The following is a 57,671-nucleotide window of genomic DNA, read 5'->3' on the forward strand; positions in this document are numbered from 1 at the left end:
CAAAGAAGATTGTACTTGACAAAGCGAGCAGGAATGTAATAGTATATGTAAGCGGTACAGAAGAAAGAAAAGGAAATGTTAAAAACTCTTCAAGGAGAGAAGAAGCTTGTTGAAGAGATACAAATTTCCGGTGGAAATGACGAGATGGACACACCCGTTCCCATACCGAACACGGAAGTTAAGCATCTCAGTGCTGATAATACTTGGCTGGTGACGGCCCGGGAAAGTAAGTCTCTGCCGGAATTATATCAGAGTTTTGAGCCTAAAGCTTGAAACTCTGTTTTATTTTGTTAAAAAATTTGAATGAGTCCGGGTTTATTTGTTGCTAGTTCAAGAGGTATCCTAAAATAATACTTTTATCTGCTTCATGGTGAAAATACTCGGTTTTCCCGCATACATAAAAAATCTGTTGGTGTTCAAGCTTATCAATGGTTTCCTGTCAAAATAATTCCTTGAAGCTAAGTAAAATTACTATGTTTTATTGGCATAATTTCGGTAAAGGTGTATAATTTTCTTATAAGTGTTTAAATAAAAAGCACAGTTTTATGATGTTTGGTATTTGATAACTTACTTCTTGGGAGGACGTAATGCAAAAGGTTGATTTGGTGTTGAGACATTATAATAAGCTGAAACCTATAAATTGCAAAATAATAAGCGGTGACACAAAAAATTTATTTACTGTAGAAGTTATTGACAATGATAGCAAGGGGCTTGAAGCCATAAAAGGAGATCCGGTACTGATAGGGATGCTTAATGAGGATGATTCTTTATTTGTAGCCGGAGGAAGTATAATCGGTGTTAATCACCAAAACGATACATATATATTATGCAAAAATGAACTTGAATTCATATCAAAGGATTTAGACAAAAGAAACTATGAAAGATATCCTACTTCTTTAACCGGTGAAATAAAAAGTCAGGATGAAAATAAAAGGGAATTTATATATTTAAAGGATTTCAGTTATTTAGGCATGGGAGCTTATTCAACCGGAGAATTTGAAATAGAGGACAATGTTGACATCAGTATATATTTAAGCAGTAATGTAGCAATATTTGACGGTACTATTGTTCGGAAGAGGCTGAATTTCGGAAGAAACGAATATGGTATTCAGATTTTACATAGGGATAAAAATTCTATGTTTGCTACTCAGACTCAGCTAACAACCATTGTACAGAATGAAAAAAATTTGATTCATAGACAGCTTTTGAATGCAAAATGTGATATATAATTTTAATTATGCGGGAGGGTTGAAAGCATAAGCTACAGGACGTTTAAAAATTTAAAATAGAAAGTTTTATTATAAAAAACATTATTTAATTTTGGCAGAAACATTTATAGGAAAAAATATTTGTACCATTATTCACAGTAAAACTATTGGAGGATGTATGCAGAAAATGAACTTAGTGTTAAGGCATTATAATAAACTTAAACCGATAAATTGTACCGTAGTGAGCGGAGATATTAATAAGCTATTTACTGTTAGATTTGATGAATTGGAATGTAAGGAGGCTCATTTTTTAAAAGGAGACCCTGTATTAATCGGCATATTATTTAATCAGGAAAATTTTCAGATTAATGGAGGCAGTGTGGCGGCAGCCACACAATATGGAGACCAGTATATAATATGTTCAAATGATGTGGAATTTCTCGCAAAGGATAATGAAAAAAGAGAATTTGACAGATATCCTACTTCATTGCTTGCAGATATAAAAAAAATAGGAGGCAAGAGAGAAGCTGCATGTATAAAGGATATAAGCTATTCCGGAATGTGCATATTTTCTACCGGTGATTTTGAAATAGAAGACAATGTTGATATAAATTTATATTTTAGTAACAATGTCTGGACCTTTGAGGCTATGATTATAAGAAAAACGAAAAATTTCGGCAGAAATGAGTATGGAGTGCAAATAGTTCATAGGGATAAAAATGCCATGTATGCTGCCCAAAGTCAGGTGGCGGCATTAGTGCAAAATGAAAAGGAAATTATGTACAGGCATTTTTCAAGCTTACATTTTAAGATATGATACATTCTGCTTATGGGTAGGGGTTTTCAGCCGATAGTAATTGACTTTTTGCGGCAACATTATCAAAACACAGCTATATTCGAGGCAGGTATTTGAAGGATGGGATGCAAAATGAGCTTAGTTTTAAAACATTATACAAAATTGAAGCCAATAGCATGTAAAGCATTAAGCGGAGACATCAATAAACTTATTACAGTAAGACTTGATGGTGTGCAGCATAGGGATATGGCTATTTTAAAGGGAGATCCTGTTATATTGGGAATGCTGGGGTATAATGACGAGCCGCTGATTTACGGCGGAAGGGTTATTGCTATTAATCCTCGGAAGGACAGCTTCCTTATTTGTTCAAAAAGGGCAGATGCACAAGCAGAAGAACTCCGAAGAAGAGAGTTTTTCAGATATCCTGCATCTTTGATTGCTGATGTGAAGCCGGCAGGCTTGGGCAAGTGGGAAGATGCGTGCATAATAGATATCAGTTATTCCGGTATGCGAATTTATTCTGCCGGTAAGTTTGAAGTTGACAGTATTATAGAGCTAAATGTCTTTTCCGGCAATAGTATTTTAAAATTTGATGCGATGATTTCCAGAAAAACAAAAAACTTTAATAGAAATGAGTATGGTATACAAATTATAAATGAAGATAAAAATAATATTTATGCCACACAAAATAAAATTTTTAAAATATTAAGAGCTGAAACATCATTAATGTATTCATGCTTATTGGATTTTTAACTTGCTAAAGGGCATATCGGATTCAAAAACATATCTTGTAAACTTATTCTGGTTAATTATCTATGAGCTGTAGAAACCGTTATATTTATAGAAGAAGGAATAGGATAAAAGAATGAATATTCAGATTTATGGAGCAAAAGGCTTTGATACACAAAAGACTGAGCGGTATTTTAAAGAGAGAAAAATTAGCTATCAGTATATTGACTTATTTAAGTATGGACTGAGCAAGGGTGAATATGAAAACGTCAGAGCAGCGGTGGGCATTAGAGAATTGATAAATGTCAGCAGCAAGGACTATGAAAGACTGAATATGAGAAACTTAGGCATTGGAAAGGTTGCTGAAGAGGTCCTGCTAAAGAATCCAAAGCTGTTTAATTCACCGATTGTCAGAAATGGGAAAAAGGCTACAGTAGGGTATAAGCCTGAAATTTGGGAACAATGGGACTGAAATTGGAAGAGGCTGCGCAGAGCAAGCATAAATTTTTTACTGTCAAAGCGGGAGATATCGAGCTAAGATATACCTTAGCCAGAAGCAGAAGAAAAACTATAGGGATAGCTATAGATAAAAATGGATTAATTAAGGTGACAAGTCCTTTCGGAGTATCTGAAAGCTATATTAATGAGCTTATACAGAAAAAGCTGCAATGGATATTAAAAAAGCTTGCAGAACTTGAGGCACATTTAGCTAATGGAAAAACCCCGAAATTATTTCAAGACGGTGAAAAATTTTTATACTTGGGAAAAGAGCTTGAGCTTAAAATTACATATAGTAATTATAAAAAAGCATATACAGGGATTAAAGGAGAAAGCATAATTATTGATGCTCCGACCGGTTTTAATTTAGAAGCTGTGAAACATTTATTAAGGCTGTGGTATATAGAGCAATTCAGGCAAATAGCAGTACAAAGAATTGAGCACTATTCGGCAGTTATTGGTGTATTCCCAAAAAAGATAGCCATCAGAGAGCAAAAAACACGATGGGGAAGCTGCAGCACAGGCGGCAGCATAAGCTTAAACTGGAAGCTGGTAATGGCACCCTTAGAAATTGTTGATTATGTGGTTATTCATGAGCTTTGTCATATGAAGGTTATGAACCATTCAAAGGAATTTTGGGATACAGTTGGAGCTTACTTCCCTAATTATAAAGATTGCAGAGGCTGGTTAAAACGAAACAGCAATGTGCTGGATTTTGAATAATACCAAAAAAATTTGGCTTTGAATGCAGCAATTTATAAAGTTCATCTTACTGACATTTTTCAATAATTATTAATACAAATGGAGGACATATGATTTACAAAAGGTATGGCAAAACGGGCAAGGATATTTCTGTAATTGGTTTTGGAGGCATGAGATTTCCCAGTGTGAATGAAAAATACGACTATGACAAGTGTGCCGGGATAGTTGTTAAGGCAAGTGAACTTGGCGTTAATTATTTTGATACTGCTCCCGGTTATTGTGATGACCAAAGTGAAATTATTATGGCGCATGCTTTCAAAAGCATTAAAAATCCGTTTTATGTTTCAACAAAGAGTAATGACAAAAATGGCTCCGAGCTGCGCAAGAAGCTGGAAAATTCACTCAAGAGAATGAATCTGGATAAAATAAATTTCTTTCATATATGGTGTATTTTGGATATTGATGATTACAGAAGCAGGATGGTTAAGGGAGGAGCATATGAGGCGGCTCTCAAGGCAAAAGAAGAGGGGCTTATTGAGCACATAACCTTCTCAACCCACTGTAATGGTGATGAAATAGAGACAATTGTAAATGAAGATGCTTTTGAGGGTATGACTGTCGGCTACAATATTTTAAATTTTCCATTCAGACAGAAGGGGCTGACAGCTGCCTATAAAAAAGGTCTTGGAGTTGCGACAATGAATCCTCTTGGAGGAGGCTTGATTCCCCAAAAGGCAGATTATTTTGACTTTATCAGAGGGAAAAATGATAAAACAGTGGTTGATGCTGCAATTAACTTTAATGCGTCACACGATGAAATAACAACTGTTTTGTGTGGAATGGGCAGCACAGAGGAGGTCATCCAAAATTGTAAAATTGGAGACAATCTTGTTATGCTGGAGTGGGAAAAGCTAAAGGAGATTGAAGGCAGGCTGTATAATTCAATGGATAAGCTCTGTACAGGCTGCCGTTACTGTGAGCATTGCCCGAAGAGGATATCTGTTTCAAAATATATGCTGTCATATAACAATCATATCCTTGGTGATACAAAAGCTGTGCTTAACAATGTGAAATGGCATTGGGGAATAAAGGTTGAAGATGTAAGAGAATGCATTGAATGCGGTCTTTGTGAAAAAAAGTGTACTCAGCACCTGCCAATTATAAGCAGGCTTAAAGAAATAAATATGTGGGAGGAAACTATTAAATAAAATTATATAATTTCGTCGAAATATAATATTTTCTATAGTGAAAAATATTGTATAATGATGTATAATATAGAAAAGAGTAACAAGCCAATATTATATTGGTTGCAAAAGACAATTACGGTCAAGCCATAGGGCGATAAATATAGGGTTATATTCTATCGTTTTTGAATAACGGCTTTTTGTGCAGCTTTAAGAGGTATTAAGTTTAGCTGAGTCAGGAGGACGCATATAAATGAAAAGAGTACTTATTGTGGATGATGCGGCAGTTATGAGATTGACAATCAGAACAATACTGGAGAAAAATGGTTTTGAAGTGGCCGGAGACGCTGATTGCGGAAAAGATGGCATAGCAAAATACAAGGAGCTGAGACCGGATATTGTTACCATGGATATAACGATGCCCGGTATATCAGGTATTGAGGCAGTAAAGGAGATTATAGATTTTGATCCTGATGCAAGAATAATTATGCTTTCTGCAATGGGACAGGAACAATTTATAATGGAGGCGGTTAAGGCAGGAGCAAAATCCTTTCTGGTAAAACCATTTAATGAAGAACACATGATTCAGACCTTTACAAAGGTTTTGTCTAAGTAATTTCTCAGCTTTTCAACATAAAAATCTATCGGTGCTCAAGCTTATCAATATTTCTTGAAAAATTCCAAAGGCCAGTTACGGCTGAAAGCCTTCGCACGATGAAGTATAGGACGATGCAAGCATCTTTTTAGCCTATAGTAATTGACTTCAGTTATCAAGGGCATCTGGTTATTTCAGCCATTGCACACATTCGTTAGTGATGGTTTATAGCCGGCTTGGGCAGCTGCTAAAAAGTATATATTATAAAGAGGATTAATGGCATATTAAGTCAGATAACGACTTGGTGTGCTGTTTTTTATTTTCAGCCTTGTTGCAGGAGATCAGCTGAAAAACCTAAGAAGAAGCTTAAGGGAATAATTGATAAAACCGTATCTACAAGTGCCGGTCTTTGATTGCATAGCCATTTATACATTGATAGACAAAATCCTTGGAGTTAGAATAATATTGATAAAAAAATAACAATGTCGCAAGACCTGTTATCCAATAAACTTTCTGAGAAGCTATTATCCTGTAAAGTTAGTTGGCAATTAAATATCAATTTGCATATGAACATCATGTACCACGTTTATATGATTGAATAATGCAAGGCTGGAATTATAAATATTTAAGGAGGCAGCAATAATGGAAGAATTAAAAGTTGATGTTGTTGATGGCATTTTGAATAAATATGATAATAACAAATCCTATCTGATTGCAATATTGCAGGAAATTCAAAATGAGTATAAATATCTTCCGGAGGATAAATTGAATTTTGTGGCTGAAAGGCTGGAAATTAATCTTTCAAAGATATTCAGTGTTGCAACATTTTATGAGAATTTCTCACTGGTTCCAAAGGGAAAATATATTATAAAGGTTTGCGATGGAACTGCCTGTCATGTCAGGAAATCAATACCTATATTAAATGCTCTTCGAAAGGATTTGGCTTTAAGTGAAAGTAAACACACTACAGACGACATGCTGTTTACGGTTGAGACGGTATCCTGTCTTGGTGCGTGTGGGCTTGCTCCTGTTATAACAATAAATGACAAGGTGTATTCAAAAATGACACCCGAGTCGGCAATTGAAATTATTAAGACTTTAAGGAGTGAAGAATAATGATTATAAATAATTTAGAGGAGCTGCAAGCCTTTTCAGAAAAATCAAAGCAGGCCTTGAACAGGCAAAGGAAGAAGGTTCTGGTTTGTGCCGGCACAGGGTGTGTGGCGGGAGGCTCACTGGAGATTTATGACAGACTGGGTCAGCTGATAAAAGAAAGAGGCCTGTTGGCAGACTTAGAGCTTGAGCATGAAAAGGAAGGCATCGGAATAAAAAAAAGCGGCTGTCACGGCTTCTGTGAAATGGGCCCCCTTGTGAGGATTGAACCTGAAAATTATTTGTATTTAAAGGTTGGCATTGAGGACTGCGAAGATATTGTTGAAAAAACATTAATGAGGGATGAGCCTGTTGAAAGACTGATGTTCAGTGCAGATAATCATATATACAAGGCTCAGGAGGACATACCCTTCTATCACAAGCAGACCAGAATGGTTTTAAAAAACTGCGGAAGCATAAATGCAGAATCTTTCACCGAGTACGTTGCAAAGGGCGGTTATGAAGCACTCAGAAAGGCCTTGCTTGAGATGGAGCCAATGGAGGTATGTCAGTCTATTATAGACTCGAATCTTCGCGGAAGAGGCGGCGGAGGATATCCGGCAGGAAGAAAATGGTCACAGGTGCTCAAGCAAAACAGTGAAGTGAAATATGTGGTTTGTAACGGAGATGAGGGAGATCCGGGTGCTTTTATGGACAGAAGCATTATGGAGGGAGATCCTCACGGAATAATTGAAGGAATGATTATAGCCGGTTATGCTACAAAGAGTACAGCCGGATATATATACGTAAGAGCGGAATATCCTCTTGCAGTAGAAAGACTCAGAATTGCAATAGGAAGTGCAAGAAAACATGGAATACTCGGCAAGAATATACTAAATTCGGGATTTTCCTTTGATATAAATATAAACAAGGGTGCGGGTGCGTTTGTATGCGGAGAAGGAAGTGCTTTAACTGCATCAATCGAAGGTGAAAGAGGCATGCCGAGGGTGAAACCCCCCAGAACAGTAGAGCAGGGCTTATGGGCAAAGCCTACGGTACTGAACAACGTTGAAACCTTTGCCAATGTGCCTCTTATTATAAAAAACGGCAGCGACTGGTATAAAGGCTTCGGAACTGAAAACAGTCCGGGTACAAAGGCTTTTGCAATAACCGGCAATGTTAATAATACGGGACTTATTGAGGTTCCTATGGGAACAGCGCTCAAAGAAGTAATATTTGACATTGGAGGAGGAATTAAAAACGGTAAAAAATTCAAGGCAGTTCAAATAGGCGGGCCTTCAGGCGGCTGCTTGACAGAAGAGCATCTGGATTTGCCTCTGGATTTTGATTCTCTTAAAAAGGTAGGAGCAATGATTGGCTCAGGCGGATTGGTTGTAATGGATGAGGATACCTGTATGGTAGAGGTGGCAAGATTCTTCATGAACTTTACGCAGAATGAGTCATGCGGCAAATGTGTTCCCTGCAGAGAAGGGACAAAGAGAATGCTTGAGATATTAGAAAATATAGTAAACGGAAAGGGTACACTTGAGGATCTGGATTTGCTCGAAGAGCTTTCTGATACCATCAGTAACACGGCATTATGCGGTTTGGGGAAATCTGCAGCCAGTCCGGTAGTCAGTACTCTGAAATATTTCAGAAATGAATATATTGAGCATGTAGTGGATAAAAAGTGCAGTACTCATACCTGTAAAGCCTTGGCTTCAATTGTGATTGAAAGTGAGAAGTGCAAGGGCTGCAGCAAGTGCTCAAGAGTATGTCCGGTTAATGCTATTTCCGGCAAGATTAAAGAGCCATTCGTGATAAATAAATCAAAATGCATTAAGTGCGGTGCCTGTCTGGAAGCATGTCCATTTAATGCGATTAGGGAGGTCTGATAATATGGGACACATGATAATTGACGGGCAACGGATAGAATTCGGCGATGAAAAAAATATTCTGGCTGTAATAAGAAAAGCCGGGATAGAGCTTCCCACCTTCTGCTATCATTCTGAGCTGAGTGTTTATGGCGCTTGCAGAATGTGTATGATTGAGGATAAATGGGGGAGTACAATGACCTCCTGTTCTACTCCGCCGAAAGACGGTATGGAAATCAAAACTAATACTGAAAAATTGAAGAAATATAGAAAAATGATAATTGAGCTGCTTTTGGCAAATCATGACCGGGATTGCACCACCTGTGAAAAAAGCGGAAGATGTAAGCTTCAGGAAATCGCATTAAAAGTAGGAGTCCGTAAGATAAGATTCGGACAAGGGAAAAAGGTAATGCCTGTTGATGACTTGGGACCTTCAATTGTCAGGAATCCGAACAAATGTATTCTGTGCGGAGACTGTGTAAGGGCATGTCAGGAAATACAGGGAGTTGGAGTTCTTGACTTTGCATACAGAGGTTCGGATCTTCAGGTTACAACAGCCTTTAACAAGGCTCTCCATGCGGTGGATTGCGTAAATTGCGGACAGTGCAGAGTAGTGTGCCCGACCGGGGCATTGATGATAAAAAAGGAAATAGACAGGGCCTATGAAGCTCTGCAGAACAAAAATATGCGTGTAATTGCTCAGATTGCTCCGGCAGTCAGGGTGGCAATAGGTGAAGAATTTGGATTGGAGCCGGGTGCCATATCCATGGGCAAAATTGTTGCGGCACTTAGAAAGTTAGGCTTTGATAATATATTTGACACAGCCGTCGGCGCAGATTTAACTGTAATTGAGGAAGCCGAAGAGCTTATGGACAGAATACAGAAGAAGCAGAACACAATGCCTTTATTCAGCTCCTGCTGTCCTGCCTGGTTTAAATATGCGGAACAAAAGCATCCGGAGCTGATGGAGAATGTATCAAGCTGCCGTTCACCGCAGCAGATGTTCGGAGCTGTTATCAAGGAGCAATTTAAGAGACAGCAAAAGGATGACAGGCAGAATGTGGTGGTTGCAATTATGCCTTGTACGGCAAAAAAGCATGAGGCTGCGCGGCCGGAAAATTCAAGAAACGGCATAAGGGATGTTGATATTGTAATAACAACGCAGGAGCTTGCTATAATGATTCAGGAAAACGGAATAATATTTAATGAGCTTGAGGAAGAGGCCTTAGACATGCCTTTTGGATTTACCAGCGGTGCCGGAGTCATATTCGGTGTAAGCGGCGGAGTATCCGAAGCGGTGTTGAGGTATTATTACAAAGAAAGAACCGCATCGACTCTTAAGGGCATTTCATACTCGGGAATAAGAGGAATGGAGGGTGTAAAGGAGGCTACCGTTGAAATAGACGGCAGGCAGGTCAGAATTGGAGTCGTGCATGGTCTTAAAAATGCTGAAAGTCTGATTAAAAAAATTGTAAACGGTCAGGAAAGGTTTGACTTTGTTGAAGTAATGGCATGTCCGGGCGGATGCATCGGCGGAGCAGGCCAGCCTATTCCGCAGAATAGTGATGTCAGAAGGAAGAGGGCAAAGGGAATATACAAGGCAGATAATGAATCACCTATAAAGAGATCAGAGGATAATCCTGCGGTAACTAATTTGTACGAGGGAATATTGCAGAGCAAAAGAGAAATTCTTCATAGGCATGAAAATCATCAGAATTAGTAATTAACTTAGCTTTCCCACATAAAAGGTCTGCCAATGGTCAAAATTTATCAGCGGTTTGCTTCAAAATACTTGCATGAGTTAGCAAGGGCTTATCTCAAGGGTTCAGCCGTCGCACACCTTCAATATACATGGCTTATAGTGCGCTGAAATTGATGTTGTGCCTTTTTCGGGCGAAAACACCTTGATTTGCCAGCTAATTCATGCAATTATTGTTGATAAAAATCGGGTATCATAAAGTCAATTACTGTTGAAGCTTTAGCGAGACAGAATATAGGACAATAGTAATTGACTAAAGTCAATTACGGTTCAAGCCTTCGCGCTTTCGCGACGATATATCGTCTTTTCAGGCAAATTAAGCTTTTAAGCTGATTTTGAATACAGTTTGTGTTTGAATTTGTTTTAACTTTAGGAGGCTTTAGCCGATAGTAATTGACTTGCTTATTAAGAGTTTTCATTTTTTTACAAGTTATCAATGCTTGACAAATAATTAACAAGGGTTTAAAATTATATTGTTAGATAATTAACAAACTAATTGGCTGGTGGTGTAATTATGCTAAATATATATGTATGTGTAGGAAGTTCCTGCCATCTTAAAGGATCTTATCAGATTATTACATGTTTTCAGAAGCTCATAAAGGATAACCATTTGGACAACAAGGTTGAATTGAAAGCTTCTTTTTGCATGGGCCATTGCACGACAGGGGTATGCGTAAAAATAGGAGAAGACTTTTACGGAGAGGTAGCCATTGTAAATGCAGAAAGCTTTTTTAAGGAAAAGGTTCTGAAAAATCTTCAGTAATTGACTGGGAAACAAACACTATTTGGCTTGTGGGGGCGACTTAATGAGTATTATTCAATTCAAAGAAGCAAATTGCAAAAACTGTTATAAGTGCATACGCAGCTGTCCGGTTAATGCTATTGCATTTAAAAATGACCAGGCGGAAATCATTCATGATGAGTGTATTATGTGCGGTCGCTGTTTGTCGGTTTGCCCGCAGAATGCTAAGAGTGTAAACAGTGATATAGATAAGGTAAGGAAGTTTATCGGCAAAAAGGAAAAGGTTTATGTCAGCTTGGCGCCTTCCTTTATTTCAGCATTTGATCATGATGAACGCTGGCTGTATTGTGCTCTTAAAAAATTAGGCTTTACTCACATTGAAGGTACTGCAAACGGAGCATATCAAGTATCAAGACAATATGAAAGGCTTCTGCATAAGAAGGAAATGAAGAATATTATCACCAGCTGCTGCCCGTCAATAATATTTTTAATTGAAAAATATTATCCTCAGCTTATGAACCAGCTGGCACCGGTAGTGTCCCCTATGATAGCACATGCAAAAATGATGAGGGAGACTTATGGAAGCAGAATCAGAGTTGTTTTTATCGGGCCGTGCATATCGAAAAAGGATGAATGCAATGATTTACAAAATGAGAATCAGATTGATGCTGTTCTCACCTTTGAAGATTTAGACAATTGGTTTGAAGAGGAAGGCTTTTATCAGTCGGATGAAGTGCAGGAGGAGATATCGAATTTTGATAACATAGCAAGAATTTATCCGGTACCCGGCGGTATTTTAAAGACAATAGGCAGAAATTATAAAAAAAATTACAAAACAATCAGTGTTGACGGAATCGAGAGATGCAAGGAGATACTTGATTCAATGGTTGATGGAGACATAAGCAATTACTTTATAGAAATGAGCAGTTGTACAGGAGGATGTATTGCAGGGCCTTGCATTAAAAACATCAAGGGAGGGTTTCTGACCTCAAGAGAACGATTGCTGGAGTATGCAAAAAGAGCAGCCTTAAATTCAGGCAGCAGTTCAGTAAAAAGTATAATGTCAGCAACAAAATTAGATTTTTCCAAAAGGTTTGTAGATAAATCTAAGAAAATAGAAATGCCTTCGGAAGATGTGATTCAAGGGATATTGAACAGTATCGGCAAATTCAGCAGGGATAAGGAACTGAATTGCGGAGCCTGCGGCTATCATTCCTGCAGGGAAAAGGCTCTTGCCGTTTATCTGGGAAAGGCACAGGTACACATGTGCTTGCCTTATATGAGGGAAAGAGCGGAATCAATTTCCAATATAATTATTAATAATACACCAAATGCTATATTTGCACTGGATAAAAATTTAAATATCCAAGAAGCAAATACAACTGCACAAAAGATGTTTAACAAAAGCAACCAGTATTTTGAAGGCAGAAATATAGTGGAGATACTTACCTGCGATAAATTTGAGCAGGTTTTGGAAAGCGGAGAAAATATTTACGATGAGAAATACACCTATGATGACTACAGTATGGTTGTAAAACAGTCAATAATCAACGTAAGCAAGCATAATACAGTTATTGTTATTATTAACGATATTACTGAAGAGGAAGCCCAGAGACAGAGAACCCTTGAAAGCCGTTCTCAGAATATTGACATAACCCAAAAGGTAATAGAGAAGCAAATGAGAGTTGCACAGGAGATAGCCAGCCTGCTTGGAGAAACAACAGCAGAGACTAAGGTAGCGCTGACTAAACTGAAAAATTCTATTATGTCGGAGATAGGTGATATGAAATGAGTCTTTATATTGATGTAAACTATGAGAGCATAAATAAATATAAGGAAGAGTTATGCGGGGACAAGGTGGAAATCATCAGAAGCTCCGATTCAGTTGTGGTTGTATTGGCAGACGGTTTGGGAAGCGGGGTGAAGGCAAATATTCTGGCTACTTTGACATCAAAGATTATAGGTACAATAATGTCAAACGGCCTCGATATCGATGAAGCGGTAAATACCATCGCAAGCACCTTGCCTGTATGCAAGGAGAGAAAGTTAGCATATTCAACCTTTTCGATAGTTCAGATATTCAATGATGGTCAGGGGTATTTGGTGGAGTTTGACAATCCGTCTGTTATAAGGCTCCGAAAAGGAAAGCCGTTGGACATAAGCACCGAAAGCCGTGTTATCAGCGGAAAGCTTATACATGAGTCAAGATTTACGGTCTTTCCGGAGGATTTGTTTGTTATGATAAGTGACGGTGTTATTCACGCGGGAATCGGGAAAACACTGAATTTAGGCTGGCAGTGGAATAATGTTTGTGAATATCTTCAGAAGACGTATAAAAAGGATTTGTCCTCGAAGGCTGTAGCAAAGCTTCTTGTTTCAGCCTGTGACAGCCTATATTCCAATGAACCGGGAGATGATACCACTGTTGTGGCGCTTAAGGCAAAAAAACCGGATAAGCTGTCATTAATGATAGGACCTCCGATTGATTCCGCGAGGGATGCTGAAATTGTAAACAGATTCATCGGCAGAGAGGGAAAAAAGGTTGTATGCGGCGGAACAACCTCTCAAATAGTTTCAAGGGTTCTGGACAGGGAGATAAAGACATCAATCGAATATTTCAATCCTTCAGTGCCGCCGACAGCTGAAATAGAAGGCATAAACCTTACCACGGAGGGTGTCCTGACTCTAAGGAATACATTGGAATTGCTGAAAACCTGTACATCACCGGAAAGTACAATGAGTGACTTTTTGAAATTAAATAAAAAGGATGGAGCATCAAAATTGGCTAAGGTCCTTTTGGAAGAGAGCACGAGTATATATTTTTTTGTTGGGCAGGCAATGAATCCTGCACATCAGAATCCGGAGTTTCCGCTCAATATGGGCTTGAAATTTAAGCTGGTGGAGGAAATAGCGGCGCTGCTCAGGCAATCAGGAAAGCATATAAGTATTGAATACTGCTAGCAATATAAATTCGCTTATGGAGGAATGTATTTTGGGACTGAGAACTATACATCTGAAACTTCATAATCCAAGCACTGTTAAAAGAGATATTATAAATGCTGCATTTATAAATTATAATAATGCCTTTAATTATTTACTTAAAAATGCATATGAAAATATAGCTTCAATTGAACGTGATTACCAATCACCGAGAGGAACTTACAGCTCACTTACTCTTTCAAAGTGGATTGACAGAGGGCTTTCGGATGATATAAATAAATTTGATATTCAGCCCTTTAAGGATTCTCTTAAGCTTGATATAGGCATGGTTCTGGCAAGTTATTTTGTTCAGAAAAAAACTAATCCGAATATGCCGTTTCCAAGCTTTAAAGCAGACGATGCCGCCGGGCAGCTTAAATTTAGGCCAATTTATTTTTGCAGATATGATGTTAAGAGATGCTTTTGCTTCTTGTATGATGCTGCTAATAATAAGTATTTTGCTAAAATTTTTCTTATGAATAGTAAAAATGCAAAGGTACGTTTCAATAATACATTTAACAGAGAGCTGCAATATATTTCAAAAAAACAGCCTGAGGTTAAAGGCCTGAAAAAGGAGACCTTTATTATTGTGCCCTTATCATTTGGAAAGTGGCAGGAAGGTATGCTCAGACAAGCGGTTGACAAGCCTGAGATATTAAGAACCTCACGATTGATAATGAAGGGAAATGAATATTTTATCAGCCTTAGCATTGATTTGCCGGAGGATGAGAAAATAAAACCGGCTACTTATCTTGGAATAAGCAGAGGAATTAAGAATGCCTTAAATTATACTGTCGCCGATATGGACGGAGAAATAATCGACAGCGGGGCAATCGGATTGGAAGAGCTTTCGCTGTCAAAGGATTTGAAAACCAATAATTGTATATTGGCAAATAAGATTGCAGAAATTGCTATTAATAATAAATCAGTTGTTGTACTGCAAAATCTTGTTGAAAAAGGGGATAAGCTAAGCTGGAATGAGGACGGAATAAATTACAAGCCGATATTTGGCTGCAAGAGGTATAATGACCTTGTCAGAATATTGGAATACAAAATACCTCAGAGAGGCCTGCCGGCTCCTGTAAAGGTCAGCTCTGTGGATATATTCAGCAGGTGCAGGCTATGCGGAAGCAATACGAAGAAAAACAGATTTTCAAAGAACATGTTCATTTGTACAACCTGCGGAGCAAGCTATGATATTGACGGCTTGGGAAGCTCAAACCTTGCTGTGAAATTGATAAAATATCAGAGAACCCCTCTGAAAATAAAGGCCAGAAAAACAGAGAAGGGAATGCTGCTGCAAAACGAACTTATCGGTCTTAATTTAATTGTACCTTTTAATGAGAATCCGTTTGATAAATTAATGGCAGAAGTTAAAAGAATATCGGAAGGTGTCTGCTATGATGCTGACAAGGCTGATTCAAAGGATGTAAGCAGCATTAACGGCTTGAATTCTATTTATACTGCAAATACTATGATAAACAAGCTGGTAAAGCATAATTTCACAAATATTGAAATTATTTAAATATTTTGTGCTTTTGCTACCGCACATTGTCTACAGAGTAGGCTTATACAATATTGTATAAAGAAGTGTAGCTATCTATCTAATAAGGCTGTTTCGGGTTTCCGGAACTGCCTTATTTTAATGCTGCCGCAAATGCTTTCAGGCTGTAAGAGTATTCCTTATTTACTTATATTATTCAGCTAAAATAGTAAAAAAGACATAATTTTTTATAACAGCATCATTGACTAATGGGGATTTTTTTGTTAAACTTTTATTAAGTAAAGGGGAGTAGCTTAGAAGCGATAAAGTCAACAATCGGTATAAAATGCCTGGCTTTATTCTCCATTGTGGAAAGCAAGACCTTGAATGATATAGTTATATTCATTCATGGTCTTTTTGTTTGGTATAGGTGGTGCTTGATATTAATTTTTTAGGAGGCAGGCAATGATGTCAGCGAAGAGGGCAGTAAAGTTTGTGTTGATGTGGATGGGATTGGCCATATTGTTCAATCTGGGAATTTTGTATTTTGAAGGGTCGGGAAAAGCATTACAGTTCCTTGGAGGCTATATTATTGAATTGAGTCTCAGTGTGGACAATTTATTTGTATTTCTGATGATTTTCACAAGCTTTGGGGTAAAGAAGGAATATCAGCGAAGGACTTTGAACTATGGTATATATGGTGCCATAGTGCTAAGGGCCTTATTTATTCTGCTGGGAATAAAAGTTGTAAACAGTATCCATTGGATATTGTATATATTTGGATTGATTTTGATTTTCAGTGGATTTAAAATGATGTTCGGGCATGATGACAATAAGGACTATACGGATAGTAAGGTCTTGAAGGTAATGAAAAAGTTTATTCCTGTTACAGACATAATGCATGAGGAAAAGTTTTTTGTAAGGCAGAATGCTAAACTTTATGCCACACCGCTTTTTGCAATTTTGATAATTATTGAATCATCTGATATTTTATTTGCTATTGACTCAATACCTGCTGTTTTTTCCATATCCACAGATCCGTTTATAGTGTATACTTCAAATATTTTTGCTATTCTGGGGCTTAGAAGCTTATACTTTGTACTCAATGCCTTGCAGGAAAAATTCAGATATGTTAAAATCGGTGTTGCTTTAATATTGATGTTTACCGGGGTAAAGCTGGGGATTTTATTCTTCGATATAGAAATTCCTATTGTAATTTCACTTATTACTATATTTGCTTTATTGGCAGGAAGTATTATTGTTTCTCTTATAGTTACCGGAAAGGAAGATAAGAAAGAGGCAGAGGTTGAGCTTAAAAGGGTTGATCTTTAACTTTAAATTACAGATAAAATATATTAAAAATAAACTCATGAGCGGTACAGGCCATGAGTTTATTTTTATAAATCATAAACAGTGTCGGTTTGCCAACAGAGTTAACCGGTATATATGATTTTTTAGCAGCAATCGTCACGATGGTTTCCGCAGAAGCAGCAGAATAGAATAATAAGAATTATTATTACCCATATTGTATCACCATCGCATAAGTTGCTAAAGCAATCACCAAAACATCCACCTTTTTTTGACATTACTTTGACACTCCCTCCCAAAATTAAATAAATTCAACGAAGAATTTCCAAGTCAAGTACACATAATGAACTTTAATACTTGTTAGAAATTAGTAATTACTTGGCTAATAATATAATATTCATGATGATATTAATTGTTACAAATTAAAAAAATAATATTGGGGCAGTATATTAGCAATATTAATTAAACTTAATATAATGAATTAGGAGCATACTTCTGAGGTATTTAAATGAAATTATGCAAAAAAAAATCATCTCGCCATAAGAAAAATTGTGGTACGAAGCATTATGAAAAGATTGAGCTTGATGCCTACCTGCAGGATAATATACAAGGGATAAACTTTAATAATTTTATAGGAAGAACTGTCACTATATACGTAAACTGCGGGGGACCGGCGGGCAGCGGATTTACGGGAGTATTAATGGGACTGAATTCTACATATGTAAGTTTGCTTGTTTTGCCGTCTACACCGCCGTCCTGTTCCTTGAGCAGTGAATGTTCTGCAGCAAGGGAGAATACTCTTATCTGCTCGTCATGCCCTTTTAATGATAATGCTGCATTGGGAGCAGTGGCAGAAATTGCAGTATCCTGTATAGTGGCATTTTGCCATAACAATTAGTTGTATCATAAACTGTGATTTGTGTTACAATTACATAGGGAAATTTTTTGGAGAGCAAATGGGTATTCTGTTTGAAACAGCTTGATTATTAAGAGGCTCCAAAAAGCTCCGGGGTATAAATCACCGGAATTAATATTTATAATACATAGCGGAAGTTAAGAATCAGGATTTATATTAATTACATATTTGCAAGCCTGTAAATCTATTACAAAAAGAGGATATAATATGAATTACGCACGACAAATTACTTTCCCTGATAATGTGAATTATATAATAATGAAGCTGAATTCATACGGCTTTGATGCCTTTGCAGTGGGAGGCTGTGTCAGAGACAGCATTCTGGGCAGGATTCCAAACGATTGGGATATTACGACAAATGCTCTTCCGGAGGATATTAAAAATATATTTGAAAGAACATATGATACCGGTATAAAGCATGGGACTGTGAGTGTCGGCATTGAAGATGCGCATATAGAGGTTACAACATATCGCATAGATGGAGAGTACTCTGACAACAGAAGACCTGACAGCGTAAGGTTTACCTCCAGCCTCAGAGAGGATTTGGCAAGGCGGGACTTTACGGTAAATTCAATAGCCTACCATCCTGAAAAAGGCATAATTGATTTTTTTGAAGGGCTGAAGGATTTGGAGAATTGTAGGATAAGAGCTGTCGGAGATGCAAGCCTCCGCTTTAGGGAGGATGCTTTAAGAATGCTTAGGGCCGTCCGCTTCAGTGCGCAGCTGGGATTTGGCATTGAAAAGTCTACTTACGCTTCCATTAAGGGAAACGCCGGTTTGATTGTGAATATAAGCAATGAGAGGATAAGAGATGAGCTTAACAAGATTCTGGTTTCTCAAAATCCAATGCATTTTGACTGCTTATATCACACAGGGCTTTTAAAATATATAATGCCGGAGTTTATGATATGCTATGAGACAGGGCAGAATAACCCTTACCATGTATATAATGTTGCTTCACACATTTTACATACTGTAAAATATGTGAAGAATACCAGTATTCTCAGATGGACAATGCTTCTTCATGATATAGGAAAGCCTGCACAGAAGACAACGGATGATAATGGAATAGATCATTTCTACGGACATCAGAAGGCTTCGGCGGATATCGCAGGTAATATCCTGAACAGGCTTAGATTTGACAAGGATTCAATAAAGAAAATTGTAAGGCTTATTGTTTATCATGATACTGATATATCTGATAATGAAAAAGCAATAAGGAAATTAATAGGTAAGGTGGGTGAAGCTTCATTTCTTGATTTGACAGAAGTTCAAAGAGCTGATGCAATGGGCCAGAATAGAGAGTATCTTGAAAAAAGGCTGCTGCAATTAGAAAATATTGTAAATATATATAATAAAATAATGGGCGACAAGCATTGCCTGAGCAAAAAGGACATGGCTGTTAACGGACATGACCTGATGGCTATAGGTATGGAGCCGGGCAAAGAGTTAAATAATATGCTTAACTATTTACTGGATTGTGTTCTGGACAGTCCGGAGCTCAATAATAAGCAAAAGTTAACTGAAATAGCAAAGAATAAAATGGGATAAGGAGTTGGACAAGTTGACAGGCCTTGGTACGATAGTAAATACAGGAGCAGTAATTGCAGGAGGTGCGGCAGGATATTTTCTGAAAAAGGGAATTCCTGAAAAATACAAGCAGACAGTTATGCAGGGAATTGGACTTTCTGTATTGTTCATAGGAATTTCAGGTACTATTAAAGAAATGGTTACGGTAGTTAATGGTAACAAGTTGGACAGGCAGTTTATTATGCTGATGATTTTCAGCCTTGTTACAGGTGGTATAATAGGTGAATTTCTAAGAATTGAAAAGCGGCTGGAGAATATAGGAGATTGGATTCAAAGCAAGATTCCCGCAAAGGGAGGCTCTTTTTCTGAGGGCTTTGTATCTGCAAGCCTTCTGTTTTGCGTGGGAGCTATGGCTGTAGTAGGTGCATTGGAAGATGGTCTTACCGGAAGTACCTCTACTTTGTTTGCAAAATCGATACTTGACGGTGTAACGGCAGTCATTTTCGGAGCTACCTTGGGAATAGGAGTGGCCTTTTCCTCGGTATCAATATTGGTGTACCAAGGCTGCATAACTATAATGGCAGGCTTCGTAAAACCGTGGCTAACGGATACTGTGGTCTCCCAGATGTCCTTGATAGGAGGTATATTGATTTTTGCTATTGGCTTAAATCTTCTTGAGATAAAAAAAATCAAAATAGGAAATCTTCTGCCAGCCGTCTTCATTCCTATAATATATTACATATTTAAAAATTTATTTGGCTTCTGAATGCTGCTTCGACAAGGAGAGAGGCATTGGACTGCGGGTTTTTCGGGATGGATTATGCCGTATAATCCATCCTAAAATAATTTGGCTTTAATCAACTGGTTGCGGATTTTGGGACCTAAATATGCGGCAATAAGAATTTTAATAAGGTCTCCGGGGATAAAAGGGAATACACCTGCGGCAAATGCGGCGCCAATTGACATATCAGCCTGATAGGACAGCCATACTGTTCCGAAGAGATAGCATATGGAGGCGCCAAATACCATACCTATAATGCATAAATACCTTTTAGCAATAAATTTATCTATAAAAGCTCCCGCAATCAAGGCCATAAATATAAAGCCCACCAGATATCCTCCCGTAGGGCCCAAAAGCTTGGCCGGACCGCCGGTGAAGCCGGAAAAAACCGGAACTCCTGCAAAGCCTGTTAACATATATATTATGTAGCTTACTGTTCCCTTTTTCATACCCAGTGCATAAAGGACAAAATATATTGCCAGATTGGTAAGTGAAATGGGAACTACACCTACAGGTAACGAGAGAGGCCCCAAGAGGCAGATTACTGCGGACATGATTCCTATAAATGCCATTTTAAAAATCTTAGACTTTTTTTCCATTGTTTTTCTCCAATTCAATGATTTATTATAATTATTTAACGGTTTCAAGTATATAGGAGAAGAACAATATTGTCAACTTGATTTGATATTAAGGTTGACAATTACCGAAAGCTGATTATATGCAAAATATCTTGAAGGGTGCTTTTCATTAAAAGCATAATTTAACTGAACTCAGTGATTTGAAGGCTTAGAGGACGGAAATTGAAAATTTAAAATTAAAAAATGTGTTGACAAAACCTTAAGCGATATGTATAATAACATTTGCGTGAAGGTCATGCGGGTTTAACTCAGTGGTAGAGTGTCACCTTGCCAAGGTGAAAGTCGAGAGTTCGAATCTCTTAACCCGCTCCATTATATTTTAATAAGTTTATTTTCCGGAGTGTGCGGGTGTAGTTCAATGGTAGAACATCAGCCTTCCAAGCTGATTGCGAGGGTTCGATTCCCTCTACCCGCTCCAATAAAAAAGGAACTATTCTGAAGAGGATAGTTCCTTTTTGTTGATAATAATAAGACATACAGCTTGTAATTGCTGATTTATCTGGCGTAGAAGGATAAAGCACTTTAAAATTATCGAATACTGTGTTTCCTTTTTACTACAGGTATTATATAATACAAGAGTATATATTGAAGGAATTGAGGTGCTTTCTGGTGTTTTCTGTAACCATAAAAGAAATAATGCAGGAGTTTCAGTTAGAAGAGCTGACAGGATGCAAAAATTATGAGGAGGTAGAAATATCTTCAGCGGATGTCAACAGGCCGGGATTGCAGCTGGCAGGATATATGGAGTATTTTGGAACAGACAGAATGCAGATTATCGGTAAGGGTGAAACGGCATATTTAATGCAGCTGAGAGAGAGTGAAAGATACAGAAGGCTGGATAGCTTCTTTAAATGCGGATTCCCCTGTATGGTTGTTGCAAGAGGACTCGGTGTTTTCCCGGAAATGATTGAGGTAGGGAAAAAGTACAATATACCGGTACTCAGGACAGATGATATTACCTCCAGATTTATGAGCGGTGTAATCAGGTATCTCAACGTGCAGCTGGCTCCCAGAACAAGTATGCATGGTGTGCTTGTAGAGGTTTACGGGGAAGGTATTCTTATACTTGGTGAGAGTGGTGTCGGCAAGAGTGAGATTGCTCTTGAGCTGGTAAAAAGAGGACATCGTCTTGTAGCCGATGATAATGTCGAGATAAGGAAGGTATCAGATAAGTCGCTGGTAGGTACAGCTCCTGATATAATAAGGCATTTCATTGAAATCAGAGGAATTGGTATATTAGATGTAAAAAATTTATATGGTGTGGGTTCTGTCAAGATGACAGAGAATATAAATCTTGTTATTAAGCTGGAGCACTGGAATGACAAAAAGGTTTACGACAGGCTGGGGCTTGAGGATGAATATACAGAGGTATTGGGATTGACCGTTCCATGCCTGACTATTCCTGTCAGCCCGGGAAGAAATCTGGCTATCATTGTTGAAGTGGCGGCAATGAACAACAGACAGAAAAAAATGGGTTATAATGCGGCACAGGCATTGAGTGAAAGAGTTCTGGGCAATATTAACAAGAATACTGAATTTAAAGAAACGAGAAATATCTGAAGGATAAGAAAGGACTAAAGGGAGGCAGATAGTGAGGATAGTAGCAGATACGCATACTCATACTATTTCAAGCGGGCATGCATACAGTACAATTCAAGAGAATGCAAAAGAAGCATTTGCAAATGGAATACAAATGATTAATATGTCCGACCACGGTCCGGCTATGTCGGGTGCTCCATTTCGATATCACTTTGGCAATCTGGAGATAATTCCTGATTCTCTATACGGTGTCAGAGTTTTAAAGGGCGTCGAACTGAATATTATGAATTACAGCGGAAAGGTAGATTTGGATGGCTACTATTTAGAAAAATTGGATTTAGTTCTGGCAAGCTATCATGATATTTGTATAAAGCCTGCAGCTATAGAAGAACATACGGCAGGAGCAATACACATTATATCTGATCCGTATATAGATGTGTTCGCGCATCCGGGTAATCCCCAGTTCCAGATAGACATAGAAAAGGTGGTTAAAGCTGCAAGAGATTATAATAAGATTATTGAAATAAACAATCAGTCAGTTGTTGTAAGAAGGGGCAGTGAAAAAAATTGCCTTCAAATAGCCAGAATGTGCAAGAAATATGGAGTTAGAGTTACAACAGGAAGTGATGCGCATATAAGCTTCGGCATAGGTAGGTTTGATTTTGTTGCTAAACTGCTGGAAGAGGCTGAAATGCCGGAGGAATTGGTAATTACCACTTCTTTGGGGAAAATGGAGGATTATCTGATTGAGCGGAGGAAAAGAATTGGGAAGCCGGCTGGCCGTAAGTACTAAAAACATATTAAGGCTGATATACTAATATTGACGGTTTGAGGCTGAAGCCCCCTAAGGTGGCTTAAAAGCTTAATTCGTTGTGAAGGCTTGATCCGGAATTGACTTTAGTCAATTCCTGCCGGCTGGTTAATGCAGCTTTGGGATTTTGAAGCAATTGGTTTTGAAGGGAGGAGTGCAGAGGAGTGAAAGAGGGAGAGCATATAAAAAAGCTTATTTCAATTTTAGGAGAGGGAAGAGTTTTAATTGATGAGCCTATGAGCAGCCATACTTCGTTTAAGATAGGCGGACCGGCGGATGTTATGGTTGTACCTGACAGCAGCTTTAAAATTGCTGAGACAGTAAGATACTTTATCAGCTCAAAGATTCCTTATATGGTAATGGGTAACGGAACTAATCTTTTGGTATCAGATAAAGGCATTCGAGGAGCGGTTATTAAAATATATAATAATATGAACAGCTATACCGTCAACGGTGAATTTATGGAGGCTGAGGCCGGAATGCTGATTTCTTCGGCTGCAAAAATTGCACTTCAAAATTCATTTTCAGGCTTGGAATTTGCAGAAGGTATCCCCGGAACAATCGGAGGAGCCGTAACAATGAATGCGGGAGCTTATACCGGTGAAATGGCTATGATAGTTGAAAAAACAGAGTTTATTGATGCAAATGGCAATATAATTACCGTAAAGGGTGCGGAACATGCTTTTGGCTATAGAACAAGCAGCATACAGAAAACAAAAGGGATTATTTTAAAAACAAGCTTGAAGCTAAATTACGGTGACGGCAATAAAATAAAAGAGTTAATGGAGGACTTTAATTTCAGAAGAAAAGATAAGCAGCCTCTTGAGTGGCCAAGTGCCGGCAGTGTCTTTAAGCGGCCAAAGGGGCACTTTACAGGGAAGCTCATTGATGATTGCGGGCTCAGGGGATACAGTATCGGCGGTGCAAGGATTTCTGACAAGCACAGCGGTTTTATTATCAATACAGGAGAGGCTTCCTGTAAGGATGTGCTTGAATTAATCGGATTTATTCAAGGCGCTGTAAAAGACAAGTTCAATATCTGGCTTGAGCCTGAGCTCAGGATTATAGGAGATTTTGGCCAATAACTAAGCTTACGGCGTTCAAGCAGGAAATGATTCCTGAATATAAAAGCTTCAAACGTTTTAGAATAATATATGCAGCTGAACTATCGGCCGATTGAACCGGTTTTTAGCCGATGGTAATTGACGGATTAACCTTTCAGAAAATTAAGGATTATTACATGCGAAAGATTTGGAGGATACAAATGAGATTTGTAATAGTAACAGGCATGTCCGGTGCAGGGAAAAGTCTTGTAACAAATTATTTGGAGGATATAGGTTTTTTCTGTGTTGATAATTTACCGCCGGCATTGATTCCGAAGTTTGCCGAAATCAGTGCTCAAAGTGAAGGGAAGATGGAGAAGATAGCCTTGGTTATAGATATCAGAGGGGGAGAGCTTCTGCATGATCTTTTCCCTGCTCTCGAAGAGGTTAGAAAGTCGGGATTTTCTTATGAAATTCTGTTTTTGGAAGCTGAGGATGATGTCCTTGTAAAGAGGTATAAGGAAAGCAGAAGGCAGCATCCCTTATCCCAGGAGGGAAGGCTGCTGAAGGGAATAAGAGAGGAACGCAAGGCTCTTGAGACAATTAAGGCAAAGGCTAATTATATAATTGACACCTCATCTCTTGCCACCAGACAGCTTAAACAGGAGATAAACAACATTTTTCTCGAAGGAAAGACGTTTAAAGGGATAATAATCAATATTGTTTCCTTTGGCTTCAAATATGGAATTCCTACCGACTGTGATCTTGTATTTGATGTCAGATTTATTCCGAATCCTTACTACATTGCGCCTATGAAGCTGAAAACCGGTAAGGATGAAATGGTAAAGGAATTTGTACTTAATGCGCATGAAACGAAGGAGTTTTTGGAAAAGCTTGATGGAATGCTGGATTTTCTGATTCCCAATTATATCAAGGAAGGGAAATCGCAGCTGGATATTGGAATCGGTTGTACAGGCGGCAGGCACAGATCTGTTGCAATAGCTGATGAGATATTCCGGAAGCTGGAGGAAAAGAAGCATAGAGCCGTTATTGAACACAGGGATATAGAGAAAGATAGCAGAGGTGTTGGTAAATGAAGGCAACAAGCTGGAGAGTTCCGGGTGCTGACATAAAAAGATGGGTGCTGCTGATTGCGGCAGGACTTATACTGACCTGTTTAAGTGTGACATTTGCCGTAGACAATTACAGTAAGGGGATACAGTTCACGGTATGTATGACGGTTCTGGCATTGCTGGGTGCGGCCTCCGTATTGCTTGGAATCAAGGCACTGGTTGGTTCCTTATTATCGGCACTGAAATATACCAAAATTAATACCTTTAATCCGGAAGGGCTAAGCAGTCTTCTTAATGAAAAAAGAATACTGGTAAAGGGTCCTAAAATAGTTGCAATTGGGGGAGGAACAGGCCTTTCCACTATGCTCAGAGGGTTGAAGCAGTATTCATCAAATCTTACTGCATTGGTTACAGTAGCAGATGACGGCGGAGGTTCAGGCGTGCTGAGAGAGGATCTTGGAATGCTTCCGCCGGGTGATATCAGAAATTGTATTCTCGCCTTGGCTAATACTGAGCCGATAATGCAGCAGCTTCTTCAGTACAGATTTCACGATGGGATGCTGAAGGGTCAAAGCTTTGGAAATTTATTTCTTGCAGCTATGGATGGTATTTCTGACAGCTTTGAAGAGGCTGTAAAAAAAATGAGTGATGTCTTGGCAGTGACAGGAACAGTTTTGCCGATTACTCTTGATGATGTCAGATTGTGCGCTGAAACAGACAGCGGGAAAACAATACTTGGTGAGTTTAACATAGGACACAGAGATTCCTTTGATACATCAAACATAGAAAGGGTATATTTTAACCAGCAGAATGTAAAACCGCTGAATGAAGCTATAGAAGCCATAATGGAGGCGGATATAGTAGTATTGGGGCCGGGAAGCCTGTATACAAGCATTATTCCAAATCTGTTAGTTGACGGTGTTTGTGAGGCGCTTCAAAAAACAAAGGCAATAATTGTTTATGTGTGCAATGTTATGACACAGCCTTGCGAGACTCAAGGCTATACCCTCAGTGACCACATAAAGGCAATTGAAATACATACCAGAAAAGGGATAATAGATTTTTGTATTGTAAATACGGCATCTATACCGGAAGAACTCAAGGAAAGATATCTTCTGGATGGGGCGGAGCTTGTAGAGGTTGACAGCGATATAGTTGAAAAAATGGGGATTGAGCTTATAACAGGTGATTTTAAAGCAATTAACAATAACCTGATAAGACATGATTCAAATAAGCTTGCCAAGAAATTGATTGAATTGGTTTCAGAGCTTGTTCTGGCTCGTGATAAGGATAGAATGCTTGACTATTACTATGCGAGAGAAAGACTGAATACACAAATTAAATAGGTACTCCAGCCATATGACGCGGATACTTGAAAAATCAGACAGGAGTGTATGTATATGGAGTTTGGGAAAAGCTACTGGTATAGCTATGAGCAGGGAAGCAGCAGAGAATGGATTATAACAAACGGAATAGGCGGGTATGCTTCAGGGTCATTGATCTGTTCAAACAGCAGGCGGTACCATGGCTTGCTTATTGCTGCCTTAAAGCCGCCGACAAGCAGACATCTGCTTCTGGCAAATCTTTTGGAGGATTTGGTTTTAGAGGACGGAACACATGTGACACTCAGTTCTTTCAAATCATCGGACGGCTACATCAATCAAGGCTTTAATAATCTTCAGAGAGTAAGCTATGATTATTTCCCTCAGTTTGTTTACAGCTATGAGGATATATTCATAAAAAAGAAAATAGCAATGAAGACTGGTGAAAATACCACTGTTGTGCAATATGAGATTAGAAACGGCTCAAGGGCTGCTTCTTTTAAGCTTTCGCCTCTTGTTAACTACAGAGACCATCATCACCAGAGCAAAGGCTGCTACTTAAATTTCAATATGTCAATAAATGAAAATGAAATCGGCTTATCACCAAAGGTTTCTGACGTCATGCTGAAATTAAGTACAAGCACAGGAAAATTTATAAGTTTTGACAGCTGCTATTTTTACAATATGCTGTATGCACTTGAGCAGGAGCGAGGACTTGATAGCTTCGAGGATCATTTCATGCCTGGATATTTTATTATGGAATTAAAGCCCTTTGAGTGTAAAACCATTTCATTTGCGGCCACAACTGAAAACTATGGCAGCGGTGCAATTAATGCGGGGGATGTAATTCGTGAAGAGGAAAGGCGCCTTTCGGAGCTGCTGGATAAAAAGAAATATAAAAACAGGCTGTGCAGAAGACTTGTTCTGGCGGCAGATAACTTTATCGTATACAGAAAGTCCACAGATTCAAAGACAGTGATTGCCGGATATCCATGGTTCACCGATTGGGGAAGAGACACAATGATAGCCTTTGAGGGACTTACCTTGGTTACGGGCAGGTATGAGGATGCGAAGGATATTCTGTACACCTTTTCCAGATACGTAAAAAATGGGCTTATTCCCAATATGTTCCCCGATGACGGGCAGCAGCCGGCATATAACAGTGTTGATGCCGCGCTGTGGTATTTTGAGGCTGTTTATAATTATTTGGAGTATACGCAGGACTATTCCTTTGTAAAAGAGAAAATATACAGCTGCCTCAAGGAAATCTTTATAGGTTTCAGGGACGGCACTGTCTTTGATATCAGAATGACTGCCGACGGACTGATTACAGCAGGAAATCCGGGTACTCAATTAACCTGGATGGATGCGAAGGTGGGTGACTGGGTGGTGACTCCGCGCCACGGAAAGGCCGTTGAAATAAATGCCTTGTGGTACAATGGACTGATGATTATGTCAAGCTTGGCAAAAAAATTTGATGACAGAGATATATACAGTAATTTAGCGAAGAAGGTCAAGGCTTCTTTTGACAAGGAATTTTGGAACGGTGCGGACAATTGCTTATATGATGTGGTTAATGATTTTGGGAAGGACCCAAGCATAAGACCGAACCAAATAATGGCTGTAGGCCTTTCATATGCGGTAATTGAGGGAGATAAGGCCGGAAGCGTTGTGGAAAAGGTGTGGAAGGAGCTATATACACCGTATGGATTACGAACCCTATCTAAAGGCAATCCTCAGTACAAGGGCACATATTCCGGGGATGTCTGGAGCAGGGATGGGGCATATCATCAGGGAACTGTATGGACTTGGCCCTTGGGAAGATTTATCAAGGCTTATGTGAGAGTAAACGGTTCAAATGAGGAGGCCAGAAGAAATGCTTTGGATTTTGTCCTGCCGTTTATTAATCATTTGAAGGACGCAGGCTTGGGAAGCATTTCCGAAATATTTGACGGAAATTCTCCTTATTATCCCAGAGGATGTTTTGCACAGGCATGGAGCGTGTCAGAGATTTTAAGAGCAGCAGTTGAGGATGTACAGATTGAAAATTTTAATGATATATAAAAAGGGTTAAATTCGTGGAACAGTTTTATAGTAGAGCCTTTTTGAGGAGTGAGTAAGGGTGTCTTTTTCAACTTTAGTAAAGGATGAGCTTTGCAGGGTAGAGCTGCATGATGCATGCTGTAAAAAATCCGAAATTTTCGGCGTCATATTGGCGGGTAATCTTTTCTCATATGAAAAGAACTCTAGAAATGTAAAGGTTGTTACAGAAAATGCGGCATTTGCAAGAAGAATATATTCTACAGTCAGAAGAGTATACGGATTGAGTCCGGAGGTTTCAATCAGAAGAAGCAGTAAGCTAAAAAAGCATATATCATACTCCATAATTTTTGCATCAATGCAGATTATAAATAAATTGCTTTATGATTTTGAAATCAGTGCATTTAATGAAAATGATCTATTTCCTATGAATACAACGTTAAAAAATGTTTGCTGTAAGAAGAGCTTTTTAAGAGCAGCATTTCTATCAGGAGGCTCAGTCAGTGACCCTGAAAAAACCTACCATTTGGAAATTGCCACTCGAAATAAAATGTGCACAGAAATCATCAAAGAAATATTAAAGGATTACGGAATAAATGTTAAAATAATTACCAGAAAAGGAAACTATGTGGCATACATAAAAGAAGGTGAAAACATTGTGGACTTTTTAAATATTATCGGTGCACACGGCGCATTGATGGAGTTCGAAAATGTAAGGATATTGAAGGATATGAGAAACAGTGTCAACAGAATAGTGAACTGTGAAACGGCAAATCTTGAAAAAACCGTAAATGCAGCGGTCAGACAAGTGGAAAATATCAAATTAATCCAGTCCACATTGGGTATTGGTAATCTTCCGGAAAACCTTATTGACATTGCTAATTTGAGACTTGAGTATTCAGAATTAAGCTTGAAGGAGCTTGGAGAAATGCTTTGCCCTAAACTCGGGAAGTCAGGAGTTAATCATCGCCTTAGAAAATTAGATGAAATTGCAGACAAAATCAGAGAGAGAAGCAAGACACTATAGTTTTAATTTTAAGAAAGCGTCCATGCAGGTCAAAGAAGTCCAATATTTAACTGTGTTAATGTCTGGGATTATATAAAATAAAAGGTAAAATAAGGGAAATAACGAATAAATACCTTGTGCTGTTTGCAAAAATTAAGCTGAAGCCGGTTTGAAAAAAGAAGCCGGTGATGCTGTCTAATTCACAAAGGAGGAAATTCGTTTTGGATTTAAAACTTTTTAAAAAGGGTACAACTCTTATTATAAAAATTATGGAAGATATGGATCATCATTCTGCACAGTATTTAAGGCAAAGAATTGATAATGAAATTGTTAAGGCTACAGTTAAAAATATTGTTTTTGATTTTTCCAATGTCAATTTTATGGATAGCTCCGGTATTGGCGTGATTGTGGGCCGATATAAAAACATTCAGAAATTAAATGGAAGAGCGGCTATAATTAATGCGAATCCAAAGATAATGCAAATATTTGAAATGTCAGGGATACTAAAAATCATACCTGCTTATAACGATTTGGATAAGGCTATTTCAAGTATGTGCAGTTAAGGAATGCAATTTTATATGTTTATGGCCGAGGGTCAGTTGCTATCGGCTTTTTTGCCGGGCTTATGCTGCGGATTTTGTTTTGCGAAGGCCCGGTTTCTGTTCTGAAATTGCAGTGTTTTTTGTAATTTGCGCCGGGAGGTATTATTAAAGGCAGGACATATATAAAATTTATAAATTTGCTGAATCTGTAGTGATTCCTAATGAAAAAAAGAGAGAGAGGATAAGAAAATGCAGTTAATAAATGAAATGAAGCTTGAATTTATGAGTAAATCAAATAATGAGGCTTTCGGCAGGATAGTGGCAGCCGCTTTTGCATCTCAGCTTGATCCGACAGTGGAAGAATTGGCTGACATTAAAACTGCTGTTTCAGAGGCTGTAACCAATGCAATTATACATGGCTATGAAAATGAATCCGGGATAGTGAAAATGCATTGCAGACTATATGATGAGGGAGTCGAAATAATTGTTTCCGATAACGGAAAAGGAATAGAGGATGTAGAATTGGCAAGACAGCCTTTATATACATCAAAGCCTGATATGGAGCGTTCGGGAATGGGTTTTACCGTTATGGAAAGCTTTATGGATGGAGTGGAAATTTTTTCTGAAATAAATGCAGGGACAACTGTTACAATGTTCAAAAAGATAAAAAAGGCATAGCTTGAAAAGGCGAAGTTTACATTTTTGTCGTTCTCTTCGCATATCAAAAAGCTGCGGGAAGCTTTTTGCGGATTTCAGCAATCAAGAGCTTTTTCATTAACATATCTGTATTTCACCATATACTTGAAAAACTAAGAGGAATTAAAGATGACTTACATAGTAATCATTTAAATATAAATGTAAATAAATTGAATAAATGTATAAAAATTATAAAAAGTGCTGATAATCTATTATAACATGGTTTAAATATGTTTTTGAATTGCAAAATTACTAGAGTTAATTGCTATCGGCTAAAAACGATTGCATCGTCAGCGGTTATATCGTCCCGGTATTTTATCCTACGAAGGTTTGAACCGTAATTGACTTTAGTCAGTTTAGACAAAATATTTGACAGGAAGGTTCGAAAGCTATGAAAGATATAACAGATGAAGAAGTCAGAACGCTTATCGAAGAGGCCAAGGCGGGAAACAGGCAGGCACAGGCAACCTTGGTCGAAAAAAATGTGGGTCTTATCTGGAGCATTGTGAAAAGATTTCAGAATAGAGGATATGAGATTGACGATTTGTTTCAGATAGGCAGCATAGGGTTAATTAAAGCTATTAATAAGTTTGATTCATCCTTTAATGTGAAATTTTCTACATATGCTGTCCCTATGATTATCGGTGAAATAAAAAGGTTTATCAGAGATGATGGGATTATAAAGGTTAGCAGGTCTCTTAAGGAGATATCTTCTAAGGCCCGCATAACAAAGGAGATCATGTGCAAGGAGCTGGGGCGGGAGCCTACAATAAATGAAATTTCTTCAAAAATTGGTGTTTCTCCTGAAGAATTGGTCATGGCTCTTGAAGCGGGATGCTCGCCGGAGTCGTTGTACAGTACTATAGGTGATGGAGATAATTCACCTATACTGCTCATAGACAGAATAAATGCGGACAATAATAGCAATGAGGTTGATTTAATAGACAAAATTGCAATCAGACAAATTTTAGATACTCTGGATGCCAGAGAAAGGCAAATAATAATATTACGCTATTTCAAGGAAAAGACCCAGGTACAGATTGCAAAGCTGCTGGGAATTTCACAGGTACAGGTATCCCGTATTGAAAAAAAGATTTTAAATGAAATTAAAATTAAAATGATAGCAAACAATAATTAACTTAAACCTTCACCAATAGGTGCACTTCTTGTAAAGAGAAGGCCGGGTCAGAAAATAACAGCAGGAAGTGCCGAGAGTAATTTAATAAAATGCGGGGATATAAAAATGTTAAAAATTACACCTTTACACAGGAAAAAGGTTATATTAATTGCTTTGGCTATACTGATTTTGTGCGGGATAATCGCCATGCTGGCTATATTCAACATGAGTACGGAAAAGGAGCCTAATAAAGCAGTTTATGTCCTTGAGGCTGTTGAAGAAAATAAATAGAACTTGAATTTCCGGAAAATTTATGCTTTCGATAATTAAATAATAATTTTTAATTTATTTGCTAAGAATAAGATATATTAATTTATATCTTTTTTTTATTTACTAATATTTTGCTTGCAGGAGTCAGATTAAGGCTCTGTTTAAAGCTTACCAAAGGAGGTGTCTTGCTCCTTGCCTGAGTTTACTGCCAGATTGGTACCGGGTAGGGACATAATTATGAAACAGGTTTTTACTAAGGAAGAATATGCCGAGCATGTTAAGCGTGCTTCACCAAATTCAAAAATATTTATAAATATAATTAAAGCATTTATTGTAGGCGGTCTTATTTGTGATATAGGTCAATTTATTATTAATATGCTTAAAGCCAGAGGATTGGATTCTGAGGTGGTATCAAACATCACCAGCATAATTATGATTTTTTTGGGTGCCTTGTTAACAGCACTTAATATTTACAATGTTATCGGAAAATTTGCCGGAGCCGGCTCAATTGTACCGATAACAGGATTTGCAAATTCCGTTGTCTCTCCTGCCATAGAATTTAAAACAGAAGGCTACGTTATGGGTTTAGGAGCCAAAATGTTTGTAATTGCCGGCCCTGTAATTGTATTTGGCGTATGCTCTGCCATGATAGCGGGAGTGATTCATTACTTTATCACTTATGTGCCTTAAAAATGTGAAGTTTACAATTCTTGCATACATTGTTCTCTTCACATATCAAAAAGCTGTAAACAGCTTTTTGTGTACACAATTCGTGCATTTATCGTTAGCTTTGCATATGAGAAAACTGTGGGCATTGTGGATTTGAGCAATGAAGCGCGGCTGAAAATAAATAGAGAATCTCTGTAAAGCAGAGATTCTCTCCAGAAGGCATTCTCAAATTTTTGTACCGAAAACTCGGCGTAGGAGGTTAGTATGGCAGAAAAACATATTGGAAAACAAACTGTTGCCCTGAAGAATCCGCCCACAATAAAAGCCACAGCTTCTATTGTGGGGCCTAAAGAGGGAAGAGGTGAATTAAAGCAGTGTTTTGACCTCATCATACCTGACGAGCTTTGGGGAGAGAGCAGTTGGGAAAAAGCGGAAAGTAAGCTTGTAAGGGAAGCATTTGCAAAGCTGTTGCAAAATGCTAAGCTAAGCAATGATAAAATTGATTTTATTTTAGCAGGAGACCTGCTAAATCAATGTATTGCGGCAAGCTATGGCCTTAGGGAAACAAATGTGCCTTTTCTGGGCTTGTATGGTGCATGCTCAACAATGGCAGAATCGATGAGCATAGGCAGTATGCTTATAGACGGAGGCTTTGCAGATAATGTGGTATGTCTTACCTCCAGCCATTTCTGCTCGGCTGAAAGACAATTCAGGTTTCCGCTTGAACTGGGAAGCCAGAGAACTCCGACAGCACAATGGACAGTAACGGGCTCGGGAGCCGTTGCTCTTGCTTCTCAGGGAACAGGCCCATATATCAGAAATATAACTGTAGGGAAAATCAATGACCTAGGGATAACTGATATAAACAATATGGGGGCTGCAATGGCTCCTGCGGCTGCAGATACTATTCTGACACATTTTGCCGATACAGGGCTCGTACCGGAATACTATGATTTGATTGTTACGGGAGATTTGGGCAAAATAGGCAAAAAATTATGTCTTGATATCCTAAGGATGAACGGACTAAATATTGAAGCAAATTATAATGACTGCGGAGTTATGATTTTTAACCTGAACGAACAGGATACCCATGCCGGAGGAAGCGGCTGCGGATGTTCCGCGGCAGTATTTGCAGGACATATATATAAGGAAATGATGAAAGGAAACCTGAAAAGAGTTTTGTTTATTGCAACCGGCGCGCTGATGAGTCCTGTAAGCCTTCAGCAGAAGGAATCTATTCCGGGAATTGCACATGCAGTAAGTATTCACAGGAGTTTGGATTAACAGTACGTAAATTGCAAGAAGTTAACCGGCAGGAACAATTATTTAAACTATTATAACTATTGTAAAGGGGGATGGAATTCGTGCCTGCGAATTTTGCAAGGCATGGAATATAAAATTATGAGTTATTTGAGTGCTTTTCTGGTAGGCGGAATTATTTGTGCAATCGGACAAATACTGATTGATAAAACAAAGCTTACATCTGCGAGGATTCTCGTTGTTTATGTGGTATCAGGAGTTATTCTTGCAGCCTTTGGTGTTTATCAAAAAATTATTGATATCGGAGGGGCAGGAGCAACAATACCTCTCACCGGTTTCGGGTTTAATCTTGCAAAGGGTATCTTTAATGAAGTTGACAGAATAGGAATACTGGGTATATTTACCGGAGGCTTTAAGGCGGCTTCAGCCGGACTTTCTGCCGCAGTTTTTTTTGGATATATTATGGCTGCCTTAGGAAAACCAAAAGCCAAAAAATAAACAAATCTGTAAATATTATAAAAATTTATTATAAAACAAAAAATATGTCGCAGGATTGAAGTTTTATGCATAAATTTTTAAAAACATATAGAATTATGCTCCGATATTGTATATAATTAAATATGATTTTATAGCTATAAGTTGTTTAGGCTCAGTGTTTTTAATATATATAATAAGGTGGATTGCTATGAATATAGAATACATTAATCCTTTTATTGAGGCAAGTCAAACTGTATTGCAGCAAGTTGGAAATCTTGAAGCAAAGCTTGGCAAGGTTTTTCTCAGATCTTCCCCATATAAAGGTGAGGCAATAGTTATTATGGTCGGGATAACCGGTAAAATGCGAGGGCAAACCATTTTTACAATGTCAAGGCAGACAGCCTTCAGAATAGCGTCGGCTATGATGGGCGGCATGCCGGTTGACGAATTAAACGAGATTTCAAAGAGTGCATTGTCTGAATTGACTAATATGATATTGGGTAATACTGCAACCTTGCTTTACAATAAGGGTATCGGGATAGAAATAACTCCTCCGTCTTTATTATTAGGTGAAAATTTATCAATATCTCAATCGAAAATGCAAACCATATGTATTCCTCTACATTTGTCAGACACAGAAACCTTAGAGATTGATTTGTCTGTTGAAGAGTAAGAAAAATTACATAATCTATAGAAATATAAAAACAAGGTTGGCAAGCCGACATTGCTTATGTAAAATAAAAAAGATGGTATGCACCATCTTTTTTATTTTAATCCAAGGAGGTATAAGCACAATTTAACTGGCACAAGGGATTAAATTAGATATAATATAATTATTTTATTAATAGATTGAGAATGAAAGGAAGTTATATCGGATGGCATTGAATATAGTTTTAGTTGAACCTGAAATTCCGCAGAATACAGGCAATATTGTCAGGACCTGTGCAGCCACGGGTACAATTCTTCACTTGGTAGGCCCGCTTGGCTTTTCAATAGAAGATAAATATTTAAAAAGAGCAGGGCTGGACTATTGGGAGGAGGCAGAAATAAAATATTATGACTGCTTGGATGAATTTATAAAGGCACATGGCCATAAGAAATTATATTACTCCACTACAAAGGCACTGAACAAGTATAGTGATGTCAGTTTTGAGGAGGATTGCTTTATCCTGTTTGGCAAGGAGACAGCAGGTCTGCCCGAGGAGCTGCTGAAGGAGAATAAAGACAGCTGCATAAGAATACCCATGAAAGAGGGAATACGCTCTCTGAACCTGTCTAATTCGGTGGCTGTTGTAGTATATGAGGTGTTAAGACAGAAAGACTTTACACATTTGGAAACGCAGGGGCATCTGGTGAAATTTAATTGGTAAAGGCTTCTCGTCCATGTACAATTTACGGCAGATAGGTACAGAGGCAGTTTTTTGAAATTGGTATGTGATAAATATGTGAAATTGGGTATATTAAAATGTGAATATCTTATTTTGCATATTTTATCATGAATATAGCTGATTTTTATATAAGGAGCGGTGATTCAAAATGGTAAACAGAACCAGACTTGTTGACGAATTTATTGAATTGGTTAAAATAGACAGCTTGTCGCGAAAAGAACGAAAAATGTGTGACGCGCTGAAACAGAAGCTTGCAGCATTGGGATACAGCCCTGCTGAAGATGATGCGGGAGAGAAGATTGGCGGTGAATGCGGCAATATTATATGCAATGTGAAGGGTTCAAAAGCTGTTCCTGCCGTTTTAATTACTGCACATATGGATACCGTTGTGCCGGGGATTGGGAAAAAACCTGTTATTGATGGCGATATCATCAGAAGTGACGGTACTACCATATTAGGCGGCGATGATATTTCAGGGGTTGCTGTTATACTTGAAGCTTTAAAGGTTCTGAAGGAAAATAATATACAGCATGGAGATATACAGATTGCCTTTACCATAGCTGAGGAAATAGGCCTGATGGGCGCGAAAAATATGGATTTCAGCAAAATATATGCGAAATACGGTTTTATTTTAGACAGTGACGGCAAAATCGGATGTGCCGCGGTTAATGCACCTTCTCAAAATAAAATTCATGCCGTTATAAAGGGAAAAACCGCTCATGCAGGAATAGAGCCCGAAAATGGAATCAGTGCCATTTCAATTGCGGCTGATGCTGTTTCAAATATGAGGCTGGGTAGAATAGATGAAGAAACCACTGCAAATATCGGCGTTATTAACGGAGGCAGCGCAACTAATATTGTTTGTGACAGAGTTGAGATAGAAGGAGAAGCCAGAAGCAGACAGCAGTCCAAGCTGGAAGCTCAGACAATTCATATGAAGGAGTGCTTTGAGAAGGCGGCTGAAAAATGGAACGGTCAGGTTGAATTTAATACTCAGCTTGAATACCCGTCCTTCAGTATCGGGAAAGAGGCAGATATAATAAAAATTCTGGAAGCGGCAGCAGCAAAGTGCGGGCTTGATTTTGAAGCTATTTCCACAGGAGGCGGCAGCGATACAAACATATTTAATTCAAAAGGCATTGAATCAGTTGATTTAAGTATTGGAATGACAATGGTACACAGCGTGAATGAACAAATATCAATAACAGATATGGAAAAGGCGGCAGAATTCCTTATTTCCATAATAGAAAATGTTAAGTAGCTTTTATTGATGCTGGGGCCAAATGGGGGGATATATATTGCAGACTACTTTAAAGCTATCGGAAATATCTATAAATGATAAAGGGCTATTTGACGAATATTTTAAAAGGACAGATTTACAAACATCTGAAATGAGCTTTACAAATTTTTATATCTGGAGAGATTATTACAAAATAAAATTTAGCCTTATAAATGATTTTTTGTGCATAATAGCTTCTGTTGAGGATAACCCGTTTTGTTTTTTCCCGGTTGGAGATTACAGCAATACTGAGGACTTAAAGAACGCAATTTTTGCAATCAGAGATTATTTTTATAACAGAAACAAGGATTTTATGATATGCAGGGTATCGGAGATGCAGATTTCAGTTCTTGAAGATTTGGGTATCAGGTTTATTGCCGAGGAGGACAGAAATAATTTTGATTATATATATTCTGTACAGAAGCTTTCAACCTTGTCGGGAAAGAAACTTGACGGGAAAAGAAACCACATAAACAAATTTAAAAAGCTTCATACCTTCAAGTATGAAGAGATTTCTGATGAAAACATATCAAGCTGTATAGATATATTGGAAAAATGGTCGGTACAAAGGAACTATAAAGAGGAAGAAAGCCTTATTGCAGAAAGAAAGGCTAATCTTGACCTGCTGGATAACTATAATTTTTTGAGGGTTAAGGGTGCGCTTATAAAGGTGGATGGAAAACCGGAAGCCTTTACGGTGGGCGAAAAGCTGAACAGCAATACGGTCGTAATACATGCGGAAAAGGCAAATGCGGAGATAAACGGGCTTTATCCTCTGGTAAACCAGCAGTTTCTTGCAAACCACTGGAAGGGAATAGAATATGTAAACAGGGAACAGGATCTTGGAATTGAAGGTTTAAGAAAAGCAAAGCTATCTTATAATCCAATTACAATATTGGAAAAGTTTACTGTAAGGCTTTGTTAAATATTTATTAATTTCGGCTTTTATACTATTGATAATGTTTAAAAAATAATATAAAATTATCATTGGTTTAGGAAATTCAAATCAATTGTTTTGTTGATAAGCATTTATATGCTTGACTAATTAATAAAAATTTTAGGAGGTAACAACAATGGCAGTAAAAATGGGTATTAACGGTTTTGGACGTATTGGTCGTCTTGTTTTCAGGGCTGCAGTAAACAACCCTAACGTAGAAGTAAAGGGAATCAATGATCCATTCATCGATCTCGAGTACATGAAATATATGTTAACTTATGACACAGTTCATGGAAGATTTGAAGGAACTGTTGAAACAAAAGATGGAAAACTGGTTGTTAACGGAAAAGAAATCGCTGTTTTTGCAGAAAAGGATCCTACAGCTATTGCTTGGGGAGCTTGCGGTGCTGATTATGTTGTTGAATCAACAGGTGTGTTCACTACTACCGAAAAGGCTTCAGCTCACATAAAGGGCGGAGCAAAGAAGGTAGTTATCAGTGCTCCTTCAGCCGATGCTCAAATGTTTGTTATGGGAGTTAACCAAGACAAGTACACTAAGGATATGACAGTTGTATCAAATGCTTCATGTACTACTAACTGTTTGGCTCCTTTAGCTAAGGTTATCAATGACAACTTCGGTATTGTTGAAGGTCTTATGACTACAGTTCATGCTGCAACCAATACTCAGAAGACAGTTGACGCTCCTTCAATGAAAGACTGGAGAGGCGGAAGATCAATTATCGGAAATATCATTCCTTCATCAACAGGTGCGGCTAAGGCAGTTGGAAAGGTTATCCCTGAATTGAACGGAAAATTGACAGGTATGTCAATGAGAATTCCTTCAGCTGATGTTTCAGTTGTTGACTTGACAGTTCGTCTTGAAAAGGGCGCTACTTACGATGAAATCAAAGCAGCGGTAAAGAAGGCTTCTGAAAATGAATTGAAGGGCATACTCGGATATACTGAGGATGCAGTTGTTTCATCAGATTTCATACATGATGCACGTACTTCCATCTTTGATGCAGGTGCTGGTATCGCATTAAATTCTAACTTCGTTAAGTTGGTATCATGGTACGACAATGAGTGGGGCTATTCAAACAAGGTTGTTAATCTTATTGAACACATGGCTAAGGTTGACGCTCAATAATTATTGCTAATAAACAAATTATATAAAAAAGCTGCCGGCAGGAATCAAATCCATGCGGCAGCTTTTTTGCGTCTTATTTCGAAAACCTTGAAATAGTATAAATTGCGTTGGCTATATATAAATAATATAATATCGAAAAAGAGATAATAAATACTATTGACATAGCATATAAAAATGTGTATTCTATTAGTACACCCCACAGGGGGTGTGGAGGAGGATGCTATGAACGAAAAATTTAATGTAAGAGGAATGACCTGTTCTGCTTGTTCAGCTGCCGTTGAAAAGAGCGTAAAAAAGGTAGATGGTGTCGCTTCCGTTAATGTTAATCTATTGTCAAATAGTATGACGGTTGAATATGACAGCACTGTAACTGATAATGGTAAAATTATTCAGGCGGTAACTGATGCAGGGTATAGTGCTTTTATATTTACAAATAGAAAGTCAGCTTTACAAAAGACTGAAAAAATAAGTCCGGTCGAAGATGAGATCAAGGAAATGAAAAAGAGGCTTGCCATATCGTTTTTGTTTCTTATTCCGCTGTTATATATTTCAATGGGGCATATGTTCAATTTACCCTTACCGGAATTACTGCACGGTGAAGCGAATGCATTAACCTTCTCGTTTATACAGTTTTTGCTTACGCTGCCGATTGTTTTTGTAAATAAAAAATATTATACGGTTGGATTTAAAACCTTATTTCACGGCTCACCTAACATGGATTCACTGATTGCCATAGGTTCATCGGCAGCTGTGGCATATGGAATATTTGCAATTTTTAAGATAGGATATGGGCTGGGTCACAACCAAATGGATATTGTTAATCAATATAAGATGGATTTGTACTTTGAATCCGCAGCTACAATCTTGGCATTAATAACCTTGGGAAAGTACCTTGAAACAAAGTCAAAGGGAAGAACCTCTGAAGCCATAACAAAGCTGATGAATTTGGCACCTAAGACAGCAACGGTTGTCCGTGACGGTAAGGAATCCGAAATATCAGTGGATGATGTTGTTATAGGGGATTTGATTTTAGTGAGACCCGGTCAGAGTATACCCGTAGACGGAGTTATTATTGAAGGTGCTTCGGCAGTGGACCAGTCTGCGCTGACAGGAGAGAGTATTCCTGTGGAAAAAAAGAGCGGAGATAAAGTAATTGCTGCAACAATAAACAAAACCGGATTTTTCAAGTTTAAAGCTGAAAAGGTAGGAGAGGACACAACTCTTGCAAAGATTATCGAGCTGGTTGAGGAAGCCGGCTCATCAAAGGCTCCGATTGCAAAGCTGGCAGATAAGGTAAGCGGGATTTTTGTTCCGGTGGTTATATCAATAGCTGTTATAGCTACAATAACATGGCTGCTTTTAGGGCAATCCTTTGAATTCGCACTTTCCATAGGAATCGCGGTGCTTGTGATATCCTGCCCCTGTGCATTGGGACTTGCGACACCGGTTGCCATTATGGTCGGAACCGGCATGGGTGCTTCAAACGGCATATTGATTAAGTCGGCAGAGGCATTGGAAACCGCGCATACAATTAATACGGTTGTCCTTGATAAAACAGGAACAATTACAGAGGGCAGACCTAGAGTAACTGATATAGTAACGGCGGGGGATATAAGCGAGACTGAGCTTCTTGAAATTGCAGCATCTATTGAAAAGCCTTCTGAACACCCTTTGGCAGAAGCAATCCTTGAAAAAGCAAGTAATTCGGGAATTAAATTGAAGGCTGCAAAAGAATTCAGTACAATTGAAGGACGGGGCCTTTATGCTGTTATTGACGGAAAACAGTATATTGCGGGTAATATAGCACTTATGAATGAAAGAAATATTGAGGTATATGAATTCAAAAGTACTTCAGATACCTTTGCAGATGACGGTAAAACACCGCTGTTTTTTGCAGATGCAGGAGATAAAAGGCTTTTAGGCATAATCGCTGTAGCTGATGTTATTAAGGCAACAAGCTTTGAGGCTGTTAAACAATTCAAGGCTATGGGTATAAATGTTGTAATGCTTACAGGTGATAACAAAAAAACTGCGGAGGCAATAAGAAAGCAGTTGGACATTGATAGGGCAGTTGCCGAGGTTTTTCCTCAGGATAAGGAGAGAGAAATCCGCAGCATACAGGATAGCGGCAAGAGGGTGGCGATGATTGGTGACGGTATAAATGACGCTCCTGCTTTGGCAAGGGCAGATGTAGGTATAGCAATCGGTGCCGGAACTGATATTGCCATTGAATCTGCGGATATAGTCCTGATAAAGAGTGATTTGCAGGATGCAGTTACAGCCATTCGTCTAAGTAAAGCGACAATACGAAACATAAAGCAAAATCTGTTCTGGGCATTTTTTTATAATGCAATAGGGATTCCTCTTGCCGCAGGAGTATTTTACTCGTTGCTGGAATGGAAGCTGAATCCAATGTTTGGTGCGGCAGCAATGAGTATGAGCTCAGTCTGTGTTGTAACAAATGCATTAAGGCTGAAGCTTTTTAAAAGCAGGGGTATAGAGGAAGGAGCCTATAGCAGCGACAGGTATGACCAATTAAATATAAATACGGGCAATACCGAAAATATTAAACAAGGAGATGGAGATATGAAAAAAATAATGGAGATTGAAGGAATGACATGCGGACATTGCCAGGCAAGAGTTGAAAAGGCGCTGAATGCAATTGACGGTGTGGCGGCAAAGGTTGATTTGAAGAAGAAAATAGCAATAGTGGAGCTAAAGACGAATGTAGATAACGATACTCTCAGAAGTGCAGTAAGTGACGCAGGGTATGAGGTGGTTTCTGTCAGTGAAAAGAAGGGCTTGTTTGGGAAATAGTACTTGAAATACAGGAGGTTATATGAAAGCAGATAAAGAGAAGGTCATGCGTCTTTTAAAAACAGCCAGAGGCCAGCTGGACGGTATTCTGAAAATGGTTGATGAGGATAGGTACTGTGTTGACATATCAAATCAGCTTCTGGCGACTCAGGCTATTTTGAGAAACGTTAACAGGGAGGTGCTTAATGCACACTTGAATTGTTGCGTGAGAGATGCATTTGACAAGGGTGATTCCCAGAACAAAATCGAAGAGATTATGGGAATAATGGATAAGCTGACAAAATAGCAAGGTGTTGCAGGTCACGGAAATAATTATTACCAAGTTATAATATCTAGTTTTAATTCATAATACAATATGCTATAATTATTTTTAAATGTGAATAATTTATTCAAGCGGTATGCCGCTTGAATACGAGGCATATACAATGTAAATGATTATGGAGGTTAGCGGTAATATGATTATAAAACCAAAGTTCCGTGGATTTATTTGTACAACATCACATCCTGTGGGCTGTGAATATAATGTAAGACAGCAGGCGGAATATGTTAAAAAGCAAAAAAGGATTGACGGGGCAAAAAAGGTATTAGTAATAGGAGCGTCAACAGGCTATGGCCTTTCATCCAGAATAGCGGCGGCTTTTGGCTGCGGCGCAGCCACAATAGGTTTATTTTTTGAAAAGCCTGCTTCAGGAAACAGAACAGCTTCAGCAGGCTGGTATAATTCGGCGGCTTTTGAGAAAATTGCAAAGGAAGAGGGCTTATATGCTAAGAGCATAAATGGCGATGCCTTTTCAAATGAAATTAAGCAGCAGACCATAGAGCTTATAAAGAAGGATCTTGGCAGGATTGATATGGTTATTTACAGCTTGGCGTCACCAAGAAGAACTCATCCGGAAACAGGAGAAGTATTTAATTCTGTTTTAAAACCTATAGGCTCTCAATATACGTCAAAGACAGTTGATTTTCATACCGGAAAGGTTGAAGAAATAACTATTGAACCTGCTGATGATGAAGAAATCAGACAGACTGTTGCCGTAATGGGCGGAGAAGATTGGGAAATGTGGATGGCTGCACTTAAAAGTGCAGATGTACTTGAAGAAAATGCAGTAGCATTGGCATATTCATATGTGGGACCGGAGATGACACATGCTGTTTATAGGGAGGGAACTATAGGCAGAGCAAAGGATGACCTTGAGGCTGCCGCCTTTAAGATTACTGACAGGCTGAAGGATGTGGGGTGCAGGGCTTTTGTGTCAATAAATAAAGCTGTTGTCACCCAAGCCAGTGCGGCTATACCTGTTATATCACTTTATGTCAGTATTTTATTTAAAGTAATGAAAGAAAAAAATACACATGAGGGCTGTATAGAGCAGATGTACCGTATGCTTGAGGACAGGGTTTATTCGGGTGATATGAAGCTGGACAGCAAGGGCAGAATTTGCATGGATGATTGGGAAATGGCAGAAAGTGTTCAGTCAGAGGTATCAGGCTTATGGGATAAGGCCGGCAATGACAATATTGCCGATATTGCAGATGTGGAAGGCTACAGAGCAGAATTTTTCAAGCTTTTCGGCTTTGGCTTTGCTGCTGTTGATTACAGTGCGGATGTAGAAATTGATGTGAAGATTGACAGTATTGAATAAGCTGCTTGAAAGACTAAGGTTATATGCGGGTATCAGATTTTGCACCATAGCCTGTCGTTTTAAAAGAGTTATGTTTTGGCATTAGACTGCAAAAAGCCGGAATATATGATTTTATAAGATCATATATTCCGGCTTTTTTAATATGTTTATCATGCCGAGGTGCAAAGCTTCAAGCGATATTTCAAAAATGCTGTATAATTAAGTAGTAAATACTGGGTTTCTATTTACAAATAAGAAATAATTATAGAAAGTTTTAAAAAAAATATTATTATGGAAGGAATTAGTAAACAAATGTAGAATAATGAAATATTGACTAATAATAGGTGTATAAATTTCTGTAATTTTCTCCCTATTAAGATGCAATAATCAAATATTTATTCAAAAAACTAAAAGGAGTGACTCGCTTAATGCCAGAAGATTTAAACAGCCTGTTTACTAAGAATTTGTTGCACTATCAGAAGGAGCTTAGTGATTCAATATCGTTTTATTGTACATTAGGTGGTTTTGCGGGAGTGGCTTTTTATGCAGTTATGAAGCTTGTAGGCATAATGCCGATATTCGAATGGATGAATTTACTCTATTTTTCCTTGCCTATAATCTTTAATGTTACTCTGATGTTTATATCCAATCAAATTTTAAAAAGGAGAGATATAGCAACATATGTAAATATCTACAAATATATTATTGTAACCGTTGCATGTATAAATGACATTGCAATATCAATTTTTATTCCATACAGAGATGCATGGGGAGTAATTATATTGATATTCTTTGTGGCAGCCTTTTACCTTGATAAAAAAGTTGTATTGTATGGCATAGCTTTCAGTTCGGCGATAAGTATTGTTACATTTTATATTAACACATGCCCGGAAGAATTAAGCCTGTCAATCGGAGATTTAACTACAAGAATACAAATGGTAGGATTCGGCGGTGTCGCTGCATTTATAAGTGCATGTATGGGTAAAAAGCTTCTTTATAGATCCTGCCAGAATGAGTTCAATGTAAGTAAATCGCTTAATGACCTTCAAACTGTTGTAGCTAAGGTAAAGGAGGTATCCAATACCCTTTCGGATTCCAGCGGCTTGATTACACAGCTTGCATCTCAGCAGCAGGAAGCAGCAGAAATAACTGCTGTCAATACATCAGATATTCTTACAGGTGCCGTAAATACTTCTGAAAGCGTAAAGGAAGCAACGGAGCTTATATCACAGCTTGTTCAGGGAACTAAGCATATGAAGGAAGATACTATCAGTGTTATAAACAACTCGGAAGAGCTTAAAAATGTCGCAGGGAAGGGCCGTAATTCCATTGATGACGCTGTTGAAAAAATAATGAAAATTAAGGAAAGTGCCACTGCAACATATGCAAGTGCAAAGGAGCTTGATATAAAGGCTCAGAAGATTGACAAAATAGTGGCATGTATTCAGGGGATTTCAAAACAGACAAATCTGCTGTCACTCAATGCGACAATTGAAGCTGCAAGAGCGGGAGAATACGGCAAAGGCTTTGCCGTTGTTGCAGGTGAGATAGGAAAGCTTGCCGATCAGAGCCAAAGGTCGCTGGATGATATAACAAAGAATCTCAGGGATATATTTCAACATGAAAACAAGGTGGATGACTTGGTATCGAATGTTGAGGAAGGCGTTGAAATAATCAATATGTCGAGAGAGTACTACCAAAATATAATTGATGCGTTAAGTACAACCATTCATTCACTTCTGAATATTAAAGATGTATCGGAGCAGCAGCTTTTACATACCGAGATGGTCAATAGTTTTATAGTTGAGGTTGAAAATGCCACAGTTATGACCACTCAGAATATAGAGGCTACCACTGCTTCAACAGAGGAAGCATTTGCCTCAAGTGAGGAATTATTTACTTCTGCACGTGCTCTTAATGACATTGCAAAGGAAATAAATGAGATGATACTAAAAATTTAAGATTGGAGAGTGTTTGATATGAGTTATGAGACAGAGTATTCTCAATTTGTAGATTCAAATGAGCCCTTGAACACTTTGCAGGAAAAGGATTGGGCTTTTTATGGGCAGTGTGCGGTTACATATACGTATCTGTATGCTTTGCCGGACCCAAACCGTAAGGATTATTTTGCAAGACCGTATGCGGATAATCCGTTACAAAGGCTTGATATTCATTACCTGAAAAAGCTGCATAACAAGAAAAGACCTGTAATCTTCTTTATACATGGCGGAGGATGGACAACTGAAGATAAGAGCAATACAAGATTTTACGCACTTGAATGGATAAAGAGAGGATATACAGTTGTTTCAATTAATTACAGGCTTGCTCCGAATGTTATTCATCCTTTGCAGATAGAGGACTGTGCACTGGCTTTAAAATGGGTTATTGACAATATTGAAGATTATGGCGGCGATTCGAACAAGATAGCATTAATAGGGCATTCTGCAGGTGCCCATTTAGCTGCGCTTCTTGTTACCGACAGAAAGTGGCATGAGAAATTTGATATTGATATAAAGAAAGTTAAGTGCTGGATACCTGTAAGCGGCATATATGATTTTAATTTGAAGGAGAATTATTTGCAGCCTCTTTTGGAATCATCTATAATGGCAATGCTTGGTGATGCAGATAAAAAGGATTGCTCACCTATTTCCCATGTGACGGGAAAAGAGCCGCCTTGTCTTATATTGCACGGAGGAGATGATTGGCTTGTTCCTCGCTTGAATTCTATTAATATGCATTACAAGCTTATAGGAAAAGGGGCTAAAAATGCACAGATTAAAATTGTACCCGGATATTGGCATTGCAATATGATGCTTGGGTATGACAAAGAAGGACATAAGCCGGCTGAAATAATAAATGCATATCTTGCAGAGATGTTACCTGTAAATATATAAGATGTTGAATTTTATTTAATAAATTAATAAAACCTGTATTAGTAAAATAGATTTATATGAATTAATTGTGCTAATACAGGTTTTATTTGTAAGTGTCATTGCTCATAAATATGGGAAACAAGATAATTTGAAAAGTTTATCATGAGTTTATTAAAATATTATCTTATAGCATATATAAAATATATCCTTATGCGGCAATAGTCTTTTTCTCTTTGCCTTCTTCCGCTGTAGCAACTTCTAATGAATTTATGTAATCAATAACCATTTGATTAAACTCTTTTGCCTTTTGGAAAATGAAAACATGTCCTGCCCCTTTAATAATCTTAAATTCAGAATTTATAAATTTTTCCTTGAGTTCAAGGGAATCATCATAGAAGCAAAAATCCTTGTTGCCTACAACAATGAGTGATGGAATGTCATATTTACCTAGACATTTATAATGATCTCCCCGTACAACAACCTTCCACCACTTTCTGAATTCAGAGCTGCTGATCTTAAGGGTTTCGTTAAGAAAGAATTTTCTCGATTTTTCGTGAGCTTTTCCCGGAAGCATCATATGTCCCATCATTTTAAGGTAGGTATTTGTCGAGAAAAACTTTAAGAAAACTCTGTCTGCAAAGCTGTTTACAAATTTTGTGAGATAATTTGTTTTACATATTGGACTGGCAAAAATGCATGAGATAATTCTTTCCGGGAATAATTCGCAAAAGTATTGCTGTATTATTGTACCCAAAGATAGACCGCAAATATGTGCTTTTTCGATTTCAAGCTCATCCATAAGCAGTCTTAAATAATTAGCCATAACGCTGACGTCATACTTCTGGTAATCCTCAAGGGCGGTTGAATTCCCATGACCTGCCAGATCAACATTAAGTACTCTGAAATATTCATTAAAATCTTCCATTTGATTTTTCCAGCATCTTGTGGATCCGGATATGCCATGAATTAAAACTAACCAATCTCCATTTGGGTTACCGGAAATCTCATAATAAACTTTCTGGTTTCTGATATCTGCATAGCTTTGCAAGGTTTTTTGCATGGAGTCTTCAATTACTTCATACTTCTGCAAATTTTTAACCATTTCTAATTCCTCCTCCTGATGTTTGTGTAAGCCTTTACACGGTTAAATAAATTTTTACTAAAAATGTAGAAATAATGAGAGTAAATAATTGTATATATTGCATATCATTTCATATCATACTTCTATTATACAACAAATGCATTAAAAGTCAATAGTTTATTTGACAAAATATATAAATTATTGCTAAAAATGCTTTCATTATGACAAAAAAAGGCGAAAAATAATATATATGTCGAAAAAGGGTGGGGAAACCTTTTCGGTAAAAGTACTTAAGCTTTATATGAAGTATTCAAACAATTGTTTTTTTGTTAATTTACTCACAAACTATTGAAATAACTTATAAAAAGAGGTAAAATTACTTTGGTTAATTCGGTAGAAATGTGGATAATATACGAATATTAATGACATTTTTCCTAATTTGAGAATCAATTTAATAAATAAAATATATAGGAGTGTGAAGTTGATGAATAAAAAGACAATTGAAGACATTGACGTTGCAGGTAAAAAAGTAATAGTTAGAGTTGATTTTAATGTACCATTGGATGCAAATGGAAAAATAACTGACGACAAGAGAATAGTCGGAGCACTTCCTACTATTAAGTATTTGGTTGACAAGGGTGCAAAGACTATCCTTGTTTCACATTTAGGAAGACCAAAGGACGGTTTTGAGGACAAATTCAGCATGAAGCCTACAGCTGTCAGATTGGGCGAATTGCTTGGCAAGAATGTAATTATGGCAAAGGATGTTATTGGAGAGGATGCAAAAGCCAAGGCTGCTGCTTTGCAGTCAGGCGAAGTTCTTATGCTTGAGAATGTAAGATTCCATAAGGAAGAAACTAAAAATAACCCTGATTTTGCAAAAGAATTGGCAAGCATGGCTGAAATATTCGTGAATGATGCATTCGGTACAGCTCACAGAGCCCATGCTTCAACAGCTGGATTGGCTGATTATTTGCCGGCTGTTTGCGGATTCCTTATAAAGAAGGAAATCGAAATAATGGGGAAAGCACTTGCAAATCCGGCCAGGCCTTTTGTTGCAATATTAGGCGGTGCAAAGGTTTCCGATAAAATAGCAGTTATTGAAAACTTAATTGATAAGGTGGATACCTTGATAGTAGGCGGAGGTATGGCGTATACCTTCCTGAAGGCTAAGGGCTATAATATCGGAACTTCAATTTGCGAGGAAGACAAGATAGAGCTGGCAAAGAGCCTGATGGAAAAAGCAGCGGCAAAGGGTGTGGATTTACTGCTTCCTGTAGACAATGCAATTGCTAAGGAATTTAATAACGATTCCGAAAAGAAGATTGTTGCATCAAATGAAATGCTTGACGGATGGATGGGTATGGATATCGGCCCTGCAACTATTGAAAAGTATGCAGGTACTATAAAGAATGCAAAAACTGTTATTTGGAACGGGCCTATGGGAGTTTTTGAATTCTCTAATTTTGCAACAGGTACAAAGGAAGTTGCAAAGGCTTTGGCGGAATCAGGCTCAATTTCCATAGTCGGAGGCGGAGATTCGGCTGCGGCAGTTGAACAATTGGGATTTGCCGATAAAATCACTCATATTTCAACCGGCGGAGGAGCTTCATTAGAATTCTTAGAAGGAAAGGTTCTTCCGGGTATAGATGTTCTTATGAGTAAATAGTATAAAACTTTTTGAGCAGATATCTTCGAAGAATACTGTAGAAAAAGCTAATTAATATAAAAGGAGTAATATTAAAATGAGTAAAAGAAGAACTATTGCGGCAGGTAATTGGAAAATGAACAAAACTGCATCAGAGGCGGTTGAATTTGTAAATGCGTTAAAGGCAAAGGTTGCAGATACTGCATCAGAAGTAGTTGTTGGTGTTCCGTTTGTGTGCCTGCCAGGAGTTGTGGCAGCGGCAAAGGGTTCAAATATAAAGGTTGCGGCACAGAATATGCATTGGGAAGAGAGCGGAGCATTTACCGGTGAGGTTTCAGGACAAATGCTTGCAGATTTGGGCGTTGACTATGTAATAATCGGACACTCTGAGAGAAGAGAGTATTTCGGAGAAACAAATGAAACAGTTAATAAAAAGGCTCATGCTGTATTCAAGCATGGAATGACTCCCATCATATGCTGCGGTGAAACATTAACGCAAAGAGAGCAGGGAGTTACTGCGGATCACGTTAGGTATCAGATCAAGGTTGCACTACTTGGTCTTACAGCTGAACAGGTTAAGCAGGCTGTAATTGCATATGAACCAATCTGGGCTATCGGAACAGGGAAAACTGCTACTAACGAGCAGGCAAATGAGGTTTGTGCTATTATAAGAAATACTGTAAAGGAGCTTTACGGGGAGGAAGTATCAAATGCTGCAAGAATTCAATACGGCGGAAGCGTAAATGCTAAAAATGCAGCAGACCTGTTTGCTATGTCGGATATTGACGGCGGTTTGGTTGGCGGAGCAAGCCTTAAGGTTGATGATTTCACAGTTATAGCTAAGGCATAATAAAGAGTATAAATCTCCGGGAGATTTATACTCTCTTGGAAATTTTAAAAATCGAAATTTCTCAGAGATTTTATAATAACATAAGCAATGGCAGCTTGCGTTGTTTGTCAAGGTGAGATTTTACTAAAATAAGAATTAATTATATGTTGAATATATTGACCCTCCGGCAGACTCTGGGGGGTCAACTTGTATATTTGCTTTTAAAGTGTGCTTATAGGACAAGTGATGTCAATTATGAAGGAGAAAAATATGGATAAAAAATTAGTAATGTTAATGATTCTCGATGGCTTCGGAAATAATCCCAAGACCGAAGGGAATGCTATTTATGCGGCAAATAAACCAAATCTTGATAGCTATATGGCAAAGTACCCTAATACAATTGTTCATACAAGCGGTATGGACGTGGGGCTTCCGGACGGACAGATGGGAAATTCCGAGGTGGGGCATACAAATATAGGTGCGGGAAGAATAGTTTATCAGGAGTTGACCAGAATAACCAAGTCTATTATAGATGGAGATTTTTTTGCAAAAGAGGAATTCTTAAAAGCAGTTGAAAACTGTAAGAAAAATAATTCAAAGCTTCATTTAATCGGACTTTTATCTGGCGGGGGAGTACACAGCCATAATACACATTTGTATGCCTTGGTTGAAATGGCAAAGAGACATGGCTTGAAGGATGTATTTGTCCATTGCTTTTTTGATGGCAGAGATGTTCCGCCTGATAGCTCTAAGATGTATACCGAAGAATTAGAGGCAAAGCTTGCTGAAATTGGGGTTGGAAAGATTGCATCGGTAATGGGCCGGTATTATGCTATGGATAGAGATAACCGCTGGGAAAGGGTGCAGCTTGCTTATGATGTGATGGTGCTTGGAAAGGGCCTTGCTGCAAATTCAGCAGTAGAAGCAGTAGAGGCATCTTTTGCCCGTGAAGAGTATGACGAGTTTGTTAAGCCTACTGCTGTTCTTGAAAACGGAAAGCCTGTCGCTGCAATAAGTGCAAACGATTCAATTATATTCTTTAATTTCAGGCCTGATAGAGCAAGAGAAATAACAAGAACATTTGTGGATCCTGAATTTAAAGGTTTTGAGAGAGCAAAGGGCTTCTTCCCTTTACATTTTGTTTGCATGACCCAGTATGATAAGTCAATGCCGAATGTATCGGTTGCCTTTAAGCCTCAGACCTTGGAAAATACTTTTGGAGAATATATCAGCAAGCTTGGTTACAGGCAGTTGAGAATTGCTGAAACAGAGAAGTATGCTCATGTAACCTTCTTCTTTAATGGTGGAGTTGAAGCTCAGTATGAAGGTGAGGACAGAGCCTTGATCCCTTCGCCGAAGGTTGCTACTTATGACCTCAAGCCTGAAATGAGTGCTTATGAGGTTGCTGAAGAGGCTGTAAAGAGAATAAATTCAAAGGAATATGATGTAATTATATTAAACTTTGCAAACTGCGATATGGTTGGACATACCGGAGTTTTTGAAGCGGCAAAGACAGCCGTGGAAGCAGTTGATGAATGCGTAGGCAAGGTAATCGAGGCTGTATCGGCTCAGGGAGGAGTAGCTTTTATAACCGCTGACCATGGAAATGCAGAGCAGATGATAGATTATGAAAATGGAGGAGCCTTTACAGCTCACACTACGAATGTAGTCCCGCTGATTGGAATAGGCTTGGGCAATTCCGGGTTAAAGGAAGGAAAGCTTGCAGACTTGGCTCCTACCATGCTGGATATAATGGGTGTGGAAAAACCTGCGGAAATGACAGGAAGCTCACTGCTAAAAAAATAAATCGTAGGTGTTTTTATATTCCTCAAACACAGGCTATAAGTAAAACAGCCATCTTGTTCAGAGCTTGAGCAGGGTGGCTGTTTATTTCCTTAAAAAAGGATTAAAAATACATTTATAGAATTAACTGGTATAAAGGCGCGATACGGGAGGATAGGCATATAATGAAAAAACCTTCAAGATTTATATTACATATTAAGCGGATATCCAGAAAATATAAAAAGCTTGGAAATCTTATTGTGTATATTTATAGGATTTTGAAATCTTCATATATAAGAACCTTCGTAAACTTTACCTTTACTACGGTATTGACTATTCAAATGAAATTGGCGGATTTCGAAACCTATAAATTAAATCAGGAGGAATTTTATCAGGATAAGTGGCATATACTAATAACATGTGTATTTATCGTGCTGTACAATTGGGCAACAATACTGATTGATAATTACCAGAAATACCAGGAAAAGATTATTAAATGTGTAAAGGAAATTGTGAACAGGGAAACAGTAATAAATGATACAATCGGTAAAAAGCTGTATGAAATTACAAAATGTATTTCTGCAAAATCCAGCTCCATTCCTGTGAAATCTGATTTCGTGAATTTCAGCTATCAGGACGTGGCGGCTCTGGTGTGCCACAATATTTATGATGCTATTAAGGTGTCTACAGAAAAGGATTCCCATCAGGTTTCTTTAATGCAGCGGTTTAAAGAGAAAAAAACAGGGGTAGAATATATAAAGATGATTAGCTATGGAAATGCCAATCAAATAACACCGAGTATATTTGATAAACATTTTTATCTTGACTATGACCAGAATTATTTTCATGTGAAAATATTTAATGAAAACCAAAATAATATTTTCATATTAAAAAACGCCGAAGAAATAAAAAAACATTTTGTATACGGAAAGAGATCAAATGAGGATGAAATTGTACAATACATAGCAATACCTGTGGTATGCGAAAACGAAGGCATAGTATCGCTGCTGCAAATAGAAATAAAGGAAAACATGCTTATTGGACGGACGAAAGAGGAAATAAGAGAATTCGTTAAGCCATTTATGGCATATATACATGTGCTTACCGTAAGCTATTATCAAGAAGAGCTATTTAAGGTATTAGCTAAAAAATTTGATATTTTGAAAAAAAGCAAAGACAGAAAAAAAAGCTTTATAGAAGGGATGAGCAAATATGAACAGCATTAGGGGGAAATTAATACTTATACAACCCCAAAAGAATATTGAGTTTAAATATGCCGAGCTGAATTTTATTCCTGAGGACACCGATTTTATTCAGGATCATAGGACATTTGAAGATAGAAGACAGCAGCTGATAGATGAATATGAAAAAGAACTGCGGAATTTCAGAAATAATACTATGAGGATTATATAGGAAGAGATACTTGTTAAAAGCTCTCGGGATAATATCTGAGAGCATGCTTTTATACGGTTTTTGCAGTACCTGTATGTAATTGACTAAATTGCATATAATATAATAGCATTAATAATGGCCGATTATCGCTGCGTTATAAAAATAGTGATATTTATAAATATATATTGGCAAAATATAAATGTTATAATATTATAATAGTTAATTACTATTGCCTGAAAAACGGCATACATTGTTTTTTAGGTGAACTGAGCTTTTAAGCGGACTGCTTTATGCAGTTTGGGCTTGACAATACAAATAAAATCAGAAGCTATTTACAAAGACCATATTGTAATGATATTCTGAAAACGAAAAATACCTTGAAGGGAGAAGCAGATGAAACAATATATTCCGATTGAAAGTGTTTTTGCAAGAGAAATACTTGATTCCAGAGGAAATCCGACTGTTGAGGTTGAAGTTATAGCAGAGGGCGGTTACGTTGGACGAGCATCAGTACCGTCGGGCGCATCAACAGGTGCTTTTGAAGCAATTGAATTAAGAGATGAAAATAACGACAGATATATGGGAAAGGGTGTTGAAACTGCGGTTGGGAATGTAAATAATGTTATTGCGCCTGAGGTAGAAGGAATGAATTTATTTGATCAGGTTGCCATAGACAGGCTTATGATAGAGCTGGACGGAACTCCGAATAAGGAAAGACTGGGTGCAAATGCAATACTCGGAGTTTCCCTCGCAGTTGCAAAGGCGGCAGCTGAGGCACTGGGTCTTGGGCTTTATCAATATATCGGCGGTACAAATTCCAAGACACTGCCGGTTCCGATGATGAATATAATCAACGGAGGCAAGCATGCCGACAATAGCGTTAATATACAAGAATTTATGATTATGCCTGTAGGTGCGGACAGCTTTAAAGAGGCGCTTAGAATGTGCGCCGAGGTATTTCATAATCTGAAAAAGGTACTGCAAAGTAAAGGATTAAGTACCGCTGTCGGAGATGAGGGCGGTTTTGCACCTAATTTAGAAACTGATGAACAGGCAATAAAAGTTATTATAGAAGCTATAACAAAGGCAGGCTACAAGCCGGGTGATGATTTCAGGATAGCGATTGATGCTGCCGCAACCGAAATGTATCAGGAGGATGGTTCTTATTTCTTCTGGAAGACCGGTATCAAAAAAACAAAAGAGGAAATGGTTGAATATTGGGCTGACTTAGCGGAGAGATATCCTATTATATCACTTGAGGACGGAGTGGCAGAAGAGGATTGGGAAGGCTGGAAGCTGCTGACCGAAAGGCTTGGCAAAGATATTCAGCTTGTAGGTGATGATTTGTTTGTAACAAATACCAGAAGACTTGAAAAAGGAATTAAAATGGGAGTTGCAAACTCTATTCTCATAAAGGTCAACCAAATAGGAACCTTAACAGAGACCTTAGATGCCATTCAGATGGCAAACAGAGCAGGATATACTGCCGTTACCTCACATAGGTCGGGTGAAACCGAGGATGCAACTATTGCGGATATTGCAGTAGCTACAAATTCAGGACAGATTAAGACTGGTGCTCCTTCAAGAACAGACAGGGTAGCCAAGTATAACCAATTGCTCAGAATAGAAGAAGAGTTAGGTGAAGTTGCCGAATTCCCGGGAATTAAAGCATGGTTTAATCTTAAGCATTGATAATCTTAATGCTAATATTAAATATATATTTCCCGAAAAGTAAATTTTATATAAAATGCATAAAAAACAGGTCGATAGGCTTGTTTTTTGTGTATTTATATGCTACAATTTTACCAAAGTCAATTACGATTGAAAGTCTTCGCGACGATGGAGTATCGTCTTTTTAGGTGAGCATTTCTTTCAAGCTGGCTTACAACGCAGCTTGGGCTTTATACTTCAGGAGGTTAGCCTCAAAATCCAAGCTATATCGTCCCATGTAATTGAGGCGGTATAATCGGAAACGATAGTAGTTGACTTTGTCTATTTTAGGAGGTGTTTTTATTTTGGTAACTGCAAAGTGGATTGTTAATATAGTACACATTCTTCTTGCTCTTTCGCTTATAGTAATTGTTTTACTTCAGTCCGGAAAGCAAGCCGGTTTATCTGGTTCTATCGCAGGCGGAGCTGAGACTTTCTTTGGAAAAAATAAGGGCCGAACAGTTGACGCATTACTTTCAAAGTACACCGCTGTTGCTGCAATTGCATTTTTGGCAACTTCAGTCGCTCTCTTCATTTTAATGGAGTATTAAGATTACTTGGCAAGTTTTTAGAAATGTGAGCCCAGGAGTACTCAACGTGCACTTGGGCTTTTTGTTGCAGGTTATTGTATTACCAGCCAATTGAGTGAAAGCCTTTAAGCCGGCTTTTAATGGGATTGGATTTGAATTTGATATAGGCGGACAGTTCAAGGGAGGAAACATTATGACCAGGGATGAAGCTCTCGAAGAATTGAAAATCAGGCTATCCGACGGGTATATGCTTCAGCATTCGATAGTTTCCGAGGCAATAATGAAGCAATTTGCATTATATTTTAATGATGACATTGATATTTGGGCAATGGCAGGTTTATTGCATGATATTGATTATGAGAGAACAATTGACAACCCTGTATTACATGGTGCTGTTGCGGCTGACATTCTTGAAAATTTGAACTTGGACAGAACTATTATATATTCTGTGCAGGCACATAACGATTTACAGGAGCTGCCGCGAAACAGGAAAATGGATAAGGTTTTGTATTTAACTGATTTTTTTACTGATTATATTATAGAATGTGCATACAGACTTCCGAACAGAAAAATATCTGATGTTTCAGCGGAGGCTGTTTATAAAATGGTGTGCGAGGGGACCCGGTCCGGAGCTTGGAGCTGTAATATCACATATATGCAGGAGCTTGGCCTTACTGCTGAAAAGTTCATTGAAACAGCAATAAGAGCTGTGCAGGAAATATCAAAGGAATATATTTATGCCCGGCAAAGAACTGAAATTTGATTAGCAGCTGTAAATGGTTTTTTATAAAATTTATCAAAGACTAAAAAGTTACTATGTTGTAACTTTTTTTTTGCTTTTTTGTAACCTCTTATTTTATCGAAAATTGTACAATTATCATAAAATTGATTGCGGCATACACGCTTGCAAAAATCTGCAATTGAAAAAGATGGTAACGCAAAAAGAGAGGCAATAGGTGAACATTCATGAAAAAATACTTAGTTCTGATTACGGCAGTTTTAATGATTATGGGGTTTATTTCAATATTTTATGTAAAGGGTGTGGAAAGTTATAAATTGAATAAAGGGTATATTAACTCGGAAGCAAATCCGGAAGTTATTTATAAATCAGGTCCGGCTCAGAAAGAGACGGCTGGGGCGAGCACCAAAAAGGAAAATACGGCGGCTAATGAAACTAAAGATAATGAAGGCAATTTGGGAGCAGCAGAAAGTTCGGCTGGGGATCCGGATTCTGAAGCAAAGAGGCAAATAGACCCGAATAAGCCCATGGTGGCACTGACTTTTGACGATGGACCTCATTATGAGAATACTGATAATATATTGGATTCCTTGAAAAAGTATAACGGTGCGGCTACATTTTTTGTATTGGGCAGCAGAGCAGAAAAGAATAAGGAAGTAATTAAGCGTATTGTCGAAGAGGGCAATCAAATAGGAAATCATACATATGACCATAAGCAGCTGACAAAGCTGAGCAGTACGGAAATAACGGAGGAATTGACAAGGACTTCGGATATAATACAGGATATAGCCAATATAAGGCCAGGCTTGATCAGACCTACATATGGCAGTGTCAATGATAATGTCAGAAATTATTCCAAGGAGCCTCTTATATTATGGTCGATTGATACGTTGGACTGGAAAACCAAGGATAAAACCAAAATAGTTAATGAGGCATTAAAAAATGTAAAAGACGGGGATATTATTTTGATGCACGATATATATAAAACCACAGCGATGGCGGCTGAGGTTATAATAAAGGAGCTGGATTCCAAAGGATATCAGCTGGTAACGATAGATGAGCTTTTTAAAGCAAGAGGGAAGGAACTGGAAAATGGAAAGGTTTACTCAAATGCTTATAAATAACAGCACAAATATTAAGCCGGCTTATACATAAAATACTGAAGCATACTTTATCGGATTACTTGGTAAAACATAAATACAAAGGTATAATATATTA

54 protein-coding genes, 2 tRNA genes and 1 rRNA gene are annotated in these 57,671 nt (G+C 38.0%); 54 read left to right on the forward strand and 3 right to left on the reverse strand.

Going from position 1 to position 57,671, the window contains the following annotated elements; all coding sequences use genetic code 11:
• Positions 1-126: 126 nt before the first annotated feature.
• The 16 genes from rrf to LY28_RS15000 all read left to right on the forward strand — a co-directional run bounded on the left by rrf (position 127) and on the right by LY28_RS15000 (position 16,973).
• A 5S ribosomal RNA gene (rrf, locus tag LY28_RS14925) occupies positions 127-243 on the forward strand.
• Positions 244-587: 344 nt separating this feature from the next.
• Entirely contained in the window at positions 588-1,229 is a 642-nt protein-coding gene (locus tag LY28_RS14930) for a PilZ domain-containing protein (protein ID WP_110462984.1), read from the forward strand.
• A gap of 157 nt (positions 1,230-1,386) precedes the next feature.
• A complete protein-coding gene (locus tag LY28_RS14935; protein WP_110462985.1) occupies positions 1,387-2,025 on the forward strand; it encodes a PilZ domain-containing protein in 639 nt (212 codons plus the stop codon).
• Positions 2,026-2,136: 111 nt separating this feature from the next.
• Positions 2,137-2,757, forward strand: coding sequence for a PilZ domain-containing protein (locus LY28_RS14940; protein WP_165835595.1), 621 nt, complete (start codon positions 2,137-2,139; stop codon positions 2,755-2,757).
• A gap of 112 nt (positions 2,758-2,869) precedes the next feature.
• Positions 2,870-3,205: an arsenate reductase family protein gene (locus tag LY28_RS14945; RefSeq protein ID WP_110462987.1), complete on the forward strand. Its 336-nt coding sequence runs from the start codon at positions 2,870-2,872 to the stop codon at positions 3,203-3,205.
• Complete coding sequence (locus LY28_RS14950; protein ID WP_110462988.1) at positions 3,196-3,954, forward strand: M48 family metallopeptidase; 759 nt, start codon at positions 3,196-3,198, stop codon at positions 3,952-3,954. Before LY28_RS14945 ends, LY28_RS14950 begins: the two co-directional genes overlap by 10 nt.
• Before the next feature lie 89 nt (positions 3,955-4,043).
• On the forward strand, positions 4,044-5,141 hold the full coding sequence (locus LY28_RS14955; protein WP_110462989.1) for an aldo/keto reductase: 1,098 nt from the start codon (positions 4,044-4,046) through the stop codon (positions 5,139-5,141).
• Between the two features lie 229 nt (positions 5,142-5,370).
• Positions 5,371-5,733 carry a response regulator gene (locus LY28_RS14960; protein WP_110462990.1) on the forward strand — a complete coding sequence of 121 codons (363 nt, stop codon included), beginning with the start codon at positions 5,371-5,373 and terminating at the stop codon, positions 5,731-5,733.
• A gap of 621 nt (positions 5,734-6,354) precedes the next feature.
• Positions 6,355-6,828, forward strand: coding sequence for a complex I 24 kDa subunit family protein (locus LY28_RS14965; RefSeq protein WP_110462991.1), 474 nt, complete (start codon positions 6,355-6,357; stop codon positions 6,826-6,828).
• Positions 6,828-8,699, forward strand: a complete 1,872-nt coding sequence (locus LY28_RS14970) for an NADH-quinone oxidoreductase subunit NuoF (protein ID WP_110462992.1) — start codon at positions 6,828-6,830, stop codon at positions 8,697-8,699. The genes LY28_RS14965 and LY28_RS14970 overlap by 1 nt, the downstream gene beginning before the upstream one ends.
• A 4-nt stretch (positions 8,700-8,703) precedes the next feature.
• A complete protein-coding gene (locus LY28_RS14975; RefSeq protein WP_110462993.1) occupies positions 8,704-10,398 on the forward strand; it encodes a [FeFe] hydrogenase, group A in 1,695 nt (564 codons plus the stop codon).
• Between the two features lie 553 nt (positions 10,399-10,951).
• Complete coding sequence (locus LY28_RS14980; protein ID WP_110462994.1) at positions 10,952-11,200, forward strand: (2Fe-2S) ferredoxin domain-containing protein; 249 nt, start codon at positions 10,952-10,954, stop codon at positions 11,198-11,200.
• Between the two features lie 43 nt (positions 11,201-11,243).
• Entirely contained in the window at positions 11,244-12,971 is a 1,728-nt protein-coding gene (locus LY28_RS14985; RefSeq protein WP_110462995.1) for a [Fe-Fe] hydrogenase large subunit C-terminal domain-containing protein, read from the forward strand.
• Positions 12,968-14,140, forward strand: a complete 1,173-nt coding sequence (locus LY28_RS14990) for a SpoIIE family protein phosphatase (protein ID WP_110462996.1) — start codon at positions 12,968-12,970, stop codon at positions 14,138-14,140. The genes LY28_RS14985 and LY28_RS14990 overlap by 4 nt, the downstream gene beginning before the upstream one ends.
• A gap of 31 nt (positions 14,141-14,171) precedes the next feature.
• The gene (locus LY28_RS14995) at positions 14,172-15,683 is read left to right on the forward strand and encodes a zinc ribbon domain-containing protein (RefSeq protein WP_110462997.1); all 1,512 of its coding nucleotides are present in this window, start codon (positions 14,172-14,174) and stop codon (positions 15,681-15,683) included.
• A gap of 423 nt (positions 15,684-16,106) precedes the next feature.
• The gene (locus LY28_RS15000; RefSeq protein WP_278303747.1) at positions 16,107-16,973 is read left to right on the forward strand and encodes a TerC/Alx family metal homeostasis membrane protein; all 867 of its coding nucleotides are present in this window, start codon (positions 16,107-16,109) and stop codon (positions 16,971-16,973) included.
• Between the two features lie 122 nt (positions 16,974-17,095).
• On the opposite strand, the gene LY28_RS19700 is transcribed toward LY28_RS15000, so the two are convergent.
• Positions 17,096-17,227: a hypothetical protein gene (locus LY28_RS19700; protein WP_278303749.1), complete on the reverse strand. Its 132-nt coding sequence runs from the start codon at positions 17,225-17,227 to the stop codon at positions 17,096-17,098.
• Positions 17,228-17,457: 230 nt separating this feature from the next.
• On the opposite strand from LY28_RS19700, the gene LY28_RS15005 reads away from it, so the two are divergent.
• The 3 genes from LY28_RS15005 to LY28_RS15015 all read left to right on the forward strand — a co-directional run bounded on the left by LY28_RS15005 (position 17,458) and on the right by LY28_RS15015 (position 20,161).
• Entirely contained in the window at positions 17,458-17,847 is a 390-nt protein-coding gene (locus LY28_RS15005; RefSeq protein WP_110462999.1) for a hypothetical protein, read from the forward strand.
• Between the two features lie 225 nt (positions 17,848-18,072).
• The gene (locus LY28_RS15010) at positions 18,073-19,416 is read left to right on the forward strand and encodes a CCA tRNA nucleotidyltransferase (RefSeq protein WP_110463000.1); all 1,344 of its coding nucleotides are present in this window, start codon (positions 18,073-18,075) and stop codon (positions 19,414-19,416) included.
• Between the two features lie 13 nt (positions 19,417-19,429).
• Positions 19,430-20,161, forward strand: a complete 732-nt coding sequence (locus LY28_RS15015; RefSeq protein ID WP_110463001.1) for a DUF554 domain-containing protein — start codon at positions 19,430-19,432, stop codon at positions 20,159-20,161.
• 71 nt (positions 20,162-20,232) lie between these two features.
• Here LY28_RS15015 and LY28_RS15020 read toward each other — a convergent pair whose 3' ends face one another.
• Positions 20,233-20,775: a biotin transporter BioY gene (locus LY28_RS15020; protein WP_110463002.1), complete on the reverse strand. Its 543-nt coding sequence runs from the start codon at positions 20,773-20,775 to the stop codon at positions 20,233-20,235.
• 276 nt (positions 20,776-21,051) lie between these two features.
• On the opposite strand from LY28_RS15020, the gene LY28_RS15025 reads away from it, so the two are divergent.
• From LY28_RS15025 to LY28_RS15145, 26 genes are all read left to right on the forward strand, one after another.
• A tRNA-Gly gene (locus LY28_RS15025) sits at positions 21,052-21,126 on the forward strand.
• Between the two features lie 32 nt (positions 21,127-21,158).
• Positions 21,159-21,232, forward strand: a tRNA-Gly gene (locus LY28_RS15030).
• A gap of 191 nt (positions 21,233-21,423) precedes the next feature.
• Complete coding sequence (hprK, locus tag LY28_RS15035) at positions 21,424-22,374, forward strand: HPr(Ser) kinase/phosphatase (protein WP_110463051.1); 951 nt, start codon at positions 21,424-21,426, stop codon at positions 22,372-22,374.
• Between the two features lie 31 nt (positions 22,375-22,405).
• Positions 22,406-23,146 carry a phosphatase gene (locus tag LY28_RS15040; protein WP_110463003.1) on the forward strand — a complete coding sequence of 247 codons (741 nt, stop codon included), beginning with the start codon at positions 22,406-22,408 and terminating at the stop codon, positions 23,144-23,146.
• Positions 23,147-23,328: 182 nt separating this feature from the next.
• Positions 23,329-24,249: a UDP-N-acetylmuramate dehydrogenase gene (gene murB / locus LY28_RS15045; RefSeq protein WP_165835596.1), complete on the forward strand. Its 921-nt coding sequence runs from the start codon at positions 23,329-23,331 to the stop codon at positions 24,247-24,249.
• Positions 24,250-24,428: 179 nt separating this feature from the next.
• Entirely contained in the window at positions 24,429-25,304 is an 876-nt protein-coding gene (rapZ, locus tag LY28_RS15050) for an RNase adapter RapZ (RefSeq protein ID WP_110463004.1), read from the forward strand.
• Positions 25,301-26,626 carry a gluconeogenesis factor YvcK family protein gene (locus LY28_RS15055; protein ID WP_110463005.1) on the forward strand — a complete coding sequence of 442 codons (1,326 nt, stop codon included), beginning with the start codon at positions 25,301-25,303 and terminating at the stop codon, positions 26,624-26,626. The genes rapZ and LY28_RS15055 overlap by 4 nt, the downstream gene beginning before the upstream one ends.
• Before the next feature lie 54 nt (positions 26,627-26,680).
• Entirely contained in the window at positions 26,681-28,666 is a 1,986-nt protein-coding gene (locus tag LY28_RS15060) for an amylo-alpha-1,6-glucosidase (protein WP_110463006.1), read from the forward strand.
• Positions 28,667-28,724: 58 nt separating this feature from the next.
• Complete coding sequence (whiA, locus tag LY28_RS15065) at positions 28,725-29,669, forward strand: DNA-binding protein WhiA (RefSeq protein WP_110463007.1); 945 nt, start codon at positions 28,725-28,727, stop codon at positions 29,667-29,669.
• A 200-nt stretch (positions 29,670-29,869) separates the two neighbouring features.
• Positions 29,870-30,211: an anti-sigma F factor antagonist gene (gene spoIIAA / locus LY28_RS15070; RefSeq protein ID WP_110463008.1), complete on the forward strand. Its 342-nt coding sequence runs from the start codon at positions 29,870-29,872 to the stop codon at positions 30,209-30,211.
• A 228-nt stretch (positions 30,212-30,439) separates the two neighbouring features.
• Positions 30,440-30,868: an anti-sigma F factor gene (gene spoIIAB, locus LY28_RS15075; RefSeq protein ID WP_110463009.1), complete on the forward strand. Its 429-nt coding sequence runs from the start codon at positions 30,440-30,442 to the stop codon at positions 30,866-30,868.
• Between the two features lie 409 nt (positions 30,869-31,277).
• Positions 31,278-32,024 carry an RNA polymerase sporulation sigma factor SigF gene (sigF, locus tag LY28_RS15080; protein ID WP_110463010.1) on the forward strand — a complete coding sequence of 249 codons (747 nt, stop codon included), beginning with the start codon at positions 31,278-31,280 and terminating at the stop codon, positions 32,022-32,024.
• A 105-nt stretch (positions 32,025-32,129) separates the two neighbouring features.
• Positions 32,130-32,294: a hypothetical protein gene (locus tag LY28_RS19220; protein ID WP_165835597.1), complete on the forward strand. Its 165-nt coding sequence runs from the start codon at positions 32,130-32,132 to the stop codon at positions 32,292-32,294.
• Between the two features lie 216 nt (positions 32,295-32,510).
• Positions 32,511-32,963: a stage V sporulation protein AC gene (gene spoVAC, locus LY28_RS15085; protein WP_110463053.1), complete on the forward strand. Its 453-nt coding sequence runs from the start codon at positions 32,511-32,513 to the stop codon at positions 32,961-32,963.
• Between the two features lie 243 nt (positions 32,964-33,206).
• The gene (gene spoVAD, locus LY28_RS15090) at positions 33,207-34,226 is read left to right on the forward strand and encodes a stage V sporulation protein AD (protein ID WP_110463011.1); all 1,020 of its coding nucleotides are present in this window, start codon (positions 33,207-33,209) and stop codon (positions 34,224-34,226) included.
• 117 nt (positions 34,227-34,343) lie between these two features.
• Complete coding sequence (spoVAE, locus tag LY28_RS15095; protein ID WP_110463054.1) at positions 34,344-34,700, forward strand: stage V sporulation protein AE; 357 nt, start codon at positions 34,344-34,346, stop codon at positions 34,698-34,700.
• A 187-nt stretch (positions 34,701-34,887) separates the two neighbouring features.
• Positions 34,888-35,352, forward strand: coding sequence for a chemotaxis protein CheX (locus tag LY28_RS15100; protein ID WP_110463012.1), 465 nt, complete (start codon positions 34,888-34,890; stop codon positions 35,350-35,352).
• A 202-nt stretch (positions 35,353-35,554) separates the two neighbouring features.
• Positions 35,555-36,049 carry a tRNA (uridine(34)/cytosine(34)/5-carboxymethylaminomethyluridine(34)-2'-O)-methyltransferase TrmL gene (trmL, locus tag LY28_RS15105; protein WP_110463013.1) on the forward strand — a complete coding sequence of 165 codons (495 nt, stop codon included), beginning with the start codon at positions 35,555-35,557 and terminating at the stop codon, positions 36,047-36,049.
• A gap of 166 nt (positions 36,050-36,215) precedes the next feature.
• Positions 36,216-37,328 carry a M20/M25/M40 family metallo-hydrolase gene (locus tag LY28_RS15110; RefSeq protein ID WP_110463014.1) on the forward strand — a complete coding sequence of 371 codons (1,113 nt, stop codon included), beginning with the start codon at positions 36,216-36,218 and terminating at the stop codon, positions 37,326-37,328.
• Positions 37,329-37,365: 37 nt separating this feature from the next.
• Positions 37,366-38,271: a DUF2156 domain-containing protein gene (locus tag LY28_RS15115; protein WP_242981326.1), complete on the forward strand. Its 906-nt coding sequence runs from the start codon at positions 37,366-37,368 to the stop codon at positions 38,269-38,271.
• Between the two features lie 148 nt (positions 38,272-38,419).
• Positions 38,420-39,430 carry a type I glyceraldehyde-3-phosphate dehydrogenase gene (gene gap / locus LY28_RS15120; RefSeq protein WP_110463015.1) on the forward strand — a complete coding sequence of 337 codons (1,011 nt, stop codon included), beginning with the start codon at positions 38,420-38,422 and terminating at the stop codon, positions 39,428-39,430.
• Between the two features lie 222 nt (positions 39,431-39,652).
• Positions 39,653-42,247: a heavy metal translocating P-type ATPase gene (locus LY28_RS15125; protein ID WP_110463016.1), complete on the forward strand. Its 2,595-nt coding sequence runs from the start codon at positions 39,653-39,655 to the stop codon at positions 42,245-42,247.
• Positions 42,248-42,269: 22 nt separating this feature from the next.
• Positions 42,270-42,533 carry a metal-sensing transcriptional repressor gene (locus LY28_RS15130; RefSeq protein ID WP_110463017.1) on the forward strand — a complete coding sequence of 88 codons (264 nt, stop codon included), beginning with the start codon at positions 42,270-42,272 and terminating at the stop codon, positions 42,531-42,533.
• Between the two features lie 169 nt (positions 42,534-42,702).
• A complete protein-coding gene (fabV, locus tag LY28_RS15135; RefSeq protein WP_110463018.1) occupies positions 42,703-43,890 on the forward strand; it encodes an enoyl-ACP reductase FabV in 1,188 nt (395 codons plus the stop codon).
• Positions 43,891-44,297: 407 nt separating this feature from the next.
• A complete protein-coding gene (locus tag LY28_RS15140) occupies positions 44,298-45,830 on the forward strand; it encodes a methyl-accepting chemotaxis protein (RefSeq protein WP_110463019.1) in 1,533 nt (510 codons plus the stop codon).
• A gap of 18 nt (positions 45,831-45,848) precedes the next feature.
• Positions 45,849-46,763 carry an alpha/beta hydrolase gene (locus LY28_RS15145; protein ID WP_110463020.1) on the forward strand — a complete coding sequence of 305 codons (915 nt, stop codon included), beginning with the start codon at positions 45,849-45,851 and terminating at the stop codon, positions 46,761-46,763.
• 187 nt (positions 46,764-46,950) lie between these two features.
• On the opposite strand, the gene LY28_RS15150 is transcribed toward LY28_RS15145, so the two are convergent.
• Complete coding sequence (locus LY28_RS15150) at positions 46,951-47,844, reverse strand: alpha/beta fold hydrolase (RefSeq protein ID WP_110463021.1); 894 nt, start codon at positions 47,842-47,844, stop codon at positions 46,951-46,953.
• Between the two features lie 463 nt (positions 47,845-48,307).
• Between LY28_RS15150 and pgk the strand changes: the two genes are divergently transcribed.
• The 9 genes from pgk (at position 48,308) to LY28_RS15195 (ending at position 57,577) form a co-directional block, all read left to right on the forward strand.
• Positions 48,308-49,492, forward strand: a complete 1,185-nt coding sequence (pgk, locus tag LY28_RS15155) for a phosphoglycerate kinase (RefSeq protein WP_207658120.1) — start codon at positions 48,308-48,310, stop codon at positions 49,490-49,492.
• Positions 49,493-49,568: 76 nt separating this feature from the next.
• A complete protein-coding gene (gene tpiA / locus LY28_RS15160) occupies positions 49,569-50,321 on the forward strand; it encodes a triose-phosphate isomerase (protein WP_110463023.1) in 753 nt (250 codons plus the stop codon).
• A gap of 249 nt (positions 50,322-50,570) precedes the next feature.
• Positions 50,571-52,106: a 2,3-bisphosphoglycerate-independent phosphoglycerate mutase gene (gpmI, locus tag LY28_RS15165; RefSeq protein WP_110463024.1), complete on the forward strand. Its 1,536-nt coding sequence runs from the start codon at positions 50,571-50,573 to the stop codon at positions 52,104-52,106.
• Between the two features lie 161 nt (positions 52,107-52,267).
• Positions 52,268-53,308: a hypothetical protein gene (locus LY28_RS15170; RefSeq protein WP_110463025.1), complete on the forward strand. Its 1,041-nt coding sequence runs from the start codon at positions 52,268-52,270 to the stop codon at positions 53,306-53,308.
• The gene (locus tag LY28_RS15175; protein WP_110463026.1) at positions 53,295-53,495 is read left to right on the forward strand and encodes a hypothetical protein; all 201 of its coding nucleotides are present in this window, start codon (positions 53,295-53,297) and stop codon (positions 53,493-53,495) included. Before LY28_RS15170 ends, LY28_RS15175 begins: the two co-directional genes overlap by 14 nt.
• 372 nt (positions 53,496-53,867) lie before the next feature.
• A complete protein-coding gene (eno, locus tag LY28_RS15180) occupies positions 53,868-55,166 on the forward strand; it encodes a phosphopyruvate hydratase (protein ID WP_110463027.1) in 1,299 nt (432 codons plus the stop codon).
• Positions 55,167-55,489: 323 nt separating this feature from the next.
• Entirely contained in the window at positions 55,490-55,735 is a 246-nt protein-coding gene (gene secG / locus LY28_RS15185; protein ID WP_110463028.1) for a preprotein translocase subunit SecG, read from the forward strand.
• A gap of 172 nt (positions 55,736-55,907) precedes the next feature.
• Positions 55,908-56,477, forward strand: coding sequence for an HDIG domain-containing metalloprotein (locus LY28_RS15190; RefSeq protein WP_133250200.1), 570 nt, complete (start codon positions 55,908-55,910; stop codon positions 56,475-56,477).
• A gap of 203 nt (positions 56,478-56,680) precedes the next feature.
• Positions 56,681-57,577 carry a polysaccharide deacetylase family protein gene (locus LY28_RS15195; RefSeq protein WP_110463030.1) on the forward strand — a complete coding sequence of 299 codons (897 nt, stop codon included), beginning with the start codon at positions 56,681-56,683 and terminating at the stop codon, positions 57,575-57,577.
• The last annotated feature ends 94 nt before the right edge of the window (positions 57,578-57,671 follow it).

It is taken from the genome of Ruminiclostridium sufflavum DSM 19573 (genome assembly GCF_003208175.1).
Taxonomy (GTDB): Bacteria; Bacillota; Clostridia; order Acetivibrionales; family DSM-1351; genus Ruminiclostridium; species Ruminiclostridium sufflavum.

What these genes read in the sequence shown, in the direction of transcription:
- LY28_RS14930 (WP_110462984.1), top strand. Translation starts at nt 588, where the DNA reads ATGCAAAAGGTTGATTTGGTGTTGAGACATTATAATAAGCTGAAACCT.
- LY28_RS14935 (WP_110462985.1), top strand. Translation starts at nt 1,387, where the DNA reads ATGCAGAAAATGAACTTAGTGTTAAGGCATTATAATAAACTTAAACCG.
- LY28_RS14940 (WP_165835595.1), top strand. Translation starts at nt 2,137, where the DNA reads ATGAGCTTAGTTTTAAAACATTATACAAAATTGAAGCCAATAGCATGT.
- LY28_RS14945 (WP_110462987.1), top strand. Translation starts at nt 2,870, where the DNA reads ATGAATATTCAGATTTATGGAGCAAAAGGCTTTGATACACAAAAGACT.
- LY28_RS14950 (WP_110462988.1), top strand. Translation starts at nt 3,196, where the DNA reads ATGGGACTGAAATTGGAAGAGGCTGCGCAGAGCAAGCATAAATTTTTT.
- LY28_RS14955 (WP_110462989.1), top strand. Translation starts at nt 4,044, where the DNA reads ATGATTTACAAAAGGTATGGCAAAACGGGCAAGGATATTTCTGTAATT.
- LY28_RS14960 (WP_110462990.1), top strand. Translation starts at nt 5,371, where the DNA reads ATGAAAAGAGTACTTATTGTGGATGATGCGGCAGTTATGAGATTGACA.
- LY28_RS14965 (WP_110462991.1), top strand. Translation starts at nt 6,355, where the DNA reads ATGGAAGAATTAAAAGTTGATGTTGTTGATGGCATTTTGAATAAATAT.
- LY28_RS14970 (WP_110462992.1), top strand. Translation starts at nt 6,828, where the DNA reads ATGATTATAAATAATTTAGAGGAGCTGCAAGCCTTTTCAGAAAAATCA.
- LY28_RS14975 (WP_110462993.1), top strand. Translation starts at nt 8,704, where the DNA reads ATGGGACACATGATAATTGACGGGCAACGGATAGAATTCGGCGATGAA.
- LY28_RS14980 (WP_110462994.1), top strand. Translation starts at nt 10,952, where the DNA reads ATGCTAAATATATATGTATGTGTAGGAAGTTCCTGCCATCTTAAAGGA.
- LY28_RS14985 (WP_110462995.1), top strand. Translation starts at nt 11,244, where the DNA reads ATGAGTATTATTCAATTCAAAGAAGCAAATTGCAAAAACTGTTATAAG.
- LY28_RS14990 (WP_110462996.1), top strand. Translation starts at nt 12,968, where the DNA reads ATGAGTCTTTATATTGATGTAAACTATGAGAGCATAAATAAATATAAG.
- LY28_RS15000 (WP_278303747.1), top strand. Translation starts at nt 16,107, where the DNA reads ATGATGTCAGCGAAGAGGGCAGTAAAGTTTGTGTTGATGTGGATGGGA.
- LY28_RS19700 (WP_278303749.1), bottom strand. Translation starts at nt 17,227, where the DNA reads ATGTCAAAAAAAGGTGGATGTTTTGGTGATTGCTTTAGCAACTTATGC.
- LY28_RS15005 (WP_110462999.1), top strand. Translation starts at nt 17,458, where the DNA reads ATGAAATTATGCAAAAAAAAATCATCTCGCCATAAGAAAAATTGTGGT.
- LY28_RS15010 (WP_110463000.1), top strand. Translation starts at nt 18,073, where the DNA reads ATGAATTACGCACGACAAATTACTTTCCCTGATAATGTGAATTATATA.
- LY28_RS15020 (WP_110463002.1), bottom strand. Translation starts at nt 20,775, where the DNA reads ATGGAAAAAAAGTCTAAGATTTTTAAAATGGCATTTATAGGAATCATG.
- rapZ (WP_110463004.1), top strand. Translation starts at nt 24,429, where the DNA reads ATGAGATTTGTAATAGTAACAGGCATGTCCGGTGCAGGGAAAAGTCTT.
- LY28_RS15055 (WP_110463005.1), top strand. Translation starts at nt 25,301, where the DNA reads ATGAAGGCAACAAGCTGGAGAGTTCCGGGTGCTGACATAAAAAGATGG.
- LY28_RS15060 (WP_110463006.1), top strand. Translation starts at nt 26,681, where the DNA reads ATGGAGTTTGGGAAAAGCTACTGGTATAGCTATGAGCAGGGAAGCAGC.
- spoIIAB (WP_110463009.1), top strand. Translation starts at nt 30,440, where the DNA reads ATGCAGTTAATAAATGAAATGAAGCTTGAATTTATGAGTAAATCAAAT.
- sigF (WP_110463010.1), top strand. Translation starts at nt 31,278, where the DNA reads ATGAAAGATATAACAGATGAAGAAGTCAGAACGCTTATCGAAGAGGCC.
- LY28_RS19220 (WP_165835597.1), top strand. Translation starts at nt 32,130, where the DNA reads ATGTTAAAAATTACACCTTTACACAGGAAAAAGGTTATATTAATTGCT.
- spoVAC (WP_110463053.1), top strand. Translation starts at nt 32,511, where the DNA reads ATGAAACAGGTTTTTACTAAGGAAGAATATGCCGAGCATGTTAAGCGT.
- spoVAD (WP_110463011.1), top strand. Translation starts at nt 33,207, where the DNA reads ATGGCAGAAAAACATATTGGAAAACAAACTGTTGCCCTGAAGAATCCG.
- spoVAE (WP_110463054.1), top strand. Translation starts at nt 34,344, where the DNA reads ATGAGTTATTTGAGTGCTTTTCTGGTAGGCGGAATTATTTGTGCAATC.
- LY28_RS15100 (WP_110463012.1), top strand. Translation starts at nt 34,888, where the DNA reads ATGAATATAGAATACATTAATCCTTTTATTGAGGCAAGTCAAACTGTA.
- trmL (WP_110463013.1), top strand. Translation starts at nt 35,555, where the DNA reads ATGGCATTGAATATAGTTTTAGTTGAACCTGAAATTCCGCAGAATACA.
- LY28_RS15110 (WP_110463014.1), top strand. Translation starts at nt 36,216, where the DNA reads ATGGTAAACAGAACCAGACTTGTTGACGAATTTATTGAATTGGTTAAA.
- gap (WP_110463015.1), top strand. Translation starts at nt 38,420, where the DNA reads ATGGCAGTAAAAATGGGTATTAACGGTTTTGGACGTATTGGTCGTCTT.
- LY28_RS15125 (WP_110463016.1), top strand. Translation starts at nt 39,653, where the DNA reads ATGAACGAAAAATTTAATGTAAGAGGAATGACCTGTTCTGCTTGTTCA.
- LY28_RS15130 (WP_110463017.1), top strand. Translation starts at nt 42,270, where the DNA reads ATGAAAGCAGATAAAGAGAAGGTCATGCGTCTTTTAAAAACAGCCAGA.
- fabV (WP_110463018.1), top strand. Translation starts at nt 42,703, where the DNA reads ATGATTATAAAACCAAAGTTCCGTGGATTTATTTGTACAACATCACAT.
- LY28_RS15140 (WP_110463019.1), top strand. Translation starts at nt 44,298, where the DNA reads ATGCCAGAAGATTTAAACAGCCTGTTTACTAAGAATTTGTTGCACTAT.
- LY28_RS15145 (WP_110463020.1), top strand. Translation starts at nt 45,849, where the DNA reads ATGAGTTATGAGACAGAGTATTCTCAATTTGTAGATTCAAATGAGCCC.
- LY28_RS15150 (WP_110463021.1), bottom strand. Translation starts at nt 47,844, where the DNA reads ATGGTTAAAAATTTGCAGAAGTATGAAGTAATTGAAGACTCCATGCAA.
- pgk (WP_207658120.1), top strand. Translation starts at nt 48,308, where the DNA reads ATGAATAAAAAGACAATTGAAGACATTGACGTTGCAGGTAAAAAAGTA.
- tpiA (WP_110463023.1), top strand. Translation starts at nt 49,569, where the DNA reads ATGAGTAAAAGAAGAACTATTGCGGCAGGTAATTGGAAAATGAACAAA.
- gpmI (WP_110463024.1), top strand. Translation starts at nt 50,571, where the DNA reads ATGGATAAAAAATTAGTAATGTTAATGATTCTCGATGGCTTCGGAAAT.
- LY28_RS15170 (WP_110463025.1), top strand. Translation starts at nt 52,268, where the DNA reads ATGAAAAAACCTTCAAGATTTATATTACATATTAAGCGGATATCCAGA.
- LY28_RS15175 (WP_110463026.1), top strand. Translation starts at nt 53,295, where the DNA reads ATGAACAGCATTAGGGGGAAATTAATACTTATACAACCCCAAAAGAAT.
- eno (WP_110463027.1), top strand. Translation starts at nt 53,868, where the DNA reads ATGAAACAATATATTCCGATTGAAAGTGTTTTTGCAAGAGAAATACTT.
- LY28_RS15190 (WP_133250200.1), top strand. Translation starts at nt 55,908, where the DNA reads ATGACCAGGGATGAAGCTCTCGAAGAATTGAAAATCAGGCTATCCGAC.
- LY28_RS15195 (WP_110463030.1), top strand. Translation starts at nt 56,681, where the DNA reads ATGAAAAAATACTTAGTTCTGATTACGGCAGTTTTAATGATTATGGGG.